Raw genomic sequence first — 53,522 nt, 5'->3', positions numbered from 1 at the left:
CCACGATGGCACGGGACTGTTCGCCGGCCTGCCCTCGCCCTTCACCGCGACCCGTTATCACAGCCTCGAGGTCGTCGACATTCCCGACTGCCTCGCGATCAATGCGACGAGCGACGATGGGGCGGTGATGGGGTTCCGGCACGTCGACCTGCCGATCCACAGCGTGCAATTCCACCCCGAAAGCATCGCGACCGAGCATGGTCATGCGATGCTCGCCAACTTTCTCACGATCGCCGGGCTGCCGGTTCGCGCCCGCCAGGCGGCATGAGCCGCTTCGGTCCCTTTCCCGACCCGACGGGACAGCTCGCGCCCGATGAGGCGGCGCGCGCGTTTGCGACGATGCTCGATGGCGGCGGCAGCGACGAGGAGGTCGCGGCCTTTCTGGTTGCGCTGTCCGACCGCGGCGAGACGACGGTCGAAATCGTGGCCGCCGCGCAGGCGATGCGCGACCGGCTGATCCCGATCGCCGCGCCCGAGGGCGCCATCGACGTCTGCGGCACCGGCGGCGACGGCCACCACACGCTCAACGTCTCCACCGCCGTATCGCTGGTCGTTGCAGCATGCGAAGTACCCGTTGCAAAGCACGGAAATCGCGCGGCTTCGTCAAAGGCAGGTGCCGCCGACACGCTCGAGGCGCTCGGCCTCGACATGGCGCGCGCGGGCCGGATGGCCGAGGCCCAGCTCGCCGACCTTGGCATCTGCTTTCTGTTCGCGGCGAACCACCATCCCGCGATGGCGCGCATCCAGCCGATCCGCAAAGCGATCGGCCGCCGCACCATCTTCAACCTGATGGGGCCGCTCGCCAATCCGGCGCGCGTCACGCGCCAGCTCGTCGGCATCGCGCGTCCCGCCTATGTCCCTGTCTATGCCGGCGCGCTGCACCAGCTTGGCACCGATCATTCGCGGGTCGTCTCGGGCGACGAGGGGCTCGACGAACTGTCGCTCGCGGGCGGCAACGAGGTGGCGGTGGTCACACGCGCCGGGGTGCAGATGCAGCGCAGCAGCGCCGCCGACGCCGGACTGCCGACGCATCCGATTGCGGCGATCCGTGGCGGTGACGCAAGCTATAATGCCAAGGCGCTGCGCGCGCTGCTCCAGGGGGAACCCGGCGCCTATCGCGATGCCGTTCTCTACAATGCCGCCGAAGCGCTCATGGTCGCGGGCGCGGTCAACACGCTGGCGGACGGGGTCGAGGAGGCCGCCGAAGCCATCGAAAAGGGGCTCGCCAACGCGCTGCTCAACTGCTGGATCGCGTATAAATGAACAAGCTCACCCAGATCCTCGAAACCAAGGCCGGCGAAGTCGCCGCGCGCCGTGCGCAGCACACGCTCGCCGATCTCGATGCCGTCAATGCCGGGCCCGTGCGCGGCTTTGCCGCCGCGCTGCGCCGCAAGATCGACGCGGGCGGCTATGGCCTGATTGCCGAAGTCAAGAAAGCATCGCCGTCCAAAGGGCTGATCCGCGAAGATTTTTCTCCCGCCGACCATGCCCGCGCCTATGCCGCCGGCGGCGCGGGCTGCCTGTCGGTGCTGACCGACGCCCCCTATTTTCAGGGGCATGAGGATTATCTGATCGCCGCGCGCGCCGCCTGCCCGCTACCCGCGCTGCGCAAGGATTTCATGATCGATCCGTGGCAGGTCGCCGAAGCGCGCGCGATCGGCGCCGATGCAATCCTGATCATCGTCGCGGCGCTGGATGACGGCGCGATGCGCGAGATCGAGGCGGCGGCGGTCGAACGCGGCATGGACGTGCTCGTTGAAGTGCATGACGAGGCCGAACTCGGCCGCGCGTTGACGCAGCTCAGGTCGCGGCTCATCGGCGTCAACAATCGCGACTTGCGCAGCTTCGAAACCGATCTTGGCGTCACCGAACGGCTGGCGAAACTTGTTCCCGCCGGAACCCTGCTCGTCGGCGAAAGCGGCATCGCGAGCCACGCCGATTGCGCACGGCTTGCGCAGAGCGGCGTTCGCGCCTTTCTGGTCGGGGAAAGCCTGATGCGCCACGCCGATGTCGAAGCGGCGACGAGGGCGCTGCTGCTCGGCTAAGCTTCGCGCGCGGGCAGGCTCAAGGTGAAGCGGGCGCCCTGGCCGGGGGCGCTGTCGACGGTGAGGTCGCCGTCCATCGCGCGCGCCAGGCGGCGCGCAATATAGAGGCCAAGCCCCGATCCGCCGCTGTCGGTGCGACCAAGCCGTTCGAATTTTTCGAACACCACCGCCTGCTGGTCGGTGGCAATCCCCTGCCCCTGATCGGCGACCGTCACCATGGCGCGGTCGCCTTCGCGGTCGACGCGAATCCAGATTTGCGACTGTTCGGGCGAATAGCGGATCGCATTGCCGAGCAGATTGAGCAGCACCTGAAGCACGCGGCGGAACTCGCCATAGGCGGGCATCCGGTCGTCGGTACGCGGCGCGTCGATGCGGATACCCTTTTCCTCCGCTTTCATGCCGAGCAGGCCGACTGCGCGGCGCGCCAGATCGCCCAGGTCGATTTCATCGCGCGCCGCCTTGAACCCCGGGCGTTCGATATTCTGCAAGTCGGCAAGATCGTCGACGAGGCCGAGCAAATGCCGGCCCGCATGGGCGATATCGCCGGCATAACGGGCATAGTCGGCGCGGATCGGGCCGTCGAACTGACCATGGATCGTCTCCGCAGTCGCGATGATGCGGCTGAGCGGACCGCGCAGCGCGCCGTCGATTCGCCGCCCGAATTGCGGATCCGACAGCGGCAGCGAGCCGAAGGCGGGATCGATGGTGCCGGACGTCGGCGCAGCGCCCACCGTTTCGGTATCGCGTGTCGCCATGCCGCGAAAACCGGTAAAGCCCCCCGCCGCGTCGAAGAGCGCCTCGCCCGCCACGGTCATCGTCAGCGGCGCGCCGCCGATCTCGACGCGAACGCGCTGGCCTTCGAAGCTTGCCTGCCGCGCGAGCGCGCGCAGCACCGCAAAGCGCCCGTCGGCATCGGGTTGAAGCTCGAACAATTCGGACAGCGACCGCCCCTCCCAACCGGCGGGGATCGACGGAGCCTCCGCCCCGGCGCGCAGCGCCACGACGCGCAGATGCTGGTCGCATTCCCACGCCCATCCGTGCGGAACAATTCCCACGTCGGCGACCGGCGGCGTCTGCGGCATCACGACCGGGCGTGTGCGCCAGTCGCTGATCTCGATCGCCGCGCCATCGGCATCGGGGGCAATGCGCACCAGCGCATGAATGTCGCTATGATCGTCGGCGGCATAGAGCGGCCGGCTGATGTCGCGCTGGAGCCGCTGCGCCAGCGCGACGAGCCGCGCGAGCTGCGGCAGCGCCAGCGGACGGCCAAGCCCCGCCCCGGCGCGCTGTTGCAGCCGCAGCAGCGAGGGATCGGCGCTGACGAGCGCCCCGCTGGCGTCGACGCGGCCGCGAATGATGCGTTCGCCGCTCATACCGCGGTCCCTGAACCGGCATCATCGCCGGCCAGCGCCCGCGCCGGCAGCATCGCGAGCGACGCCTCGAGCGGCGCCAGCGCAGCCGAATCGAGCCGCAACGGTGCAAGAAGGACCGGCAGTGCGGCCGCTTCGGCAGTGATCAGCGCTAGCGCCATATCGGCATAGCGCCGTTTGCCCGCCGCCGCGGCCAGCGCAACAAGCGTCGGCCAGTCGTTTCGCGCGATGGTTCCCGCCGCCACTGCGGACAAATCTCCATTCGCGACCAGTAGGGCGTGATAAGCCTTTGCTTCGGCGTCGATTCCGGTGGCACTCTGCTGTGCCTCGCCGGTCGTCCTTACCGCGTCGCCGAGCGCCGCCGCGCGATCGCCGTCGCCTTCGTCCCGCGCCAGCCACCACGCCGCAATATCGAGCAGCAGCGCGCGGAGCACGTCGGGATCGAGATCGGCGACCGCGATCGCCGGGTTTCCGAGCGCGTCAAAGCGGCGCCCGTCCGCAATCCGCAGCGCAAGAAAGGCCCGATCGGTATCGCTGAGCTCGCTTTCGTCCGCAGCCGGCGCAGCCTCAGCGGTTTCGGCTGCGCCCGGCGACACCGTCGGCGCGCGCTGCGCCGATTGCTGCCGCCAGCGATGTTCTTCGGCGCGCGCGAAACAGGCCGGGGCCAGTCGCTCGGCCGAGGGAATTCCGCCCGCAAGCCAGTCGTCCCACAGCGCCGCGCCATCGATCCCGACATCGAGTTCAGCCGCCAGCGTCGTGACGAGCCGCCGGGCAATTCCCAGCGACAGCGCGCGCTGTTCCTCGGTCAGATGCCCCGCGGTCGGCGCCGCCAGATAGGCTGCCAGTTCGCGCAGCCGCGCCGACAGCGTCGGCGACGGCAGATCGAGACCGGTCGAGGGGAAGGATTCAGCCATGCACGCTCGCGGATAGCAGCATGTCGTTAATAGGCATTAAACCTTGAAGGCCTTTGTTCTACTTGGCCTCCGGTCGCCGCGCGAGGCGCATCCAGAGCAAAATCTGGAACAGCGCCAACAGCGGAAGGATCGCGAACATCAGCGGCGCCGCGCCGAAAACCAGCGCGGGGGCGAGCATGATCCATGCCTGATCGGCGTCGGGAAGCAGCCAGTGAAAGCGCCGCTTTTCGCCCGCATCCTCATAGAGCAGGCGCGCGAGCAGGATCGTCGCGGCAAGGCATGGCGCAAGCGCCGCTTCCGAAAAGCGCGGCATCGCGTGCCCCGCCCCGCCGAGCGAGAGCAGCCAGGGAAAGGCCGCCAGCAACAGCCACGCAAAACTGCGGATGGTCGCGCGTACCCGGTCGTGCGCCGCGCTCTGGGCGCGAAAGGAGGCAAGAAAGCGCATCGCGGCGAGGCAGAGGCCGCCGAACACCGCGACGAGCGCCCCCGCCGCCGCCAGCCCGCTCGCGGCGAGCAGCGCAACGCCGATCCAGAGCAGAGCGGTCGCATAGGGCAGATAGCGCGCAGTTTTCGGCGATCGCACGAGCAGCGGCCCCGCAAGCCGGATCAACGGCATCATGACCGCCGAGCGGCCGAGCCCCATGCCGCCATAATCGACCTGTTGCAGGCTCGATTGCTCGATCAGCGCTGCCGTCGGCCGGTCGGTGACGATCGCGATGTCGCCCTGTTCGAACAGCGCGGGTTCGCAATAGAGGCGGCGCGCGCCGGTCTGCACCGCCATGCGCAGCAGCGTCAGCATTACGTCCCACTCGCCGGGCATCTCGGCGAGATCGCGCACCATCGCATCCGAAATACAGGCAAGCCCGCCCCAGCGCCGGGTCGCGTCGATGCGTTCGAACCCCTGCGTCAGCAGCGTATCGGCGGTGACGAGGATCGCCGGCGAACCGGGCTTGGCGATCGCGGCATAATGGGCGCTGCCCGCGCGCAAACCGTCGGCGACGAGGATGATGCGATCGTCGCCCTCGACCAGCGCCATCAGGTCGCTCGCCTCGCGCACCGGCGTCACCTTCATCCCGCGGCGGCGGATCCGGTCGCACGTTGCCAGCAGGTCGGCCGGCACCGCCGCGACGGCCACGGCGATATGCGTGACCCCGACGTCGGCAAGCCGCGCCGCCTGCCGCTCGATCAGTGTCTCGCCCGCAATCGCGACGAGCGCGCGCAGGCCGCCGTCGGGCAGCATTTCGCTGGCGCCGACCAGCGCGATCAAGGCCATCGGCGCCCCCCATTTGCAGCACAGCTCATCGCCGCCGACCTTTAGGCGCGAAGGATCGATTGGCAAGCGATCATCTGCGCAAGCACCGCCATGACGTCATCCTTCCCGCCCCGCGCAAAAGCGTTGCCGAGCCACGAAAAAATCACGCTGAAAGGCACCGAATCGCTGGCAAAGACGCCGGTCATGGGCTAGGCCCGAAGCATCTCCCGATAGCGCAACAGAAGGCCGGGCTTTGACCGAAGAAAATACGCATTTGCCGCCGTCCGACGACGGCATTTCGCCGATCAACATCGTAGACGAAATGAAGACGTCTTACCTCGATTACGCGATGAGCGTAATCGTCAGCCGCGCGCTGCCCGACGTGCGCGACGGGTTGAAGCCGGTGCATCGCCGCATCCTCTACGCGGCGCAGGAAGGCGGCTTCATTCCCGGCCGCCCCTACAAGAAATCGGCGAAGATCGTCGGCGACGTCATGGGTAACTACCACCCGCACGGCGACAGTGCGATCTACGACGCTCTCGCCCGCATGACGCAGGACTGGTCGCTCCGCGTGCCGCTGATCGACGGCCAGGGCAATTTCGGCTCGATGGACCCCGATCCGCCGGCGTCGATGCGCTACACCGAAGCGCGCCTTGCCAAGACCGCGATGGTGCTGCTGAACGACCTCGACAAGGATACCGTCGACTTCCAGCCCAACTATGACGCGAGCCGCGAAGAGCCGACGGTGCTCCCGGCGCGTTTCCCGAACCTTCTCGTCAACGGCGCGGGCGGCATCGCGGTCGGCATGGCGACCAACATCCCGCCGCACAATCTTGGCGAAGTCGTCGATGCGACGCTCGCGATGATCGACCGCCAGCTCGAGGGCGGTCCGGACATCACCCTCGAAGATCTGATGGCGATCGTCCCCGGCCCCGATTTCCCGACCGGCGCGATGATGCTCGGCCAGGGCGGCGCGCGCAACGCCTATGCCACCGGCCGCGGCTCGATCATGATGCGTGCGACGCATATCATCGAGGAAGGCAGGAACGACCGCCAATCGATAGTTCTGACGTCCATTCCTTTTCAGGTCGGCAAGTCCGGACTCGTCGAGAAGATCGCCGAGGCGGCGCGCGACAAGCGCATCGAGGGCGTCGCCGACATCCGCGACGAATCGAACCGCGAGGGCGTGCGCGTCGTTATCGAGCTGAAGCGCGACGCCACCGCCGAGGTCGTCCTGAACCAACTCTGGCGCCACACCCCGGCGCAGTCGAGCTTCCCCGCGAACATGCTCGCGATCCGTGGCGGCCGCCCTGAAATGATGGGGCTGAAGGATATTCTTTCGGCCTTCATCGCCTTCCGCGAAGAGGTCATCACCCGCCGCTGCAAATTCGAACTCGCCAAGGCGCGCGACCGGGCGCACATCTTGCTCGGCCTTGTGGTCGCGGTCAGCAATCTCGACGAGGTTGTGCGCATCATCCGCGGCTCGAACTCGCCCGCAGCGGCCCGCGAAGCGCTGCTCGCGCGCGAATGGCCGATCGGCGAAATCGCGCCCTATATCCGCCTCGTCGAAGCGATCGAGGGCGAGATGGAGGACACCGCGACCTATCGTCTTTCCGAAATACAGGTGAAGGCGATCCTTGACCTCCGCCTGCATCGTCTGACCGCGCTGGGTCGCGACGAAATCGGCAAGGAACTCGGCGAGTTGGCGACCGAGATTGAGGAACTGCTTTCGATCCTCGCCGACCGCGTCAAACTCTATGGCGTGATGCGGGAAGAGCTGGTCGCGGTGCGCGACGAATTCGCCACCCCGCGCAAGACGCTCGTCGCCCCCGCCGCCGATGGCATCGACGACGAGGATCTGATCGAGCGCGAGGAGATGGTCGTTACCGTCACCCTCGACGGCTATATCAAGCGCACCCCGCTCGACACCTTCCGCGCCCAGCGTCGCGGCGGCAAGGGCCGCGCCGGCATGGCAACGAAGGACGAGGATGTCGTCACCGAATTGTTCGTCACCTCGACGCACACGCCGGTGCTGTTCTTCTCCACCGCGGGCAAGGTCTATCGCATGAAGGTATGGCGCCTGCCCGAAGGCGGGCCGGCCACGCGCGGCCGACCTATGATCAACCTGCTCCCGCTCGCGCAGGGCGAGACGATCTCGACGGTCCTCCCATTGCCCGAGGACGAGGGCGAATGGGGCAAGCTCCACGTCATGTTCGCGACCGCGAAGGGGAGCGTGCGTCGCAACAGCATGGACGCTTTCACCAACGTTCCGTCGAACGGCAAAATCGCGATGAAGTTCGAAGGCGAGGACGAAGACGACCGCTTGATCGGCGTCGCGCTGCTCGACGAAAGCGACGATGTGCTGCTCGCGACGCGGCAAGGCAAGGCGATCCGCTTCGCCGGTGACGATGTGCGCGAATTCCAGAGCCGTAATTCGACCGGCGTGCGCGGTATGCGTCTGGCGGACGGCGACGAGGTGATCTCGCTCTCGATCCTCCACCGCGTCGGCACCAGCAGCGAGGAGCGCGAAGCCTATCTGCGCGCCGCCCCGTGGAAAGACAATGAAAACGCGCCGACGCTGCCGGCCGACCGGATGGACGAGCTCGCCGCACGCGAACAGTTCATCCTGACGATCTGCGCCAACGGCTATGGCAAGCTGTCCTCCGCCTATGAATATCGCCGCACCGGTCGCGGCGGCCAGGGGATCACCAATATCGACAATATCGGCCGCAACGGCCCCGTCGTGGCGAGCTTCCCGGCAACGCAGGCGCATCAGCTGATGCTCGTGACCGATCAGGCGAAGCTCATTCGCATGGGGCTCGACAGCCTGCGCGTCATCGGCCGCGGATCGGCGGGCGTGCGGCTGTTCGACGTTGCCAAGGACGAACATGTCGTATCGGCGGCGCTGATCGAGGATAGCGAGGACGAAGCACTCGATGCGGCCGACGCCCCGGCGGAGGCAACGGAAGCGGTCGCCGGCGGGACCACCGACGCGGGACCGGAGGGCGCCGGCGAATGACCGCCGGCACCGCCTTCAAGGTGCTGACCGCCGACCAGTGGATGGATTTCGAGCGCGAAGGCCTGTTCCACGGCGCCCCCGTGGACCATGCCGACGGCTATATCCACATGTCGACCGCCGAGCAGCTTGCCGAAACGCTCGCCAAACATTTTGCCGGGCAGCAGGGGCTGGTGATCGCCGAGGTCGACCTCGCGCAGCTCGGCAAGGCGGTGCGCTGGGAAGAGTCGCGCGGCGGCCAGCTTTTCCCACACCTGTACGGCACGTTGCCGATGACGGCGGTCATCCGGGTCGAGAGCCGCGACTGACGGCAGCGCTCGCGGCGAGCCTCAGGCCATGCCGCGCGCCAGGTCGAGCCGCGATGCGTCGCCCACCTGGCTACCGCCATCGCAGTCGAGGATCGTTCCGGTGATATAGCTCGCGGCGGGCGAGCAGAGGAAAACCGCCGATTCGGCGACCTCCGAAACCTTGCCCCAGCGCTTCATCGCGATGCGGGCATAATGCGCCTCGCGCGTCGCATCGTCGGGCGCGAGCCGTTTCATGCCCTCGGTGTCGGCGATCGGTCCCGGCGAGATGCCGTTGACGCGGACATCGGGGCCCCATTCGAGCGCCAGCACCCGCACGAGCTGGTTGATCCCCGCCTTCGCCGCACAGGCATGCGCCTGCAGCGCCGAGGCATTGACCGCCTGCCCTGCGGTGATCGCGATCAGCGAGGCACCCGGCTTGTTGAGCAGATCGTGGCAGCCGCGAAACACGTTGAAGGTGCCGTTTAGATCGATATCGACCACGGTGCGAAAGGCGTTGGCCGACATGCCGAGCACCGGCGCGAGGAAATTGCCCGCGGCGCCCGATATGACGATGTCCATCGGGCCGAACTTGTCCGCGACCGTCTCCATCACCCCGCGAATCGCGCCATAATCGCGCACATCGCCCGACAGCCCGATCGCGTCATGGCCGATTTCGTCGGCGGCGCGGCGCGCCTTGTCGGGATCGCGCCCCGCGACGGCAACGCGCGCGCCCAATTCGGCAAAACGCTTGGCAATGCCAAGGTTGATGCCGCTCGTGCCGCCCGCCACGAAAGCGGTCTTGCCGGCGAGCAGATTGTCGCGAAAACTGGTCATGGCCTCACTCTTCCCTTCGCTGTTTCAGCGCCTTCGCCCCGCGCCGCCGCCCCATGCGGGGTTGACGGATCGGATTCGGTCGCCTTTTGAAACGCAACCAGACAGCAAGGATGATCAGATGGCAAGTGGCCCCACGTCGCACTCCTACATCTCGCAGCGGTTGAAGCTGCACTATGTCGATTGGGGCAATGCCGACGCGCCGCCCTTGCTTCTCGTGCATGGCGGGCGCGATCATTGCCGCAACTGGGACTGGGTCGCCGAAAAGCTGCGCGATCGCTATCATGTCATCGCGCCCGACCTGCGCGGCCATGGCGACAGCGCCTGGTCGCCCGACGGCAATTACGACATGGACGCCTTCGTCTATGACCTGGCGCAGCTCATCCACCAGCTCGATCTGTCGCCGGTGACGATCGTGTCGCATTCGATGGGCGGCAATGTCGCATTGCGCTACACCGGGCTCTATCCGGACACCGTATCCAAGCTCGTCGCGATCGAGGGGCTTGGCCCCTCGCCCAAGCTGATCGCCGAACGCCTCGCAACCCCGGTCGCCGACCGGTTCCGCAAATGGATCGACGACAAACGACAGGCGGCGGGCCGTTCGCCGCGCCGTTATCCGACGCTCGACGATGCGCTGGCGCGGATGATGGGCGAAAATGCCTATCTGACCCCCGAACAGGCGCGTCACCTGACCATCCACGGCGTCAGCCGCAACGAGGATGGGACGTGGAGCTGGAAGTTCGACAATTATCTCAACATCTGGTCGGTTTTCGATCTGTCGCACGACGAAATCGCGTCGCTGTGGGCGGAAATCACATGCCCGACGCTACTGCTCTATGGCGCCAACAGCTGGGCGTCGAACCCGGCGAAGGACGGTCGGATCGCACATTTCAAGTCCGCGCAGGTCATCGAGTTCGAGAACGCCGGCCACTGGCTGCACCACGACCAGTTCGAGCGGTTCATGTCCACGCTAGACGATTTCCTTTAATATTGGCCCCGAAGCCGCGCGATGGGCGCGCGCCGGGATCGGGCGATGGCATATAGCGGACAGCTTCCGGCGCGGCAGCGCGCCCTGGCAGGCGGCGGCGCGGCAATGGCCGCGCTGCTGGTCGGCGCCGCGCTCGTCAGCAGCCTCGACATTGCGGTAATCCGCAAGGCCGGCGAGGCGATCAGCGCCATCGCGCTCCCCGCACCGAAACCTCCGCCGACACCCGCGACCCCCGCTCCGGCGAAAAGCGACGCGGCGAGCGGCAAGGCGTCGGCGGCGAACCGCTTTGCCAAGGCCGCGGCGGTCGCAGCGCCCAAGCCCCGGATCGTCCCGCCCGATCCGCCTCCGGTCGCGGCGGCACCGCAGCCCGGCAGCGGCAGCGATCCATCGGCGGGCGCGACCCCAACCCCGGGCCCCGGATCGGGCGCGGGCGGACGCGGCGACGGCACCGGGTCCGGCGGTGCAGGCAGCGGAACCGGCGGCGGCACGCGCGCCGTGTGGCGCAGCGGAACGATCGAAGACAATGACTATCCCCGTGAGGCGCGCCGCGCGCATATCGGCGGGGTCGTCGAAGTACGCTTCACCATCGAGGCCAGCGGCCGCGTCAGCGGATGCCGGGTCAGCCGATCGAGCGGCGATGCCTCGCTCGATTCGACCACGTGCCGGCTGATCGAGGCGCGCTTTCGCTTCCGGCCCGCGACCAATGCGCGCGGCGAACCCGTCGCCAGCCCCTATGGCTGGCGGCAGAGCTGGTGGCTCGAGCCACGGCGCTAGTCACCGCCCCGCAGGCGTAGCCACACCCCGATCACTGCCACCACCTGTGAAAAAGTCGCGACATTATCGCGAACGATTCGCATTATTGTTGACTCTGCGAACGACTCTCAATAGCGGACCCCCAACAACAACCATAAGGGGGTAACACCGTGAAGCCTGTTTCTTTCCTCGCTCTCTCCTGCGTCGGCAGCCTCGTCAGCGCGCCCGCGCTTGCCGCGACCGCCGACGATGCGCAGGATGCGCCCGGCTATCGGGAAAATATCATCGTCACCGGCACCAATGGCGTCGCGGTGGAAACGCCCAAATCGACCGCGCCGATCGTCGACACGCCGCAGACGGTGACCGTGGTGTCGGAGGAACAGATCAGGCAGCAGAATCTGCTCACGCTGCGCGACGCGCTTTCGACGATTCCGGGCATCACCTTCGGCGCGGGCGAAGGCGGCGGCGGCTATGGCGATTCGATCAACCTGCGCGGCTATTCGGCGAGCAACGACATCACCGTCGACGGCGTGCGCGACAGCGCACAATACAGCCGGACCGACCCGTTCAACCTCCAGCAGATCGAAGTCTACAACGGCGCCAACTCGGTCTTCAACGGATCGGGCAGCGTCGGCGGGACGATCAATCTCGTCAGCAAGATTCCCTTCGCGCGCGATGCGACGACGGTGCAGGCCGCGGTAGGCACCGACAATTATTATCGGGCGGCGGTCGACAGCAACTGGCGACTCAGCGAGCTGATCGCGGTGCGCCTCAACGCCATGTATCATGAAAATGACGTGCCCGGCCGCGACGTCGAATCCTATCAGCGCTGGGGCGTGGCGCCATCGATCACCATCGGCGTCGACAGCGACACCAGCCTGATCCTCGCCTATATTCACCAGGATGACGACAACACGCCGATCTATGGCGTCCCCTATTTCCTGAGCGGCGTGAACGATGGCCCGCTGCCGGGGGTCGATGACAGCTCCTATTTCGGCATCGTCAATCTGGACGAACAGAAGACCAAGGTCGACCGCTTCACCGCAACCTTCCGCCACGCGTTCAGCGATGCCGTGTCGATCCGTAACCTCACGCGTTGGCAGCGCGTCCACCAAGATAGCCAGACGAGCGCGCCGCAGGGTGTCTTCTGCCTGGCCAGCGGCCTGCAGCCGATCGGTGCGGCGCCCGATGCGACCGTCGGCGTCCCCTGCCCCAGCGGCCAGGATATGCCGGGCAATTATTACCCCGCCGGACCGCGCGGACTGGTCCGCGATCAGCTCAACGAACTGCTCTACAACCAGACCGACCTCACCATCGTCAGCGGTACCCAGGGCGGCATCCACAACACGCTGGTCATCGGCGGCTCGCTGAGCCAGGAGGATTATTCGATCGAGGTTGCGCAATTGCTGCGCAACGCGGGCGGCGCCACGCCCAATCCCGTGCAGGGACCGATCAGCTTGTCGAACCCCGACACCTATTGGTCGGGCCCGGTCAATTATGTCCGCACCGGCAACAGCTATGGCGATACGCGCGGCTGGGCGATTTACGCCTTCGACACGCTCGAGCTGTCGCCGATGTTTGAACTGAACGCCGGGCTGCGCTATGAAAATTCGCGCGCCAAATTCCGCGCGGACACCATAACGACGCCCGCAACCGGCGCGGTCTACACCCGCGGCGCCGACCAGATAAGCGACGAAAATCTCTTTTCCTATCGCGTCGGCGCGGTGTTCCACCCGGTCGAAAATGTCAGCCTCTATGCTGCCTATGGCAACAGCAAGACGCCGTCGTCGGCGACGGTCCGGCTCGGCTGCGGCACCAATTGCGATGTCGCGCCCGAAAGCGGCCGCACTTACGAGATCGGGGCGAAGGCCGAGCTCATGGACAAGAAGCTGCTGCTCACCGCCGCTCTGTTCCGCAACGAACGCAGCAATTACCGCGTGCCGTCGAACGACGCCTCACTGCCCAGCTCGCTGCAGGTGCTCGACGGCAAGTCGCGCGTCGACGGCTTCGCGCTCGGCCTGACCGGCGCGATCACGCCCAACTGGTCGATCTTCGCCAATTACACCTATCTCGACGGAACGGTGCGGCAGAGCGTGTCGGACTATTGCATCGCCAACCCCGGCGGCGGCACCTGCACCAACAGCGCCGCGCTGCCCGATCCGCAGGCGGGCGACCGGCTGATCCAGACCCCGAAACATTCGGGCAGCCTGTTCACCACCTACACGCTGCCGTTCGGGCTGCAGATTGGCTATGGCCTGACCTATCAGGGCAGCTTTGCGACCAGCCAGCGCAACATGGCGCAGCGCTCGCAATATTTCGTCGACGATTATCTGATCCACCGCGCGTTCGTGTCCTATGAATTCGGCAACGGTCTGGTGGCGCAGCTCAATGTGTCGAACCTGACCAACGAGGATTATTACACCGGCGTGCGCAACAATGTGAACAGCACCACCGGCGTCGTCACCGGCGGCTGGGCGACGCCCGGCGAGGAACGCTCGGCGGTCCTCAGCCTCTTCTACAAATTCTGATTGCAACCCCGGGCGCGGCGATTGCCGCGCCCGGGCTTTTCGGCTTAGTAACGCGCATGATCCGCATCATTCCCGACCTCATCGATGCCGAGGGCGTCAAGGCGCTCCGCACCATCCTCGACCGCGCCGACTGGATCGACGGCAACGAGACATCGGGACCGCAGGCGGCACTGGCGAAGCGCAACCAGCAGCTTCCCGAATTCGGCGACGCGGCGGTCGAGGCGGGCCGGATGGTGATCGACGCGCTCGGCCGCTCGCCGCTGTTCATGGCGGCGGCGCTGCCGCTCAAAATCTATCCGCCTTTCTTCAACCGCTATTCGGGCGGCGAGGCGTTCGGCGATCATATCGACAATGCCGTGCGGATGCGCCGCGGCACCGATTTCCGGATTCGCAGCGATCTGTCGGCGACGCTGTTTCTGGCCGACCCAGACAGCTATGAAGGCGGAGGCCTGGTCATCGACGGCATGGCCGATGCGCCCGGCGTCAAGCTCCCCGCCGGCCACCTCATCCTCTATCCGTCGAGCACCGTTCACCGCGTCGAACCGGTCACGGGCGGCGTCCGTGTCGCCAGTTTCATGTGGATCCAGTCGATGATCCGCGATCAGGCGCAGCGCAACCTGCTGTTCGACCTCGACCTGGGGGTTCAGGGCGCTGCCGCGGCAATGGGTCAGGGCGATCCGACCGTCGTCCGTCTGACCGGCGTCTATCACAATCTGCTGCGCCAATGGGCCGACGCCTGAAGGCCTGGCGTTCCTAATCCAGCATCGCGCGCCACTCACGCGAGACATATTCGCGGCCGTCCGCGATCATCTGTATCGCAAGACCCTGCGCATCGGCAAGCGCCATGCCCTGCTCAGGACCAACGACGGTGAGCGCGGTCGCCCAGCCGTCGGCGATCATGCAGCTGCGATGCACCACCGTCACCGACGCCACGCCGTTGACGAGCGGGCGCCCGCTGCGCGGATCGAAGCTGTGCGAATAATGGCGGCAGCCGTCGGTAAAGCCGCGCCGGTAATTGCCCGAGGTCGCGACCGACAGGTCGTGCAGCGCGAGCCGCCAGGGCGCGAGCGACTGGCCGGGCGGCGGCTCGACATCGACCCACCAGGGCTGTGCGTCGGGCTGCAGCCCCTCGCCGCGCAATTCGCCCCCGACTTCGATCAGGAAATGGCGCACCCCGCTCGCGAGCAGCTGCTCGGCAGCAAGATCGGCGCCGAATCCCTTGGCGATCCCCGACAGGTCGAGCGCCGCCCCCGTCCCGCGCCGGACGCGCGCCGCCGCGGCATCGAAGGCAATGTCAGGCGGCGCATCGGGCGGTGCGATCTCGGGCACCGCAGCGACCGGCCCCGCCGCACCGAAGCCCCAGCGTTCGGTCAGCAGACCCAGCGCCGGATTGAACGCGCCGCCGCTCGCTTCGGCGATCGCGGTCGCCGCAGCCATCACGCGCGCAAATTCAGGCGGGATCGCGTGCCATTCCCCCGCGGGCGCGCGGTTCAGGCGCGACAGGTCCGATTCCGCTTCCCACTGGCTCATCTGCCGCACGACGCGATCGAGCGCGCGCCGGACGCTTTCGCCCGCCGACGCCGGTGCGTCGACCGCCTGCAACGACCAGCTTGTGCCCATTGTCCGTCCCGAAAAGCTCCGGACCGGCACCCCCGGACGGCGCGCCGCAAAGGCGGCGGGCGTCAGCGCCCGGGGGATCAATATCCGGTCGGTCAGGGCGCCATGACCTCGAGCGTCGTCACATAGCTTGCGCGGCGGGCAAGCGGCGGCGGGCCGCCCGCGCCCTCTTCGCGCTCCGCCTGCGGCGTGGTGACGTTGAGCCAGTACATACCCGGTTCGAGCCAGCTGATCGCGACCTTGCCGTCAGCACCGGTCTTGAGGACCATCTGGCCCAGCTGGTCGCGGTAGCGGATACCGCCCGGGATCACCGTGACGGGCAGGCCCGCCGCGGGCTTGCCGTCGAGCAGGAACTGAAAGGTCGCGGTTTCGCCCGCGAACAGATCATTTGGGTGCGTCACCGGCACCAGCTCGATCCCCTTGCCGGTCGGGGCGAACAGCGTCGTCGTCGGCTCACCCAACGTCACGAAAATCTCGTTGCGGTTGTTCGCCTCGGCGGTTCGCACATTGGTCGCCCCGGCGGGCAGGCGCTCGGCCAGATTGGCCGCCGTCGTCCCGCGCGGCAGGCGTTCGGTCTTGCCGTCCAGATCATAGCTGCCCATCAGCATGTCGGCGACCGAGGCGATGCGCCACGTCCCCTTCTGCGTCAGATGCACGTCGAAGGTGCTGCGATAGCGGCCGGTCGCCTTGTTCGCGATCGGCGCTTCGCTGCCGTCGGGCGCCCATGCCTTCATCGCGTCGAGCCGCAGCGGCTGATGCTCGAAATAGAACAGGTCGTTCGAAACGGCGGCATCAACCGTCACCCACGCATCGTCGCCCGACAGCACGGTCGAGGACGGCAGCATCCATTGGCGGTGCGCCTGCGCGGGCGCTGCGGCGAAAAGGGCCAGCGCGGCACTCGCGGCGATCAGCAATCGGGTCTTCATGATCGGTCCTCTCTTGATCAACGGAAGGAAATCGAAACGGTGCCAAGTTCGGCCTTGCCCACCGCGCGCCCCCCGGCGCCGGCCTTGGCGGGCCAGCGGAACGGAATGCGCAGCAACTCGCGCCCGCCGACTTCGCGCGCAGCCTCGATCACCAGGACATAGTCGCCGGACGCCTGCGCGCCGAGCTGCGCGCGGCTGAAGGATATCCTGTGCGTGCCCGGCGCGCGCGTCGCACCCGTCACGCCATTGGCCGGAAAACGCATCGAACGGCCCGAGGCGCGCCACCACTGCCGCACGTCGCGCAGCCATTTGGTGCCCTCGTTATTCTTCATGTCATGGTCGTACCAGATCGCGACGGTCCTCGCGGGCGCGCCGGCCTTCTCTACCCAGATGGCGACATAGGGCCGATGATATTCGGCGACCTTGATCTGCGGGATAGTGACGCTGACCTCCATCATCCCCGGATCGGCGGCGAGCGCCGGCGCCGACAGCGCCGCGCCCAGCCCCAGCGAGGCGCCGGTCAGGACGGATCGAAACTCGGTTTGCATGGCATCTCCTTAATGGATGAAGAGGATCGCGATGGTGGCGGGGATCGCCACCCCCGCGCCGACGAGCGGCCAGGTGCTCTTGCGCTTGGCCGAATGAAGCTGAAGCAGCACAAGCCCGGTCAGCGCGAACACCAGGCAGGCAAAGGCGAATATGTCGATGAACAGGCTCCACGCGCCGCCCGAATTGCGCCCTTTGTGCAGATCGTTGAGATAGGAAATCCAGCCGCGGTCGGTGATTTCCGCGGTGGCGGCGCCCGTCGCGCGATCGATCGCGACCCAGGCATCGCCGCCGGGACGCGGCGCGGCCATGTAGACCTCGTCGGCGGACCATTCGGCTTCGCCCGCACGGACCGGAAAATTCGCCTCGACCCACGCCGCAACCGGCGCGGGGAGCGTCCTCTTGCCGTCCGCCGGGTCCGCCGCCGCCAGCGCTTCGAGCAGCGGCGCCGGCAATTGCGCGCTACGCTCGGCGACGCGCGGTGCCCCCTCTATATCGGCGGCATGGTTCAGCGTGAAACCGGTGATCGCGAACAACAGCAGCCCGATCAGGCTGATAGCCGAGCTCATCCAGTGCCACATGTGAAGCTGTTTGAGCCAGAAGGCGCGGCGGCTCTTCTTGGTCGGCGTGCGCGTTGGGGTCGGTGCGTGCATGGAGGAGAGAGGCCCTTGAAATTTGGCCCTCACTATCGCGAACGATTCGCATTTACAATAGATAAGCGGGCGAAATTTGCGCGCATGCCCGCAGCCGCGGGCGACCGCCGCGAGCTGCTCGAGACAGATGGAAGGAAGAGGTGGCGGAGACGGAGGGATTCGAACCCTCGGTACGGTTCCCCGTACGACGCTTTAGCAAAGCGTTGGTTTCAGCCACTCACCCACGTCTCCGCATGGTCTGCCGCGCGAACGGCAGGTTGGCCTGAGCGGGCGCTATAGCCAGACCGATCCCGCCCCGCAACGCCTAACATTGGCCTTTTTGTCACTTATTCCCCTATTGGTCGGTGGAAATGATTCGGTCCGGCGCAAAATCGACTCAAGTCATCGCCCGTTCATTGCCGCGCCGACAGGATGAGTCATGGTTAACCCGGCTTGCGGCGCCCGAAGCCGCCGATTTTTGGGGGATTATATGCGGAATGCGCTCACCAATCTTGCCGTTGCGGCTCTCGCCTCGATCGGGCTGATGCTCGCCGGGCCGGCGGCGCACGCACAGATGACATCGGTCGATCCCAATACGGCGATCGATTCTGACCTCAACAATCCGGCGCCCCCGCCGCCTCCCCCCCCCGCCACGACGACCAGCGACCCGTCGCTCGACAGCGACCTTGCGACCGGTGCCGAACAATATTCGGTCACCTCGCCCGACGCGAGCACGACCACCGCTGCGCCTGCAACGGGAACGACGGCCGCCGATGGCACCACATACAAGGAAGACGATCTGATCGGCGCCGCCGAAGGCGTCTTCGGCAAGGGCGCGCAGGGCCTCGCCGGCCTCATCGAAGATATTCTGAAGAAGCAGGGCGAGCCCAACGCTTATATCGTCGGCCGCGAAGCTGGCGGCGCGCTTGGTATCGGGCTGCGCTACGGATCGGGCACACTGTACCACAAGATCGAGGGTGAACGCCCCGTCTACTGGACCGGTCCCTCGATCGGCTTCGACGCGGGCGCCAATGCCGGCAACACCTTCGTGCTGGTCTACAATCTGTTCGACAGCGAGGATCTCTACAAACGTTATCCGGCGGGCGAAGGCGCCGCCTATCTCATTGGCGGCTTCAATGCGAGCTATCTGCGGCGCGGCGACGTAGTCCTCATCCCGATCCGCGTCGGCGTCGGCGCGCGGCTCGGCGCCAATATCGGCTATATGAAATTCCGCAAAAAGCAGAGCTGGGTGCCCTTCTGAAGCATCCGCCACCCCCAAAGGGCGATGGGCCCGCGTCTCCGGACGCGGGCCTTTTTCTTTGAAGGGAAGCCGCGTTGCGGCGCGGTGGGATATGACTGGAATCGGCCCTTAAGCAGACTCTAGCTCAATCTTTTGATCCGCCTCTCGGGGCACGATCCATCCGAATATCACTGGCACCAAGCTGATGATTGATCCGCCGATGTTGAAAGCTACATGATCCGAAAGATGCCATGTTGGTCCGATGCCAAACTGGAGGATCATCAAAAGCAACCACGCAGTGGATAGCTTCGCATCGCGAAGGCGATAATAAGTCATTATCGTCAGGGCAATCCCGGCAACGACTGCAACGAGAAAGATAAACCACGCGGGAATGCCGATATTTGCCGACGCTAAAGCAACGCCAGTAATTGCTACAAGCGCTGCCGAACCAATCCGGTAGCGCGACCTCTCCCCGTAGCGTCTCACATTCATCGGCATCATCAACAGCCTATGATCCGTCCACTGACCACTTCAACTCCGCCGCACCTCAATCGCCGTCGAAGGCGATCAGCGTTTCGCACGCAAGGCCCGCGGCCTCGAGCCGCTGCGAGCCGCCGAGGTCGGGAAGGTCGATGACGAACAGCGCCGCAGCGACGTCGGCGCCGACGCTGCGCATCAATTCGGCGGTCGCGAGAATGGTCCCGCCGGTGGCGAGCAGATCATCGACCAGCACGACGCGGTGGCCCTCGGTGACGGCGCCTTCGTGCAGCTCGAGCCGGTCGGTGCCATATTCCAGTTCATAGTCGACGCCGATGGTCACGCCGGGCAGCTTGCCGGCTTTGCGCACCGGCACCAGCCCGATACCGAGCGCGGTCGCCATCGCCGCGCCGAACAGAAAACCGCGCGCCTCTATCGCCACGATCAGGTCGGGGCGATAGCGGGCCGCGCGGTCTGCCAGGCGGCGGACGCTTTCGGAAAAGCCCGCCGCGTCGCCGATCAATGTCGTGATGTCGCGAAACTGGATCCCGGGTTTCGGGAAATCGGGGATCGTGCGCACCAGCCCCGAAAGGTCGAGGTCGGGACGCGGCGGAAGGGCGATCATCCTCGACCGCCCTTCGCTATGCCCGCGTCCCCAATCCTCAATGTTCCTTGCCGGCCCAGATGTTCCGGTACGACAGATAGGCAAGGATGGTGAAGATCAGAAGGTAGAGGAACACGGCCCAGCCGGTCCACACGCGCTTCACCAGCTTGGGTTCTGCCGTCCACACAAGGAAGGCGGTCACGTCCTTTGCCATGCTCTTAAGGTCGTTCGGCGAACCGTCCGCGAAGGTCACCTGACCATCGGCCAGCGGCGGTGCCATCGCGAGGTTGAGGTTCGCGAAATAGGGGTTGTAGTGCAGGCCGGTCGCCGGCTGCAGTTCCTTCGGCAGGTTCGCCGGCGGGTTCTGGAAGCCGGTGATCAGCGAATAGACGTAATTCTTGCCGTCTTCGCGCGCCTTGGTGATCAGCGAAAGATCGGGCGGCAGCGCATTGTTGTTCGCCGCGCGCGCCGCGGTTTCGTTCGCATAGGGCGCCGGGAAGTGATCCGACGGCAGGCCGGTGCGGGTCGCCGGCTCGCCCGTGTCGGGGTTGATCGACGGGATATTGTCATAGCTTTTGGCAAAGCTCTTCACCTGACCCTCGGTATAGCCGAGTTCGGCGATGTCGCGGAACGCGACGAGATTCAGGCTGTGACAGGCCGAGCATACTTCCTTGTACACCTGCATCCCGCGCTGCAGCTGGGCCTTGTCCCAATGCGGGAACATGCCGTCGCTGGCGAGCGCGAGGTGGCGCGGGTGCTTGTGGAATTCATGCACCGCGTTGGGCTCGTTCGAGAGCGGCGTGGTGAAGATCGCGCACAGCAGCGCCAGGATGAAACCCAGGCCGACGAGAAATCCGAGCGGACGAACCATGGCTGTATCAGCTCCTATAAAAGTCCGGCGCTCAGGCCGTTGCCGGGGCCGACGACGCGTCGGCATTCTTGGCGAGGACCGCCTCGGTGATCGAATTCGGCATCGGAAGCGGCCGTTCGATCCGCGAGATGATCGGCAGGATGATCAGGAAGTGCGCAAAATAATAGGCCGCGCACAGCTGGCTGAGGATCACATAGGGCTGCTCCGCCGGGCTCTTGCCGCAATAGCCCAGGATGAACACGTCGACGACGAGGATCCAGAAGAAGATGCGGTTGAGCGGACGATAGTTCGACGACTTCACCGGCGAGCTGTCGAGCCACGGCAGGAAGAAGAGCAGCGCGATCGCCGCGAACATCGCGATGACGCCCCACAGCTTCGCATCGATCCACAGGAAGTTGAAGGTGAAGGCGCGCAGGATCGCGTAGAACGGCCAGAAATACCATTCGGGAACGATGTGCGCCGGCGTCGAAAGCGGATTCGCCGGGATATAATTGTCCGGGTGACCGAGCAGGTTCGGGCTGAAGAAGGTCAGCGCGACGAAGATCATCAGGAACACGCCGAGGCCGAAACCGTCCTTCGCGGTGTAATAGGGATGGAAGGGGACGGTGTCCTGTTCGTCCTTCACCTCGATACCGGTCGGGTTCGACGAGCCCGGGATATGCAGCGCCCAGATGTGCAGGATGATGACGCCCGCGATCACGAAGGGCAGCAGATAGTGGAGCGAGAAGAAGCGGTTGAGCGCGGCGTTGTCCGGCGCAAAACCGCCGAGCAGCCAGACGCGGATCGGTTCGCCCACGGCGGGTATCGCCGAGAAGAAGCCGGTGATCACCTGCGCGCCCCAGAAGCTCATCTGGCCCCAGGGAAGGACATAGCCCATGAAGGCGGTCGCCATCATCAGGAGGAAGATCACGACGCCGAGCAGCCACACCATTTCGCGCGGCGCCTTGTACGAACCGTAATAAAGGCCGCGGAAGATGTGCAGATAGACGACGATGAAGAACATGCTCGCGCCGTTCATGTGCGCGTAGCGCAGGAACCAGCCGGCGTTCACGTCGCGCATGATATGCTCGACCGAGTTGAACGCGACGCCCGCATTGGCGGCATAATGCATCGCCAGCACGATGCCGGTGATGATCTGGATCGCGAGCGCGGCCCCGGCGAGGACGCCGAAGTTCCAGAAATAGTTGAGGTTGCGCGGCACCGGATAGCCGGCCCCGATCGCATTATAAACGAGACGCGGCAGCGGCAGCTTCGCGTCGAGCCACTTCATCAGCGGCTGCTGGGGTTCATAGTTCTTGGCCCAGGGAAAGCTCATCTTATCTCGCTCCTCAGCCGATCGTCACGACGGTGTCGCTGTTGAATTCATAAGGCGGCACGAACAGATTCTTCGGCGCCGGGCCTTTGCGGATACGCGCCGCGGTGTCGTAGTGCGAACCGTGGCACGGGCAGAAATAGCCACCATAATCGCCGCGCGGCTCGCCCTCGGCGGCGCCGAGCGGCACGCAGCCCAAGTGGGTGCAGACGCCTAGCGTGATCAGCCAGTTTTCCTTGCCGGGCTTGGTGCGCTCGTCGAGCGTCTGCGGATCGCGCAGATCGCTCAGTGGCACCTTCTTCGCCTCGGCGATTTCGACGGGCGTCAGGTTGCGGACGAACACCGGCTGCTTGCGCCAGCTCGTCTTGATCGCCTGACCCGACTGGATCGCGGAAATGTCGATTTCGGTCGACGACAGCGCCAGCACGTCCGCCGACGGATTCATCTGGTTCACCAGCGGCAAAACGACGGTGGCCGCACCAACACCCGCGAAGCTGACCGCCGCGATATTGATGAAGTCCCGGCGCCGCACGCCATCCTCGATGCCGGCGTTGAGATTGGATTCACTGGCCATTCGATTGCCCTTGCGCTGGGTGAACTGACAATGGTTCTCGGAAAACTGGCCACCCCGTTTTACGCGCGCAAAGCGTCGCAAATCCCGGCGGCCCCTCCGGGAATTGCGGGCCTGATAGCCGCACACAACAGCCTTGCCAACAGGCAATTTCCGCTTTGTGACCGCTATGTTGCCCCCTCTCGATTCCGCAGGCGCGCGAAGCTAAGGCGGAGCGATGCAAATCGCCCTGTTTCAGCCCGACATCGCCGGTAACGTCGGCACCATCCTGCGAACCGCGGCCTGTCTCGGCGCGCGCGCGCACATCATCGAACCGTGCGGCTTTCCTTTTTCCGACCAGGCACTGCGCCGCGCCGGAATGGATTATGCCGTGCGCGCCAATGTGCAGCGGCACGCCGATTGGGCGGGCTTCGGCGACTGGAACCGGGCCGAAGGCGGGCGGCTGGTGCTGATGACCACCGCGGGCGCGACCGCCCTGCCCGATTTCGTGTTTCAAGAGGGCGACGTGCTGCTGCTCGGCGCGGAGTCGTCGGGCGTCCCCGCGCATGTCCATGCCGCCGCGGCGGCGCGGGTCGCGATTCCGATGCGGCCGGGCTTTCGGTCCTTGAATGTCGCGGTCGCGGCTGGCATCGCGCTGGCCGAGGCACTCCGGCAGACGAAAGGCTTTGCGTCATGATTTCGCTCGATCCCCAGCAACAGGCGGCGCGCGACTGGTTCGAGTCGCTGCGCGACCGGATCTGCGCCGCGTTCGAGGCGATCGAGGTCGAGGCGGGCAGCGACGCGCGCTTTACCTATACGCCGTGGGACCGCGAGGCCGAGGGTATTGCGGCGGGCGAAGGCGGCGGCGGCGTGCGCGGGGTGATGACCGGCCAGGTTTTCGAGAAAGTCGGGGTCAATGTTTCGACCGTCGCGGGCGAGTTCGCGCCCGATTTCGCCCAGTCGATCAACGGCGCCGAAAGCGACCCGCGCTTCTTCGCCACCGGCATCAGCCTCGTCGCGCATATGGCCAATCCGCATGTTCCGGCGGTGCATATGAACACCCGCTTTCTCGCGACGACGAAGCGCTGGTTCGGCGGCGGCGCCGACCTCAACCCGCCCATCCCCTATGCCGAGGACACCGACGCCTTTCATGCGCGGCTGCGCGCCGCCTGTGCGCCCTTCGGTCCCGATGCCTATGCCCGCTATTCGAAATGGGCGGAGGATTATTTCTATATCCCGCATCGCGGCGTCCATCGCGGCGTCGGAGGGATCTTCTACGATCATCTCGAATGCGCCGACGATGCAGGCTTCGACCGCAATTTCGAGTTCACCCGCGCCGTGGGCGAGGCCTTCCTCGACATCTTCCCTCAGATCGTGCGGCGCCGGATGAACCAGCCCTTCACCGAAGCCGAGCGCGAGGAGCAACTGGTGTGGCGCGGTCGCTACGCCGAATTCAACCTCGTCTACGACCGCGGCACGCTGTTCGGGCTCAAGACCGGCGGCAATATCGACGCGATCCTGATGAGCCTGCCGCCGCTCGCCAAATGGAGCTGACGAAAAAGGGGCGCCGCGTCGGCTGCGGGCGCCCCTGAATCTTGCGATATTGACCGTCGATCAGGCGAATACGCTGCCCGCATCGACGGGCCCGAGCGCGCGGTAGATGCCCGCCGGAATCCCGACCTGCAGATAGGCGACGGGAATGCTCATCACGATGCTGCCGACGATCAGGCCGACCATCGATCCCGCGCCCGGCATCCCGCCGCTCGCAAAAACCGAAAAGCCGACCACCGCGCCAAGGATCATCGCGATCACCAGGAAGGCGATGCCCAGCAGGATGAAATAGGCAAAGATCTTCCACTGCGCCGCGCCGGTGATCCGCCACGATTCGGACAGGCCGGTCAGGACGTTGAAGGTCCGCTTGTCGGCCATGATCGGCCCGGTGCAGCACAGCCGCGCCGCGAGCCAGACGATGAACAGCAGGAACAGCGGCACGAGGATCAACATCGCGAAGCCCATCCCTGCCAGCGCCGATTCGCTCGGCTGGCGGCCGCTAAGCAGCGCCGGCGCAAAGGCGCCGCCGAAGAGCAGAAAACCGATGATGCCGATCACGAAGAGGATCGCCGCCGTGAAAAGCAGCACGGGCAGCGCGGCGACCAGCCCATAGCCGAGGGCCCCCCCGACATTTTCCTGACCGTCGCTAAAGCCCAACCGCCACGAAGCAAAATAGCTGCCCGTCTGGAGGATGTAATTGACCAGGCCCAGCAGCATCGCAAAACCGCTGAACGCGGCGAAAGCCCCTGCCCCGCTCGTCATCCGCGCCGGATCGAAGGCGGCCATGCCGCCGCCGAGCGCGAGTTGCAGGATCAGCGGCACCGCGATGCCGACGCCGATCAGCGCGATGGCATGCTCGGCGGCACGGCCGCTGAAAAAGCTGGTCGCATAGGACCAGGCCTGACTGATGCTGATATTATTCACATCCATTCTCCCCTGTTGGACATGGTCAGGCGAAAATATCTCCCGCCTGGGTTGTCGCCAGCTGCCGATAGGCGGCCGCCGAAATCGCGATCGAGACCATCGTCGCGACGAGCCCGAAGCCCGCTTCGACCAACCCGCCGAGCATCTTGCCGACGCTGCCCGCGCCGCCGATCATGCCGACGAGCCCGCCCACCAGCGAGGCGGCGATGATGACGACCAGCGTGACGAGAAACAGGAAGAGGAAAATGCGCCAGCCATTGCCGCGCGTCATCTGCCAGCTCGTCGCGATCACCTCGACCGGATTGCGGATCGCGCGGTCGGCGACCAGCGGCGCGACGAAAGCGAGCCGCCCGATCAGATAAAGCCCCGGAATGATGAGCAGCAGAAAGCCGACGCCCAGCATCAGGCCGGTCAATATCTGCACCGCCACGATGGTGAGCAGCATCGAGGCGGCAAAGCCCAGCGCCTCGCCGACGCTGGTGCTCGACCGCGACAGCCACAGCCGCATGATCGCCACTGTCCCGAACATGGTGAACAGCGCAACGCCGATCTGATACGGCAGCATCTGAAGGATATTCTGCCGCATTGCTGCGGTCAGCTGGTCGATCGTCGCTTCGGCGGGCGGCTCGATCGGCGCCGGGCCGAACCAGGCCACCGCAAGCGCCGGCAGGAAAAGGAAAACCGCCGCGATGGTGCCGGTGAGCGGGCGGTGCGCCTTCAGAAGCTGAATGGCATCGTCCCACGCCGCGCCCATATCGAATTTTGCCATTGATACCCCGTCATTTATCGCTTCGGATTGGCGCTGAACCTGACTGGCTTCGCAGCCAAAGTCCAGCCCCGTTCGGTGCGGGTGCCGCCCCCTTGCGCTTCGCGCCCGCGCGGGGCAGAAGCCGCGCGATGTCCGCGCTCCCGCCTCCCGAATGGACCGTTTCGCCCGGCCTTGTCGATTTTCCCGCCGCGCTTGTCGATATGGAGGCGCGCGCCGCCGCGATCCGTGCAGGCACGGCGGGCGAGCGCATCTGGCTGCTCGAACATCCGCCGCTCTATACCGCCGGGACTAGCGCCGACCCCGCTGAGCTGCTCGACCCGCGCTTTCCGGTCTATGACGCGGGCCGCGGCGGGCGCTACACTTATCATGGCCCCGGCCAGCGCGTCGGCTATGTTCAACTCGACCTCGCGCAGCGCGGGCGCGACGTGCGCGCCTATGTCCATGCGCTCGAAGGCTGGGTGATCGACGCGCTCGCGCGGCTCGGCGTCGAATCGCGCCGCGCCGAGGGGCGGATCGGCATCTGGACCGATGACCGCGACGGCCGCGAGGCCAAGATCGGCGCGATCGGCGTCCGCGTCCGGCGCTGGGTGACGCTCCACGGCTTTTCGCTCAACGTCGCGCCCGACATGACGCATTTCGGCGGCATCGTACCATGCGGCATCGCCGAATTTCCGGTGACGAGCCTGGCGGAGCTTGGTCGCCCCGCTGATTTCGCCGCGGTCGACGCCGCGCTCGTCGACGCCCTTCCGGCCTTTCTCGACAAGCTCGCGGCCAGCGATTAGGACCGGCACATGACGCGGATCATCCTCACCTCGCTCCTCACCCTGTCGCTCGCCGCCTGCGGAGGCAGCGAAGGCAGCAAGACCACGACCAAGCTCGACGCGGTCGAGGTCGAACCCGGCGCGATCAGCGACTCGATGATCGTCCTCGACAATGCGGCGAGCGACGGCACCGCGGTCGACACGAGCGTACCGAGCGACAATATGAAAAAGGCCGACAGCAAGGCCGACGACGAAAGCGCCGACAGCAGCAGCAGCGATGCAGCGCCCGCGGATCAGAGCGACAATCCCGACGCCGTTCCCGCTCCGGCGGCAAAGAAGGCCCAGGTCGACAGCCAGTAGGGCGGTCGCGAGCCTCTTCGCTCAGCGCAGCCCCAGCGTCTTGTGCGTCTGGAGCGACAGGCGCCAGCGCGGATCGCGCATCACCAGATCGATACAGTTCCGGACATTGTCCGCGGCATTGGCATCGTCGAGCGGCTGGATCAGCCGATGCGCAAAATCGAGTTCTGCGAGCCGTTCGACATCGCTTCCCGGCTGCGGCCACACCAGCTTGAGTTCGTCGCCGCTCGTCTGGACCAGTTCGCTGCCTGCCTTGGGACTGATACAGATCCAGTCGATCAGCCGCGGCACCGGCAGCGTACCGTTGCTTTCGATCGCGACGGTGAAGCCCTCGCCATGCAGCGCCTCGATCAGCGCATCGTCGACCTGCAACATCGGCTCGCCGCCGGTGAGCACGACATAGCGGCCCCCTTGCGCCGCCCCCCATGTTTCGCCAATCCGCTCCGCCAGCGCCGCAGCATCGGCATATTTGCCGCCCAGCGTCCCGTCGGTGCCGACGAAATCGGTGTCGCAGAATTTGCAGATCGCCCTGGCGCGGTCCTGCTCGCGCCCCGTCCACAGGTTGCAACCCGCAAAGCGGCAGAAGACCGCGCGCCGTCCGGCCTGCGCCCCCTCGCCCTGCAGCGTCAGGAATATTTCCTTGACCGCATAGGTCATGGGTCAGGCCTCGACTGCGTAGCGCGTCGGGTCGGCGAGCCCGGCGTCGGCGAAGCCCTTGCGGCGCAGGCGGCAGCTGTCACACAGGCCGCAATGCAGTCCCTCGGGCGTCGGGTCGTAACAGGACCAGCTCATCCCCGCATCCATGCCGAGCCGCGCCGCCTCGGCCGCGATGTCGGCCTTGGTCATATGCTGCAGCGGCGCATGGATCACAAAATCGACCCCCTTGTCGCCGTCGCGCGTCGCGAGCTGCGCGAGATGCTGGAAGCCCGCGATGAATTCGGGGCGGCAATCGGGATAGCCTGAATAGTCGAGCGCGTTGACGCCGATGAAGATGTCCTGCGACCGCCGCGCTTCGGCGAGGCCGAGCGTCAGCGACAGGAAGATCAGGTTGCGCGCGGGAACATAGGTGACGGGAATATCCTCGCACACGCCGTCCTTGGGCACATCGATGTCGGCGGTCAGCGCCGACCCGCCGAAGCGCCGCAGATCGAGCGGCAGCACGATATGCTCGGCCGCGCCCACCGCCGTCGCAATCCGCGCCGCCGAGTCCAGCTCGACGCGGTGCCGCTGGTTGTAATCGACGGTCAGTGCAACGATCCGTGCCCCCGCCTCGCGCGCCAGTCCTGCGCAAACCATCGAGTCCAGACCGCCCGACAGAAGGACGATCACCGTTTTTCCGGAAAGATCCTGCATCGCGGCGCGATACGCCCGCGCCGCGCTTCGCGCAAGACCGCGATTTGTGCGGCGCACCAAAGAAAATGGGCCGCGCGTCGTTCGACGAGCGGCCCAGTGCGGCATGAATGCCGTTAGGGAGAAGGACACACATCGGCGTGTCGCAATCCCCCTTCTAGCGAAGGATGGTTAACAAAAGGTTTGTTTCAGCAGCCGCCGGCGCGGCGCGCCTCGATCGCCTGCGAGAAGGGCTTGCCGTCGGCGATCCCCTGCGTGTCGATCTGAACGAGGCGGTTCGTTTCGCTGCGGATCGTGGTGCGGCCATGCCCGGCGCCGGGGCAGGTGTAATGCACCGTCACCGATGTCGGCGTATCCTCGATCACATAGCGCGAGCAGGTCGCGCGCGGATGATAGACCTGGATCAGGCGGCGCGCGTCACCCAGACATACGGTCTGGAGTACCGCATCCGTGCCGCGCTCGCGCAGCTGCCAACTGCCCTTTTCCAGCCGGTCGAGCATGGCCAGCGTCGGCGCCTGCGCAGGCACCGCGCTCGCCGCTCCGGTCAGGGCAAGCGCCATCGCCGATATGCGAAACATGGGAGAGAAGATCGTCATTTGCACCTTGTCCACCGGCCGTTCCGTGTGGAACGGCAACGACCCCGCGCATCACCTAATCATCGAACCCGCATATTTCAACCATTCAGCGCACGCATGCCTCGCTTCATCGACGGCCCGTGCGTCAGTGGCGGGTCGCGATCTCGGCGAGCGGGACGGGGAACAACCGCGAACAAAAGGCGCAATCGACCTGGATGATCCCCTCTTCGTCGGCCATTTCCTGCCGTTCGGCTTCGGGAAACTGTGCCAGCACCCGCGCATAATGGTCGATGTTGCAGCGGCAGCCGCGCGACACCGCCACGCCGGGTTCGACGCGCACTTCCTCTTCGTGGAACAGCCGCCACGCCAACGTCTCGAGCGAGGCCGCGGCGTCGGTCAGTTCCTCGTCCTTCAGCGTCGCCGCAATCGTGCGCGCATGGTCCCATTCGGGATGATCGGCGCGCGCTTCGATCCGGTCGCGCCCGACCTCGCCGTCGGGCAGATGCTGCAGCAGCAGCCCGCCGGCGACACAGCCGAGCTCAGCGTCGTGCCGCGCGCAAAGGCGGACGAGGCTCGGTATCTGCTCGGACTGCTCGAAATAATGTTCGGCGGCATCGGCGATCGACGATCCTTCGAGCGGGACGATCCCCTGCCAGCGCTCGCCGCTCACCGCCTGATCGAAGGTGATCGCCAGAAAACCCTCGCCGAACAGACCGAACAGCGTCGGATCGGGGCCGACCTCGGCCAGTCGTTCGGCATCGAACTTCAGATAGCCACGCAGCTCGCCAGCGCGATAATCGCAGACGAGCAGATCGACGGGACCGCCGCCGGTTTGCGCCTGCAGCGTCATCTGGCTTTCATCGTCCTTGAGCGTCGAACCGAGCAGCACGGTCAGCACCAGCGCCTCGGCGAGCAGCTTTTCCATCACCGGCGGATAGCTGTGCGCCGCCATGATGCGGTTGAGCACCGGCCCCAGCCGCACGAAGCGGCCGCGGACATGCCGCTCGGCGATGGTGAAGATCAGGGGTTCGTCGAACCAGGTTTCGCGCGTCTCGCTCACAATTTCCCCAACGCCCACAAAAGAACCGATTTCTGTGCATGGACGCGGTTTTCCGCCTCGTCCCACACGCGCGACTGCGCGCCGTCGATCACCGCATCGACCACCTCTTCGCCGCGATGAGCGGGCAGGCAGTGGAGGAAGAGCGCATCGCCCTTCGCCTTGCCCATCAATCGCTCATCGACCTGATAGGGCGCCATTGCGGCCAGTTTGTTGTGGGCATGCTCCTGCCCCATCGACACCCAGGTATCGGTGACGACGATATCGGCGCCCGCGACCGCCTCGGCCGCGTCGCGCAGGATGTCGATGCGCGCGCCCTGTGCGCGGGCCGCCTCGACGAAGCGCATGTCGGGGTCGTAGCCTTGCGGTACCCCGGCGCGAACATTGAAGCCGAACAGCCCCGCCGCCTCGATCAGCGAGGCGAGCACATTATTGCCATCGCCAAGCCACGCGAGCTCAAGGCCGGGCAAGGCCTTGCCGCCCTCGACGATCGTCAGCAGGTCGGCAACGATCTGGCACGGGTGCGACAGGTCGGTCAGCCCGTTGATCACGGGGACGCTGGCATGTTCGGCCAGCTCCTCGATCTTCGCATGATCATCGGTGCGGATCATGATCGCATCGACATAGCGCGACAGGACGCGCGCCGTATCGGCGATGGTTTCGCCGCGGCCGATCTGCATCGACCCCGCTTCCATCACCATCGCGCTGCCGCCGAGCTGGCGGATCGCCATGTCGAACGACGCGCGCGTGCGGGTCGAATTCTTCTCGAAGATCATCGCCAGCACATGGCCCGCAAGCGGCGCGTCGGCATCGACCCGGCCCTTGGGCCAGGCTGCGCGCGCCGTCTTGCGGTCGATCGCGTCGGCAAGCATCGCCGCGATGGCATCCCCGCCCGCGTCGGACAGGTTCAGGAAATGCCGCAGCGCGGGTGCGCTCATGCTTCCGGCGGCGTGTAGCTCGCCGCCCCCGCCGACAGTTTCTCGATACATTCGTCGATATGACCCTGTTCGATGTTCAGCGGCGGCAGGATGCGCACGACATTGTCGCCCGCCGCGACCGTCAGCAGTCCGTGGTTGTCGCGCAGATGCGCGACGAAGGCACGGCTGTCGGACTTCATCTTGATGCCGAGCATCAGGCCCATGCCGCGGATGCTTTCGAACAGATGATCGTGATTGGGGATAAGCTGTTCGAGCGCGCCGCGCAGCCGCTCGCCCGTCGCCTTGACCTGATCCATGAAGCCATCCTCCAGGATGACGTCGAACACCGCCTGCCCCGCCGCCATCGCCAGCGGATTGCCGCCATAGGTCGATCCGTGCGTGCCGATGACCATGCCGCGCGCCGCCTTTTCGGTGGCAAGGCAGGCGCCGAGCGGGAAGCCGCCGCCGATGCCCTTTGCGGTCGCCATGATGTCGGGCGCGACGCCGAACTGTTCATGGGCATAGAGCGATCCGGTGCGCGCGACGCCGCACTGGACCTCGTCGAACACCAGCATCAGGTCGCGTTCGTTGCAGATGTCGCGCAGCCCCTGCAGAAAGGGTTGCGACGCCGGGCGGATACCGCCTTCGCCCTGCACGGGTTCGAGCAGGAAGCCCGCCGTGCTGTCGTCGACCAGATCGAGCGCGGCGTTGAGATCGTCGAAGGGCGCATAGGCAAAGCCCGGAAGCAACGGGTCGAAGCCCTTGCGCAGCTTTTCCTGATTGGTCGCCGAAATCGTGCCGAGCGTGCGCCCATGAAACGCATTGTTGAAGGTGATGAGCGTGTGCTTGTGCGCATTGCCCGCGCTTGAATGATAGGCGCGCGCGGTCTTGATCGCACATTCGACCGCCTCGGCGCCCGAATTGGTGAAGAACACCGTATCGGCGAACGTATTGTCGACCAGCCGCTGCGCAAAGGCTTCACCCTGCGGGCTGCCGTAAAGGTTCGACACATGCATCAGCGTCGCCGCCTGATCCTGGATCGCCTTCGTCAGATGCGGATGGCCGTGACCGAGGAGGTTGACCGCGATGCCGCTCGCGAAATCGAGATAACGCTCGCCGCGCTCGCCGATCAGATAGGCGCCCTCGCCTCGCACCGGACGCACACCGCACCGGGGGTAAACGGGCATCAGCGGCGTGATCGACATATCGGGCACCTTTCCAAAAAGCCTAAAGTAAAAAGGCGACCCCAAAGCGGGCCGCCCTTGCACGGGCCGCCCCTATACCGCCGCCGCCAGAGGCGCGTCAACACGGCGCCTGACCCTGTCCTGTTCGATGCAACCAAGCCCTTTGATCCGCGTTCGCCCAATGATGCGAAAGATGCCCGCGCTCCTGTTGCTGCCCCTGCTGCTCGCCGCATGCGACGCCATGCCGCGCGATGCCGGCGGCACCAGCGAACGCATTTCCCGCACCGGCACGATGCGCGTCATCGTCCTTCCCGCGACACCCGACGCCGCGCCCGCGCTCGCCCTGCTCGGTCGCTACGCTGCGGCGCATGGCGCAACCCTCGCGCGCGTCGAGGCGCATGGCGAGCACGCCCTCCACATGCTTGAAGAAGGCGATGTCGATGCGGTGGTCGGCCATTTCGCCGAGGCCTCGCCGTGGAAGACCGAAATCGCGCTGTCGAAGCCGCTGACGCATGGCGAGCCCGACGATGCCGACACGCCCGTCCTGCGCATTGCGCGCCGCAATGGAGAAAATGCCCTCGTCCTCGCTACCGACCGCATGGTCGCAGAGTCGCGGCGATGACCGTCCACGGCGGTATTGATCCCGTCATCGCCGCCGACGTCCGGCGCGGCGAACGGCTCGAATGGTGGACGCTCTTCTGGATGAGCAGCGTGATCGTGCTGATGTGGCTGACGATGGGCGCCAGCCAGGCGATGAAATCGGCGGTGATCGAAGATTTTCTGAGCCTGGTGCCCGCGATCGTCTTCCTGCTCGCGGCGCGATGGGAACGCCGCGATCCGAACCGGCGCTTTCCCTTCGGCTATCGGCGGGGCAACAGCCTGGCCTTTCTGATCGCGGCAACCGCGCTGCTCTCGGTCGGTGCCTTCCTGTCCTATGAAAGCATCACCACGCTCATCCGCCGCGAACATCCCACCGTCGGCGGCGTCAACCTCTTCGGCCAAACGGTCTGGCTCGGCTGGCTGATGATCGCGGCGCTGGTCTATTCGATCGTCCCGCCGATCATCCTCGGCCGGATCAAGCAGCCCGTTGCCGAACGCATCAAGGACAAGGTGCTGCACACCGACGCGCTGATGCAAAAGGCCGATTGGCAGACCGGGCTGGCGGGCATCGCGGGCATCGTCGGCATCGGTCTCGGCTGGTGGTGGGCCGATGCGACGGCAGCGCTGTTCATCGCGCTGTCGATCGTCAAGGACGCGATCGGCGCGCTCGATCAGGCGGTCGCCGAACTGCTCGACGGGACGCCGCGCAAACTGGCCTCGAACGAACTGTCCGACGATGCCGAGGATCTGATCGCGGCGCTCAAGGCCCGCTATGGCGATGTCAGCGTGCGGCTGCGCGAAACGGGCCGCTATATCGATGCCGAGGTCGATTGCCCTTCGCCCGCCGACGTGCCGACCGCCGCCGACCTGATGGGCGACGACGCGGCGTGGCGCCTCGCCAGTCTGAGCTTCCGTCCCGAACCGAGCGATCCGCCCGCCTGATCAGAGGCGCTTCGCCGCCTCGATCGCGATGGCGAGCGAGCGCTTGCGCGCGACATGGTCGTACATCGACGACGCGACGATCACCTCGTCGGCGCCGGTGCGCGCGGCAAAACTCTCTAGGCCCGCGGCGATGTCGTCGACCGTGCCGACCGCCGAACATTGCAGCACATGGTCGAGGATCGCGCGCGCATTGGGCGGAAGGCTGTCCTTGTAACCCGCCAGCGGCGGCTTCATCTTGCCCGGATTGCCGGTGCGCAGCGCGACGAACGCCTGCTGCTGCGACGAGGCGAGCAATTCGGCCTCCTTGCGCGTGTCGGCGGCGAAGACGTTGAACGCGGCGGCGGCGTAGGGCTCGGCCAGCTGCTCCGAGGGCCGGAACTGGCGGCGATAGATGTCGAGCGCCTCGTCGAGCGCGTCGGGCGCGAAATGACTGGCAAAGGCATAGGGCAGCCCGAGCATCGCCGCGAGCTGCGCGCCGAACAGGCTCGACCCCAGGATCCACAGCGGCACATTCGTCCCCTCGCCCGGCACCGCGCGGATACCCAGCCGGTCGTCCCCGGCAAGGAAGGCCTGCAATTCGACCACATCCTGCGGAAACTGGCGCTCGTCGCTCGCAAGATTGCGGCGCAGCGCCTGCGCGACGCGGCCGTCCGATCCCGGCGCGCGGCCAAGGCCCAGGTCGATGCGGCCGGGAAACAGCGCCTCCAGCGTCCCGAATTGTTCGGCGATCACCATCGGCGCATGATTGGGCAGCATGATTCCGCCGGCGCCGATCCGGATGGTCGACGTCGCCTGCCCGATATGCGCGAGTACCACCGACGTCGCCGCACTCGCGATCCCCGCCATCCCGTGATGCTCGGCCACCCAGTAACGCGCATAGCCGAGCGCTTCGGCATGGCGGGCAAGATCGGCGGCATTGGCGAGCGACTGGGCGATCGTGCCCGTGTCGGTGACGGGGACGAGATCGAGGAAGGACAGTTTCAGCATGAAACCGATATGCGGTGGCGGACGATGAGGTTCAAGGCGTTACCCTCGATCAAGCCCGCTCGTCCTTCGGCGAATCCATCAGCACATAGGTGGTGATCGAATGGACCTGCGGCAGCACGCCGAGCACTTCGGTATGGAAATGCTTGTACGCCGCCAGATCCTGCGTCTCGACGCGTAGCAGATATTCGATCGTCCCGGTAATATTGTGGCATTCGCGCACTTCGGGTGCGAGCGCCATCGCCGCTTCGAAATCGCTCTGCGACTTCTTCGTGTGCGACGACAGGCCGACGGTCACATAGGCCAGAAAGGTCAGCCCCAGTTTCGCCGGATCGACCACCGCGCGATAGCCCTTGATGACCCCGCTGCGCTCGAGTTCCTGCACGCGGCGCAGACACGCCGAGGGCGACAGCCCGACGCGGTCGGCGAGCTCGATGTTGGAGATTCGCCCCTCGCTCGCAAGTTCGCGCAATATCTTGCGGTCAATCTGATCCAGTCCAGCCATAAGTTGCAAAACTTATCACATTGACGCCCAAATTTGCAACCCGCCGGGACAGTTTCGCCCTTATGTTGCGCGGCATGCAACAGACCACCTTCGCCGCGCTTGCCGCCTTTGCCCTCGTCTCGTCGATCACGCCGGGGCCGAACAACATGATGCTGATGGCTTCGGGCGCCAATTTCGGACTGCGCCGCACCGCGCCGCATGCGCTCGGCGTGGGGTTCGGCTTCACGCTCATGATCGTCCTCGTCGGCGTCGGGCTGATGGGCCTGTTCGACCTGTTTCCGGTGTTGAACCTCATCCTCAAGGTCGTGAGCGTCGCCTATCTGCTGTGGCTGGCGTGGAAGATGGCCAACGCCGGCGCGCCGAGCGGCGGCGACAGCCTGCGCGGCAGACCGATGAGCTTCGGGCAGGCGGTGCTGTTCCAGTGGGTCAATCCCAAGGCCTGGTCGATGGCGCTGACCGCGATCGCGCTCTATGCGCCCGATCGCAATATCGCCGCGGTCCTGCTCGTCGCCGCGATTTTCGGCGTCATCAACCTGCCCTCGACCAGCCTGTGGGCGGTGATGGGCGTTTCGCTGCGCGGCTGGCTGTCATCGCCCGCACGGCTGCGCGCCTTCAACTGGACGATGGCGGCGCTGCTCGTCGGATCGCTCGCGTTGCTGATCTGATTGCAAGGTTGCGATCCGCAACCTATGCACGGGCCAGCTACCCCTCTCGAGACCGGAGATCCGCCCCATGAAAACGCGCCGCCTGGGCCAGAGCGCCATCCACGTCACCGACATCTGCATGGGCACGATGACTTTCGGCAGCCAGACCGACGAGGCCGAGGCGCTGCGCATCCTCGACCGCTGCTTCGACGAGGGGATCAATTTCTACGACACCGCCGAAGGCTATCCGGTACCGCCGGACATCAAATGGGTCGGCCGCACCGAGGAGATCGTCGGTCGCTGGCTCAAGACCAAGAACCGCGACGCAATCATCCTCGCGACCAAGGTCTCGGGACCGAGCCATGTCTGGTTCAAATCGCCGTGCCGCGGCGGCATGACCGCGCTCGACCGCCACAACATCCGCACCGCCATCGAAGCAAGCCTGACGCGACTGCAGACCGACTATGTCGACCTCTACCAGACGCACTGGCCCGACCATGACGCGCCCTATGACGAGATCATGGACGCGCTCGACGAGCTGGTCCGCGAAGGCAAGGTACGCATCCTCGGCTGCTCGAACGAGACGAGCTGGGGCCTCATGAAATCGCTCGCGGCGTCGGAAAAGCTGGGGGTCGCCCGTTATCACACGATCCAGAATAATTTCAGCCTCAACAACCGCCGCTTCGAGGACGAGCTGGCGCAGGTCTGCCGCCAGGAGGGCGTCAGCCTGATCCCCTATTCGCCGCTCGCCGGCGGCGTCCTGTCGGGCAAGTATCAGGGCGGCGCGACGCCCGAAGGCGCGCGCTTCTCCCGCTATCTGGCGATGGAGGGGCGGCAGGCCGCAATGGGCCGACGCTTCGTCAACGACAAGTCGCTCGCCGCCACCGAACGCTATCTCGCGATCGCCGCCGAGGCCGGCATCGACCCGGTGACGATGGCGACCGCCTGGTCGAAGCAGCATGACTTCGTCGCCTCGACCATCGTCGGCGTCAGCGGCTACGACCAGCTCGAACCGATCCTCGCCGCAAAGGAGCTGGTGCTCGACGCCGCGCTGATGAAAACGCTCGACCGCGTCGGCAAGGACATCCTCTACCCGATGGGGTGATCGACACGGCGAAGCGTCGGCCATTCGAGGACGAGCGCCTCCCCACACCGTAAGCCCCGCCATGCCTTCGACACCGTATCGAAGGCAGCAAACACGTCGGCTTGGACAGCGTCGATCCGCGCGCGCTCGTCGCTGCTGAGCGTTGTGCGCACGCGCGCAGCCTCGTCCACCGCCGCGCGCTGCGACGCGCTGTCCGAACGGGTCCGGCTGCGCCAACCGATGTCGAACAGGAAAGCGGCGAGCTCGGACAGTTCGCCTTCGCGCCCCTGCCCCTTCATCAGCGCTGCACCCTTCGCTGCCTGTTTGCGCGCCGCGCGGCGATGGGTCCTGGCATCGGCGCCTTCCGGGGCGCCGATATGAAAGGACCCGGCATCCCCGCCCGCCGCAATCTGGCCGAACACGCCGCCTTTCAACCCGAGAAGCGCTTCGGCGACAAAATGCACCATGTCGTGCGGCAAGTCGGGATCGAAACCCGGCGCGGGATCCATCACCAGGGCCGGCGCCGACGCGCGATCGATCCGCATCGCGTAACGCCGCTCGCCCGACCGAATGAAATGAACCCTCATCGCATCATCGGCGGCGTCAGAGCGCCGCCTTGAACAGCTCGAGCATCCGCCCCCACGCCTTTTCGGCTGCCGCCTCGTCATAGGCCCGGCCGTCGGGCGGGCACCAGCCGTGCATCGCGCCCTTATAGACCTCGACCTCGTGCCACTGCTTGCGCGGCAATAGGACCGCGTTCAGCCGGGTCTTTTCTTCAGGGTCCTTCGCATCGTCATTATCGGCGATCGCAAAGAGATACCCGGCGTCGCTCGCGGGGATCAACAGATGCGGGCTGTCGGGCTTGTCGGTCGCGACAGACGCGCCGTGAAAGCTCGCCGCCGCCTTGACGCGCGCCGGGTTCAGCGCCGCGGTATAGATGACCATCGGCCCGCCCATGCAATAGCCCGCGGTGCCGACCCCTTTCGCCGTATCGACGTCCGCCTGCGCATCGAGGAAGGCGAGATGCGCCTTGGCGTCGGTCTGCACGAGCGCGCGGTTCAGTTGCTTGAGATAGCCGAACAGCGTCTCGCGCACGCCGGGATCGTCGAAATCATGTCCTGCATAGACCACCGGCGCCTTCGCCCAGCGATAGAAGGGGTTGACGCACAGCACGGAATAGCCCGCCCCGGCAAGCCGGTCAGCCATCTGGCGAAAGGCGGGGCGCAGCCCGCGAATGTCGGGCCACATCAGCACACCGGGATGCTTGCCCTCGCCGGGCGCGACGAAATAGGCGTCGACGGTGCCGTCGTCGGTCGTGATCGTGACGTCGCGCCCCTTGATCGTCCCAGCCGCACAGGCCGCTGCGGGCAGCATTGCCGCCACCGCCCCGACGCCCATCAGCGCGCCGAAGTCGCGGCGCCGCACGGGCAGACCGGCACGGTCAAGGTCGGCTTCGGTAAATTCATCGCACATCGCATCTCTCCTCGGGTGGGGTGGGCCGTGAGAAACGGCAGGAAACCGCCGCTCGTCACGCGCGATCAGGGTTCGCGCGGACGGATCGCCGGGTTACCCACAGCCTAACCGGCCTTTCCCTTGCAGGACAGCAATTTATGCGGTGGCTGCAATCGGCAGGCGGTGCAGCGTGGCGAAGTCCTCCGCAACATGGTGGACGCCAACGGCGCGCAGCATCGCGCCATGCGCGCCGCGATCGACGATATGCCCGGCGCCGCAAAAGCCGACGACTGTCATCCCCGCGGCAAGCGCCGCCTGCGCGCCCGTCGGCGAATCCTCGATCGCCAGACAGGCGGCGGGAGCGGCGCCGATACCCTTCGCCGCCGCCAGATAGATGTCGGGATGCGGCTTGCCGCGATCCCAGCCGTCGGCGCTGTAGACGTGCCGGCCGAAATGATGCGCAAGCCCGAAGCGGTCGAGCGACATGGCGATATAGGCAGGGCTGCTCGACGAGGCGATCGCGCGCGGCCGGTCGCCCAGCGTCGCCAGAAACTCGGACGCGCCCGGCACCGGCGCAAAGCCCTCGGCAAAGCGCTCGCGCGCCCGCGCCCGGTGCTGCTCGCGAAAATCAGGTGGCAGCGGCCCGCCGAGCCGCACCTCGATCCGCCGCTGCGTCTCCTGCCAATTATGGCCGTAATAGTCGCGCAGACACTCGTCATAGCTCGTCGGCAGGCCGATCGCGGTCAGGCTTTCGGCAAGCGTCGTGTTGGCGCGCACCTCGCTGTCGGCGATGACGCCGTCGAAATCGAAAATGATGGCGGTGGGCATTACGCGAAACTCATTATCTTCATACTTCACCGATAGAGCGGCCGGGGTCAGGAGACACAGTCATGAAATTCATTACCCTGAAATCGCGCGGCGGCGACTATCTCCTCGTTGCCGAAAATGTCGCCTGGCTTCGCGACTATGAAAATGGCCAGACGCAGGTCGGTATGGTCGGCGGTGCGCCGCTTCTGGTCGCCGGCAAGATCGACGACATTGCGGCGTCGATCCTGGCGCAAGCGAACGCGGCGGAGTGAACCACCGGACTCAGGGCATCACCGCGGCTTCGCGCGCATAGCCCCACGCCCCCTCGCCCGACCAGCCGCGCCCGTCGGGATAGACGAGCTTCAACCCGCTGAGCCGGTCGGGCGCGAACAGCCGCATGTTGACCCCCATCAGATCGACCGCGCCGCCCATCCGCTCGATCAACCCTGCGGTCGCCGACCAATGCGTCGAACAGCCGCAGGTCGTACAGAAATGCAGATCCGAATTGGGGTTCGCCCGGTCGGCGCGATTATAGGTCCGCGTTTTTCCCCCGATCGCGACGTCCTTCGGCGAATAATAGGCCCAGAGGATGCCGTGCGAAAGGCAGAGCGAGCAATTGCACTCGGCCACCTCTTCGGGCGCCTTGGCAAGACGCACCGAGACGGCGCCGCAATGGCAGGTCGTGTTCCAGGTCACTCCACCGTCACCGATTTCGCCAGATTGCGCGGCTGGTCGACGTCGGTCCCCTTCGCCACCGCCACATGATAGGCCAGCAGTTGTACCGGCACCGCATAGACCAAGGGCGCGATCAGCGGGTGGACCTTGGGCATCTCGATCGTCGCCATGCAGCCGTCGCCGGCTTCGGCGAGGCCTTCCGCATCCGAAATCAGTACGACCTTCCCGCCGCGCGCCATCACTTCCTGCATATTGCTGACGGTCTTTTCGAAGAGCGGCCCGCTGGGCGCGAGGACGATCACCGGAACCGCCTCGTCGATCAGTGCGATCGGTCCGTGCTTCATCTCGCCCGACGCATAGCCTTCGGCGTGAATATAGCTGATTTCCTTGAGCTTCAGCGCCCCTTCGAGCGCCAGCGGATAGTCGGGGCCGCGCCCCAGATAGAGGACGTCGCGCGCCGGGGCGATCAGATGCGCCATCGCTGCGATTTCCTCGTCATGCGCGAGCGCCGCATTCAATGCGGCGGGCGCTTCGATCAGATGCTTTACGATCTCGCGCTCGTCAGCCTCGCTGAGCTTGCCCTTCTTGAGCGCGAGGTGCGCGGCGAGCGCCGCGAGCACCGCGAGCTGACAAGTGAAGGCCTTGGTCGACGCGACGCCGATTTCCGGCCCGGCGTGCGTCGGGAGAAGCAGGTCGGCTTCGCGCGCCATGCTGCTCGTCGGCACGTTGACGACCACCGCGATCGTCTGGCCGTTGGCCTTGCAGTGGCGCAGCGCGGCGAGCGTGTCGGCGGTCTCGCCCGACTGCGAGATGAAGAGCGCGAGCCCGCCCGGTTGCAGCACCGGATCGCGGTAGCGGAACTCGCTCGCGACATCGATGTCGACCGGAACCCGGGCAAAGGTCTCGAACCAATATTTGGCGACCATGCCGGCATAATAGCTGGTACCGCACGCGACGATGGTGATGCGGTCGATCGCCGACAGGTCGAAATCCATCTGCGGCAGCGCCACCGTCTGTTCGAGCGGGCGGATGTAGGAGGAGAGCGTCTGCGCGACGACGGTCGGCTGCTCGAAAATCTCCTTCTGCATGAAGTGGCGGTAATTGCCTTTTTCGACTGCCGCGGCGGTGACGCCCGACGTCGTGATCTCGCGCGTCACCGGATTGTTGTCGGCGTCGTGGATCTGCGCGCCGCCCTTCGTGATGACGACCCAGTCGCCCTCTTCGAGATAGGAAATTTTCTGCGTGAGCGGCGCGAGTGCGAGCGCGTCCGAACCGAGATAGGTCTCGCCTTCGCCATAGCCGACGACGAGGGGCGAGCCGAGGCGCGCGCCGATCAGCAGGTCGGGATGCTGGCGAAACGCGATCGCGAGCGCGAAGGCGCCGCGAAGCTGCGGCAGCACCGCCTGCACCGCCTCCTGCGGCGACTTGCCCGCCTCGACCTGTTCCGAAACGAGGTGCGCGACGACTTCGGTGTCGGTTTCGCTTTCGAACACCCGGCCGCGCGCCTGCAGCGCCTCGCGCAGCGACTTGAAATTCTCGATGATCCCGTTGTGGACGAGCGCGACTTCCTGCGTCGCGTGCGGGTGCGCATTGCTCGTCGTCGGGGCGCCGTGGGTCGCCCAGCGCGTGTGCGCGATCCCGACGGTGCCGGGCGCCGGATGGCCCGCCAGTTCCTTGACGAGATTATTAAGCTTCCCCTCGGCGCGGCGGCGGATCAGCTGGCCATCTTCGACCGTGCACACCCCCGCCGAGTCATAACCGCGATATTCCATGCGTCTCAGCCCGTCGACGAGGCGATCCGCCACTTGGGCCTGGCCGATAATTCCGATAATTCCGCACATGGGGATTCTTTCTGCTTAGCGAATTTGAGGGACGCGAATACCCGGCATATTTGCCGGGAAATCCTTGACATTTCGGGTCACGAGGATGCGATGATTAACCTGCGCCGACGCCAGGATCATGGCATCGGCAAGCTTCAGGCGCGGACGCTCCCTGCGCAAAGCAGCCGCATGTGCCGCGATGCGCGTATCGACTTCATCGATCGAAAAGCCGCCCAGAAAATTTTCGATGATCTTGAGCGTGCCGCCGGGCTCTTTCGACAACACCTCGATCCATGTGATGCGGCTGATCCAGGGACGGTCGACGCGCGCAATTTCCGCATGCGCAATCCGGTCCCCGGTCAGCGCATCGATCAGGATGTTGCTGTCGAATGAGTAGCCGCTCACTTTTTCTTCTGCTTGCGCGAAGGTTTCTTGCCCGACTTTCGGGGCGCCTTCATTTCAAGGTAACGCTGACGCTCCCGGTCATCATCCTCGTCGAACAAATCGGGGAATTCAGCCTTCACTTCCTCATAATCATCGTCCCACGGACGAGTCCAGGATGCCCGCTCGCGACGCTGCCATTCAACGGCGTCGCCGATGTCATCCCGATCATTCCATGCGCCGAAGGCCTGATCGAGCCAATGCTTCGAACCGGCATCGTGCGATTGCGCCTTATAGGTGGCCACGACATCGCGGAGAATTGACGCGCGCGACTTGCGCTGTTCGGTCGCAAGCTGGTCGAGCCACTTGATGTCCTCATCGGGCAGGTCGGCAAGTATCCGCGTCATTGATATACTGATATCATATCATGATATCATGTCAATCCCCACGCGCGCCCGAAATTGCGGTCGACGAAGGTCATTGCGAATTGCACCGGATCGGCAGGGCGGCCGTGCGCGGCAGCGAATTTGACGCGGCCGTCGTCCCAAATCTTGCGGATCTGCGCCGCAAGGTCGGGCGCGAATTTCATCTGCTGCGCAACCATCTCCTGCCAGCTTCCGGCAAGGCCCAGGCTGTGGCGCAGCGTCGGTTCCATCGCCGCACAATAGCTGCGCGTCGGCTCGTCGAGATGCCCGATCGCGTCGAGCACCCAGGCGTCGACATAGCGCAGGAAGGGCTTGTCTTCGTAACGGTCGCTCATGCCTTTTTCTCCGCCGCCTTCTTCTTGCGCATCGCGTCGTGGAAGCGGTCGGCCCAGCCGGGCTTTACCGACTGTTCGGCGCGGACAATGCGCAGCTCGCCATCCATCACGTCGCGCGTCACGGTGCTGCCCGCCGCGACGATCGCGTCGGCGCCGATCTTCACCGGCGCGACCAGCGCGCTGTTCGACCCGATGAAGGCGCGTTCGCCGATCACCGTCTGATATTTGAAATAGCCGTCATAATTGCAGGTGATTGTGCCCGCGCCGATGTTAGCGCCCGCCCCGACCGTCGCATCGCCGATATAGCTGAGGTGGTTCGCCTTCGCGCCCCTGCCGAGCACCGCCTTTTTCACCTCGACGAAATTGCCGACCTTCGCCTTGTCTTCCAGCACCGCGCCGGGGCGCAGCCGGGCATAGGGGCCGACCTCGCACCCCGCGCCGATACTCGCGCCCTCGATATGGCTGAAGGCGCGGATCGTCGCGCCGTCGGCGACGCGGACGCCGGGGCCGAAGACGATATTGGGCTCGACCGTCACGTCGCGGCCGATTTCGGTGTCCCAGCTGAACCAGACGGTTTCGGGCGCACGCAGTGACGCGCCGCCCGCCATCGCCTCCTCGCGCTTGAACGCCTGCCACTGCGCCTCGGCAGCGGCGAGTTCGGCGCGGCTGTTGATCCCCGCGACGTCGGCAGCGTCTGTCCTGACCACGGCGCAGTGCCGACCGTCGGCATTGGCGATATTTACGATATCGACGAGATAATATTCCTTCGCCGCGTTGTCGTCGGTTACGCGTGCGAGCAGCGCGAATAGATCGGCCGCCTTTGCCGCCATCAGTCCCGAATTGCAGAGGCGTACCGCGCGTTCGGCCTCGCTCGCGTCCTTGTGCTCGACCATTTTCACGACGCGATCGCCATCGGTGATCACGCGGCCATATTGCAGCGCATCATCAGGCTCGAACGCGAGGACGACGACTGCGGGCGCATCGGCAGCGTTCAGACGGTCGACCATTGCCTGCATTGTCGCGCTGGGCACAAAAGGCACATCGCCATAAAGGATCAACACATCGCCGGTGAAGCCCGCAAGCGCATCTTGCGCCTGCCGCACCGCGTGCCCCGTGCCGAGCTGCGGCTCCTGCACCGCCAGCGCCGCGCTGCCCGCGAGTGCCGCCTCGATCTGGTCGGCCTTGTCGCCGACGACGACGACCTTCTTCGCGGGCGCCAGCGCGTCGACCGCGGCCATCAGATGCATCAGCATCGGCCGCCCGGCAATGGGGTGCAGCACCTTGTGGAGATCGGACTTCATGCGGGTGCCCTTGCCCGCGGCAAGGATGACGGCGGCGATGGAATTGCTCATGCCGCGTGCCATGCCAGCAAATCATTGCGGTTTCCAGAGCGAGCGGCCATGCGGACCGGCATGAGCGACTTTCCCTTCCGCATCGTCGGCTTCGATCTCGACGGCACGTTGATCGACACCGCGGGCGACCTGACCGCCGCGGTGAACCATGCGCTGGCGCGGATAGACCGCGCGCCGCTTGCCGAAACAATGGTGCGGCCGATGATCGGGCTCGGCGCGCGTCACATGCTCGAACAGGGGCTGATCGCGACCGGCGGCGTTCCGGCGGAGGATTTCGATCGCTTGCTCGGCGAACTTCTTGCCTATTACGAAGCGCATATCGCGATCGAGAGCCGCCCCTACCCCGGCCTGATCGCGGCGCTCGACGCGCTCGAGGCGCGCGGGGTGCGCTGCGCGGTGGCGACCAACAAGGCCGAACATATGGCGCGCAAGCTGCTCGGCGAACTGGAACTGGCGGATCGCATGGCTGCGATCGTCGGCGGCGACACGCTCAGCGTCCGCAAGCCCGCGCCCGACCCCATCATCGCGATGATCGAGCGGAGCGGCGGCGGGCGAACCGCCTTCGTCGGAGATTCAATCTATGACGTCATGGCGGCGCGCGCCGCCGGGGTGCCCAGCGTCGCGGTGCGTTTCGGCTTTCTCGATCGCCCCGCCGAAGCCTTGGGCGCCGACCATCTGATCGGCCATTATGACGAGCTTCTGCCGCTGCTAGCGGGACTCTAGCTCTTCCGCCACTTCGTCCAAAGGTGCTTCGCCAGCAGCACCGGCGGCATGCGCAGCCAGTGCGAGCGGATGTAGAAAGCCTGTTGCAACGCGAAATTCGTGGGTCGCCCCCAATCGTCGCGCGCGAGCAGGCGGCGGACGAACCAGCCATCGCCCGGCTCGCGCCGGTCCCAGCCGGGCGGCAGCGCCGCACCGTAAAGATCGCGCGCCAGCCGGGCGGCGCGCTGCACCGGCGCGCGCAGTCCATGAAGCGCGGCGCGCGCTTCGAGCTTAGCCCAGAAATCCGCATCGGCGGCCGCGAAGTCGCGCGTCAGGCAATGGAAATCCCACAGATTGCGCAGGCCGCCCTGCAAGTCGCCGTCGGCGAGCAGATGCGCGGCGCAGTGGCACGCCATGTCGCTCGGACACAGCACGGCAAAACCGCCATCGACCAAGACTGCATCGCCGATCATCGCCAGCGCATCGGGCGTCACCCGGTGCGTGCGCGGCAATATCGTGTGGTGGACGTCGATCACCCGGTCTCGGCCCGAGTGGATCAAGGGCGGCAACTCGTGCATATGCTCGCGGTAATAGGCGTCGTCATAGGGATCGGGCTTCACCCATTCCCAGCCCGCCTCGATCAACTCGTTTTCGGCGCGGCCGATGTCGTGCCAGCCGACCAAAATGTCGAGGTCGCCGATCTGGCGCCCCTCGGCGCAAGACAGGCCCGCCGCCGCATAAGCGGTGCCCTTCAGCAGCACGAACGCGATCCCTTCGGGCGCGAGCGCGCGGCGCGTCATCTCGGCCTCCCACAGCGCCTGCGCCCGCGCGACCGCGGCGGCGGCGCGCTGGTCGGCAAGCAGCGCCGCGACGGGCGGCGGCAGCGCCGCATCCGCAAGCCGGTGGGCGAGCGTCGCGAGCAGCGCCTCGGCGCGCGCGGCGCCGATCACTCCGTTCCAGTCGCGCGGCGCTAGGCCGTCCGCATCGCGCCGCCCCGCGAGCAGATCGATCAGCGTACGCACCGCGCTCATCGCGCTGCCTCCGTCCATAATTGCTCGACCAGCGCCATGCCGGCCGCGCTGTCGGGATAGCTGATGCCGAAAGCGGGGGCCTCGCGGACCAGCCGCGCCAGTGCGGCAAAGCCCGCCTCGCCGAGCGCGACATAGTTCGTCGATGCTTCGGTCAGGCGGACGAACACCTCGCCCGGCGCCATCGGCTCGATCGCCGCCGTGCCGCCGAAGCGCGGAAACAGGATCAGCGCGGGCCGGGCCGGTTCGTGCATCGCGGCGATCGCATCGGCGCGCGGTATCAGATGGCGGATATTGCCCTTGGGCGTTCCGGCAAGCAGCGGGCCGAGCCGTGCGGGGTCGACGCGCACCGCCATTTCGGCGATCGCCGCATTCTTCAGGCTTATGGCGCGCGGAAAGCCCAGCGCATCGCCGCTTGCGGGTTCGATCAGCGTGAATTCGTCGCCCATCAGCCGCCACGCGCCCTCGCCGAGCAGCGCCGCGAGCGTCGATTTCCCCGACCCCGATTCGCCCGACAGGATCACCGCGCGCCCGCCGCGCGCCACTGCGCTCGCGTGGAGCAACATGTGCCGCCGCCAGCCGAGCGCGACCTGCAAATTCATCCCCATTTCGGCGGCCAGCAAGCCCATCGACAGCGGCAGCGGAAGAGCGTCAGGAACGATAAAATCGCCGCCGATATGCACCGAGGGGCGCAGCCAGCGGCGCCACGGGCGCGCGGCGAACAGCCGCACCGTCGCATCGGCGGGGCGCGCCATGTCCTCGGGATAGCCCGCATAAAGGCGGTCGAGCGCCTCGATCGGCGCGCGCCAGTCGCTGCCGATGCGAAACTGGACCGGCCCTACCGCGATGCGCGTGCTGTGCCTCACGCCGGCGCCACCAGCCCCAGCGCCGCAAGCTCGGCGAGCCGCTCGCGCAAGACCGCCGCGACATCGTCGCCGCCCGCGCCCCCCAGGTCGAACATGGCGGCAAGCCGCTCCGCCAGCGCGCCCGCATCGCAGGGCGTATCGCCCATTGCGGCAATTATTTCGGGCATGGGCGCGACGACAAGGTGCGTCTGCATCGATCGCCGGTCGAAGATCGCGGTCAGGTCGCCAAGCGGCTCGATACGCAGCGCGCCGGCCTCGGGGGCACGACAAAGCCTATCCGCCATAATCTTCCGCGGCGCTCGTCAGCTTGGCGAGGATCGCCATCAGCGCGGCGCGCTCGCCCGCGTCCAGCGCCGCCTCCAGCTTCGCCTCGCTGGCGAGCGCAGCGGGCACGATCGCGTCATAGAGCGAGCGGCCCTCCGCGGTCAGTTCCAGATGGTGCGAGCGTCCGTCGGCCTCGTGCGCCTGGCGCGCGATAAGCTGGCGGTCGGCCAGCGCCTTGGCGGCGCGATTGACCGTCACCTTGTCCATCCGCGTCGCGGCGACCAGTTCGCGCTGGGTCAGCGGTCGCCCTTCGCCGAGCACCGCCATCAGCCGCCATTCGGGGATCTTCAGGCCGAAGCGGCTCTGATATTCGGCGGCAATCCGGCTCGATACCGCGTTCGACGCAATCGACAGCCGATAGGGCAGAAATTCCCCGAGATTGAGTGTCTTCGCCGCCATGCCCCTATCCTTATCGCCTCTGCGCCGCCTGCGAAATCAATAAGCGGCGCGTATACCTACCCACAAGGTCCGCGGCGTCGCGCGTTCCAATATGCCCGCCGACGACAGCGCCGCCGGAACGAGCGCGTCGAAGATATTCTCGCCGCGCGCTTCGATCCGCAAGCCCTGCGTCAACCGCAACGACATCCCGGCGTCGACGGTCAGCGCATCGCCGAGCGGTTGCAGCCCCAGATCATCCTCATTCTGCCTGCCGATATAGCGCAGGGTCGCGAAGCCGCCGAACGGTCCCGCATCGCCTGCGCGCAGCGACAGGCTGGCGCCATGTTTCGCGATCTGCGCCGGCCGCTTGCCGTCGAGCGCAGCCGCGGCGCCCGACGCCGCGACGCGCGCATCGGTGAAGGCATAGGTGGCGCGCAGCGTCAGCGGGCCGGCGCGCTGTTCGGCGCTGACTTCGGCGCCCTTGCTGTCGATCGCATCGAGATTCTGGCGCTGGCTATAGCTCGCCCCCGCCGCGACGAAGCCGACGCCGGGGAAATTGCCCGGACCGGTGCCCAGCGTGACATTGGCGATCGCATTGTCGAGCCGGTTCGCGAACAGCGTGACGCTCAGCTTCGTACCGCCGCGCCTCCAGTCGGCGCCGATCTCGCCGCCCCACAATCGTTCAGGAGCCAGCGCCTCGTTCGCGGCCGTCGCATCGGCGCCGACGCGGAAGGGCCGGTAGAGTTCGTTGAGCGTCGGCAGGCGCCAGCCGCGATAGGCGGCGGCGCGCAGCGCCACATCGCCCGCCGACCAGCGGACACCCGCACGCCCACTGCCTTCCCAGCCCTGCCGCGCCGCAAAGCGGGCGTCGGTGATCGTCGATCCACCGAAATTATATTCGTGCCGGTATCCGGTGCCGATCCACCAATGATCGACCCGGCCGCTGAGCGTCCACAGCAAGCCGTCATCTTCGCTACCCGACGTCCATTCGGCGAAGGCGCCGACGGTGTCGCTGCTGCCCCCCGCGCTGCGGTGACGGCCGGGATTGAGGCCAGTGAAGAAATAATCCTCCTCGGTCCGCCCGACGGTGCGGCGCCAGTCGGCGCCGATACGCAGCGGGTTGGCCGCGCCGAACGCAGGCCGCAATTCGACGCGCGCGCCGAGCCCGGTCGCCGGCACCTGCTGAAAGAGCGCCGGCGCCACGCTGTTGCGGTTCGCCGCGACGCTGGCAAAACCTGTGTCGAAGTCGCGGACCTGGACATAGCCGAGCGCGAGCCATTGCAGCCCGTCCGCGGGTTCGTGCAGGTACCGCAAGCTGGCATCGATCCCGTCGACCGTGCTGGTCGTGAAATCAGTGCCGCGGTCGCGCCGGTCCGAAAAGCCGCGCACGCTCGCCTCGATCCGGCTGTCGGGGCCAGTATCGAAGCGCAGGCGTACGCCCAGCCCGCCTTGCCGATAGGGCGCGGCGCGATCGGCGCTGCCCCGCTGTCTTTCGACGACGGGCACAAAGCCATCGCCGCGGCTGTAGCGGCCGTCGACCGCGACCTGTCCGTCGCCAAGCCGCGTGCCGACGCTGAACGCCGCATCCCAGCCGTCACGGCTGCCATAGGCAAGGCTCGCCTCGCCGCCGTCGGTCATCTGCGAATAGAGCGCAACGGTGCCCGCCAGCGCGCCCGGTCCGTCGGCGCCGCTGCCGCCGCCACGGGTAATCGCGACGCCGCCCAGCCTGATCGCATCATAGGCGCTCCACGCCACCCAGCCGCCGAACGGGTCGGCCTGCGGCACCCCATCGAGCGTCACCAGCGCGCGGCTCGACGCATTGCCGCCCAGCCCGCGCAGCGTGACGCCTTGGCTCGTCGGATGCGCCGATCGGCTGTCGCTGCGGCGAAACTGGACCAGCCCCGCCTCGTCGCGCAGCCGGTTCTCGACGCGCGCGCCAAGGCCGGGATCAAGGTCGGTCAGCACGACCACCGCCTGCCCCGCGTCGCCGCTCCCGCTGAGCAGGCCGCCACCGGTCACGATGATGTCCTGCGGCTGCGGGCGACGATAGTCGGCGATCACAATGTCGCTATCGAACGCCGCCTCCTGCGCCAGCGCCGCCGCCGGCATCGCCAGCGCGGCCACCCCCAACACCAGCCGGATCACGCGGGCTTCACCGCATCGGGATGCGCGCGCCGGAACGCCTCATGCTCCATGCACGCAGCGTCGATTTCCATGAGGCGCGGATAATGATCTAGCGGCACCTCGAACCGGCGTGCATTGTACATCTGCGGCACCAGACAGCAGTCGGCGATCCCCGGTTCGTCGCCGCCAAGATATGGGCCTTCGCCGGCCATTGCCTCCAGCGCATCGAAGCCTTGCAATATCCATTCGGCGATCCAGCGATCCTTGGTCTGTTCGTTGAGCCCCAGGTCGCGGGTCAGATATTTGAGCACGCGCAGATTGTTGAGCGGGTGGATATCGCACGCGACGACATAGGCCTGCGCGAGCGCTACCGCGCGCGCCATCGGATCGTCGGGGATCAGCCGCGGTTCGGGGTGCGCGCGGTCGAGCCAGTCGATGATTGCAAGGCTCTGGATGATCGGCTCGCCGTCGGCGACGAGCATCGGCACGAAGCCCTGGGCATTTTGCGCAAGATAGGCGTCGCTCTTCTGTTCGCCGGCGATCAAGCTGACCTCGACGCGCTCGTAATCGAGACCTTTGAGGTTCAGCGCGATGCGAACGCGAAAGCTGGCCGACGAGCGGAAATAATCATGGAGGATGAGAGCGGTCATCGGGCCAGCCTAATGCGCGTCTTTGGGCATCGCCGCAATCCATTCCCGCAACAGCGCCGCGCCTTCCTTGTGAACCGTCGAGCGGCCAAGTTCGGGCATCGCAATGCCGGGGTCGAGACTTTCGAGGCGGTAGATCAGGAAACTGTGGTCGGGATCGCCCGGCTGGATCGCGAAATCCATGCCGCCGCTTCCGCGCCCGGCCGCAGTCGGACGCTTGCCGATGCCGTAGTTGACCCCGACCGGGTCGGTCCAGCGCAGGAACAGCCCGCTGTTCGACGCGCTGCCCTCGGGATTGTGGCAATGTGCGCAATTGGCCTCGAGATAGGCGCGCGCGCGGTCCTGCAGCGTGCCGCTCGCCGGATCGTCCCAGCGCGGCATCGCCGGCTTCAGCGCCGCAGGGTTGGTGAAATAGAGCGCGCGCGTATCGGCGCCGACCGTATCCGCCAGCACCATGTTGCGGGCCTTGGGGCCGATCGGGACGATCGCACCCGCGCGGCTGTGGCATTCCTTGCACTGGTTGCGGTTGGGCACGCCATATTGGATCGCATGCGCCGTCCCGTCGGGGCTTTTGAACGCCACCGGCACGCGCCGCCCCGCGATGGCGAGCGAGGCGTCCCGGCCGTCGGCGTCCCAGATATAGGGCAGCGCCACCCAGCCGCTCGCGCGGTGGATCAGCAGCCGCGTCTCGACCGGACGGCCATCGTTGAAGTCGGGCCAGCCGAAGCTTTTGACGATCACAGTGCCGACCGGAAAATCGACCGTGCCGTCCGCCAGCACCGTCGCCCGCTTGCCCGCCGGGATCGACACGAACCGATGCTTTTCGGCATAGTCGCTGAACAAGGGCGTGCGCAGCGTGTAGGCAAAGCTCGCGATCGGCCGCGCCGGATCATTCCCCGCGAACAGCCCAAAGGCGGAGAGCTTTGCGGGCATCGCGCTGCCCTCGATCAAGGCCTGATCGACCGCGGCCGGCGCCGCCCCGCCGCCCGCGCTGGCGCAGAGCAGCGCCGCGATCAGCGCGGCGGCGATACGCTTCACTGGACCTTGGCCTCCATGCCCTCCGGCAGCACGATGGCGGACAGCGCGGGCGGCGGCGTGCCGCCCAGCTTGACCGGCACCGGCTTCGCTTCGCTCTGCGGCGTCGTCACGTCGGGCAGGCCGAGCGACAGCACGCCGACATCGTCGAGGACGATCGCGTCGCCCGCGCCGTCCCACAGCACCGGCGGAATCGCTCCGCCCATTGCCGCCGCGATCTCGGCTCCGCCCGGAAAGGCCGGCGCGAAGCCCGCCTTGCCATGCGCATTGTCGCTCACCACGATCTGCCGCGGCAGCGGCTGATATTTGGGGTCTTTCTGGTCGTAGCGATAGCCGACGATCATCACATTGGCGGTGCCATTGTCCTCGAACACATTGTCGAAAACCTCGACATTGCGGTTCGCCATCACCAGAACCCCGGTCCCCGTCGGCACGCTGGCGACGATATTGCCCTTCGGCGCGAAATTGGGCGTGCTGTTGTCGCTGACGACATTGTCGAAGACGCGGACATTATGCCCGCCTTGCTGCGGCAGATTGGGCAGGTCGAACACCAGGATCCCGCCGGTATTCTTGTTCGCGATATTGTCGTGCACGTCGGCGTCGAAACAGTTTTCGATCTCGATCCCGGCGACATTTTCGGTCGCGATCGAATCGCGCACGACGATGTTGCGCGACTGGCCCACATAAATGCCGGCGTCCGACGCGCCGCGCACATAGACGCTGTCGATCAGCACATCCTGGCTTTCGACCGGATAGATGCCATAGGCGCCGTTGGTTTCCTTAGGGCCCGCGGTCCATTCGACGCGCAGTTCGTTGTAGACGATGCGGTCGGCACCTTTCGACTTGATGCCGTCGCCGCGCGTGTTGAGCACCGCGAAATTGGTCAGCAGCACATCGTCGGAGGTGACGAGCAGCCCCTCGCCCGCTCCCTGCTGCCCTGAAAAGTCCAGGATCGATCCGCCCTCGCCGGTCCCCGCGCCGCGCACCGTGACGTTATCGACATCAAGCGACAGCCCGTCGGTCAGCTTCCAGGTGCCCGCACCCAGTTGCACGACATCGCCGGGCTCGGCGAGGATCAGCGCTTCCTGCAGTTTCTCGTTGGCGTCGGCGCCCTCGGCCGAGACATTGATCGTCTTGGCCGCGGCCGGACTGGCGGCGACCGCGACCATCGCGGCGGCCAGCGACAGGACATGGAATCGCATTGCACACTCTCCCTTGTTTTGCCCGAGCATGCGGCAAGACTTGACGGATGCCAAGCGGCTTGCTGACAAGCATGTCATTGGCGTGGCGGCACGCGCGCGGGAGACAGGCCGATGATCGACAATCGCTTTGTGCAGATGATGGCGCGCTACAACGGGTGGCAAAACCGCGCCGCCTATGCCGCCGCCGACACGCTGACCGATGCCGAGCGACGGCTGGATCGCGGCGCCTTTTTCGGGTCGATCCACGCGACACTCTCGCACCTTCTGTGGGCCGACCGCATCTGGCTGTCGCGCTTCGACCGCTGCCCGCCGCCCGATTGTCCGGGCAATGAAAGCGGCGGCTTCGTCGCCGACTGGGACGATCTGAAGGCGCAGCGCACCGCGATGGACACGCTCATCGTGACCTGGGCCGACGCGATGGCGCCGGGCGCCGTTGCCGGCAATCTCGACTGGTACAGCGGCGCCGCGGGCCGGAACGTCTCCGCCCCGCTCGGCATCGTGCTGCCGCATATCTTCAACCATCAGACGCACCACCGCGGTCAGGTGCACGCGATGCTGACCGCCGCCGGGTGCCGGACCGAAGACACCGACCTCTTCCTGATGCCGACGGCCGACTGGCTGGGCTTCGATCACAGAAGCTAGGCGCCGGAGACTGGGCCGCGTAGACAAATTCCAATGCTGCGAGGACGGCAGCTAACCTCCATTTCGTTCCGAAAGCTGCTTTTCCGGACACGACCGATTGTAGACGTCCGGCCGCTCAACTGACTGCTATTTTGTGACCCCGCTTTGAAAAAGCTTCATTCGAGCGAGCCAGAAAAGCCATATCATTCCAGAATAGGTTGCTATCGCCAGCATCCGTCCCGGCCAAAGCACCTCGAAAACAATGGTCGTGTCCCAGGGGGTGGTGTAGGAACCGTCGATCCGCGGCAGGATCGGGTTCGGGTCAGGCAGCCAGTGCTGGCAGGCTGACTATGGGATTATGGGTCACCGAGCCGATTGTTTCCAG

61 protein-coding genes and 1 tRNA gene (1 of these 62 running past the window's edge) are annotated in these 53,522 nt (G+C 66.2%); 21 read left to right on the top strand and 41 right to left on the bottom strand.

What is annotated here, in order from left to right; all coding sequences use genetic code 11:
* The 3 genes in view from L0963_RS05215 to trpC are tightly spaced (each overlapping or abutting the next) and all read left to right on the top strand, a layout consistent with a single transcriptional unit that may run on beyond the window.
* Nucleotides 1–268: the 3' end of an anthranilate synthase component II gene (locus tag L0963_RS05215; RefSeq protein ID WP_003043867.1), read on the top strand. The gene continues 323 nt to the left of window position 1, outside the view; only the last 268 of its 591 coding nucleotides appear in the window; its start codon lies off the left edge, out of view; the stop codon is at nt 266–268.
* On the top strand, nt 265–1,263 hold the full coding sequence (gene trpD, locus L0963_RS05210) for an anthranilate phosphoribosyltransferase (RefSeq protein WP_186402215.1): 999 nt from the start codon (nt 265–267) through the stop codon (nt 1,261–1,263). Before L0963_RS05215 ends, trpD begins: the two co-directional genes overlap by 4 nt.
* Complete coding sequence (gene trpC, locus L0963_RS05205; RefSeq protein ID WP_234178662.1) at nt 1,260–2,045, top strand: indole-3-glycerol phosphate synthase TrpC; 786 nt, start codon at nt 1,260–1,262, stop codon at nt 2,043–2,045. Before trpD ends, trpC begins: the two co-directional genes overlap by 4 nt.
* Here the strand turns inward: trpC and L0963_RS05200 are convergent.
* Genes L0963_RS05200 through L0963_RS05190 form a run of 3 tightly spaced genes read right to left on the bottom strand, consistent with a single transcriptional unit; the run spans nt 2,042 to nt 5,602 of the window.
* Nucleotides 2,042–3,418: a sensor histidine kinase gene (locus tag L0963_RS05200; protein WP_234178660.1), complete on the bottom strand. Its 1,377-nt coding sequence runs from the start codon at nt 3,416–3,418 to the stop codon at nt 2,042–2,044. The two genes, trpC and L0963_RS05200, sit on opposite strands and share 4 nt — an antisense overlap.
* Nucleotides 3,415–4,329, bottom strand: coding sequence for a hypothetical protein (locus tag L0963_RS05195; protein WP_234178658.1), 915 nt, complete (start codon nt 4,327–4,329; stop codon nt 3,415–3,417). Before L0963_RS05195 ends, L0963_RS05200 begins: the two co-directional genes overlap by 4 nt.
* 58 nt (nt 4,330–4,387) lie before the next feature.
* Nucleotides 4,388–5,602, bottom strand: a complete 1,215-nt coding sequence (locus L0963_RS05190; protein WP_234178656.1) for a hypothetical protein — start codon at nt 5,600–5,602, stop codon at nt 4,388–4,390.
* Nucleotides 5,603–5,903: 301 nt separating this feature from the next.
* Between L0963_RS05190 and gyrA the strand changes: the two genes are divergently transcribed.
* Nucleotides 5,904–8,600, top strand: coding sequence for a DNA gyrase subunit A (gene gyrA / locus L0963_RS05185; protein WP_234178654.1), 2,697 nt, complete (start codon nt 5,904–5,906; stop codon nt 8,598–8,600).
* Nucleotides 8,597–8,905 (top strand): DUF952 domain-containing protein, encoded by a 309-nt coding sequence (locus L0963_RS05180; RefSeq protein WP_058811416.1) that lies wholly within the window; start codon nt 8,597–8,599, stop codon nt 8,903–8,905. Before gyrA ends, L0963_RS05180 begins: the two co-directional genes overlap by 4 nt.
* Before the next feature lie 21 nt (nt 8,906–8,926).
* On the opposite strand, the gene L0963_RS05175 is transcribed toward L0963_RS05180, so the two are convergent.
* The gene (locus tag L0963_RS05175) at nt 8,927–9,718 is read right to left on the bottom strand and encodes an SDR family oxidoreductase (RefSeq protein WP_062902648.1); all 792 of its coding nucleotides are present in this window, start codon (nt 9,716–9,718) and stop codon (nt 8,927–8,929) included.
* 118 nt (nt 9,719–9,836) lie between these two features.
* On the opposite strand from L0963_RS05175, the gene L0963_RS05170 reads away from it, so the two are divergent.
* The 4 genes from L0963_RS05170 (at nt 9,837) to L0963_RS05155 (ending at nt 14,724) form a co-directional block, all read left to right on the top strand.
* The gene (locus tag L0963_RS05170) at nt 9,837–10,703 is read left to right on the top strand and encodes an alpha/beta fold hydrolase (protein WP_186402220.1); all 867 of its coding nucleotides are present in this window, start codon (nt 9,837–9,839) and stop codon (nt 10,701–10,703) included.
* A 45-nt stretch (nt 10,704–10,748) separates the two neighbouring features.
* On the top strand, nt 10,749–11,477 hold the full coding sequence (locus L0963_RS05165; protein ID WP_234178652.1) for an energy transducer TonB: 729 nt from the start codon (nt 10,749–10,751) through the stop codon (nt 11,475–11,477).
* Nucleotides 11,478–11,626: 149 nt separating this feature from the next.
* Nucleotides 11,627–13,984, top strand: coding sequence for a TonB-dependent receptor (locus L0963_RS05160; RefSeq protein WP_234178650.1), 2,358 nt, complete (start codon nt 11,627–11,629; stop codon nt 13,982–13,984).
* Between the two features lie 56 nt (nt 13,985–14,040).
* Nucleotides 14,041–14,724 (top strand): Fe2+-dependent dioxygenase, encoded by a 684-nt coding sequence (locus tag L0963_RS05155; protein WP_062902651.1) that lies wholly within the window; start codon nt 14,041–14,043, stop codon nt 14,722–14,724.
* A 13-nt stretch (nt 14,725–14,737) separates the two neighbouring features.
* Here the strand turns inward: L0963_RS05155 and L0963_RS05150 are convergent, their stop codons facing one another.
* The 5 genes from L0963_RS05150 to L0963_RS05130 form a co-directional block, all read right to left on the bottom strand.
* Complete coding sequence (locus tag L0963_RS05150) at nt 14,738–15,685, bottom strand: FAD:protein FMN transferase (RefSeq protein WP_234178648.1); 948 nt, start codon at nt 15,683–15,685, stop codon at nt 14,738–14,740.
* An 11-nt stretch (nt 15,686–15,696) separates the two neighbouring features.
* Nucleotides 15,697–16,527, bottom strand: coding sequence for a DUF4198 domain-containing protein (locus tag L0963_RS05145; RefSeq protein WP_234178646.1), 831 nt, complete (start codon nt 16,525–16,527; stop codon nt 15,697–15,699).
* A gap of 17 nt (nt 16,528–16,544) precedes the next feature.
* Entirely contained in the window at nt 16,545–17,075 is a 531-nt protein-coding gene (locus tag L0963_RS05140) for a DUF2271 domain-containing protein (RefSeq protein WP_234178644.1), read from the bottom strand.
* A gap of 9 nt (nt 17,076–17,084) precedes the next feature.
* Nucleotides 17,085–17,726 carry a PepSY-associated TM helix domain-containing protein gene (locus L0963_RS05135; RefSeq protein WP_217372349.1) on the bottom strand — a complete coding sequence of 214 codons (642 nt, stop codon included), beginning with the start codon at nt 17,724–17,726 and terminating at the stop codon, nt 17,085–17,087.
* A gap of 141 nt (nt 17,727–17,867) precedes the next feature.
* Nucleotides 17,868–17,957 (bottom strand) — tRNA-Ser (locus tag L0963_RS05130).
* A 238-nt stretch (nt 17,958–18,195) separates the two neighbouring features.
* Between L0963_RS05130 and L0963_RS05125 the strand changes: the two genes are divergently transcribed.
* The gene (locus L0963_RS05125; RefSeq protein ID WP_062902656.1) at nt 18,196–18,966 is read left to right on the top strand and encodes a DUF1134 domain-containing protein; all 771 of its coding nucleotides are present in this window, start codon (nt 18,196–18,198) and stop codon (nt 18,964–18,966) included.
* Between the two features lie 108 nt (nt 18,967–19,074).
* On the opposite strand, the gene L0963_RS05120 is transcribed toward L0963_RS05125, so the two are convergent.
* Genes L0963_RS05120 through petA form a run of 5 tightly spaced genes read right to left on the bottom strand, consistent with a single transcriptional unit; the run spans nt 19,075 to nt 22,783 of the window.
* Nucleotides 19,075–19,446: a hypothetical protein gene (locus tag L0963_RS05120; RefSeq protein WP_234178641.1), complete on the bottom strand. Its 372-nt coding sequence runs from the start codon at nt 19,444–19,446 to the stop codon at nt 19,075–19,077.
* 46 nt (nt 19,447–19,492) lie between these two features.
* Nucleotides 19,493–20,047 (bottom strand): adenine phosphoribosyltransferase, encoded by a 555-nt coding sequence (locus L0963_RS05115; protein WP_186402228.1) that lies wholly within the window; start codon nt 20,045–20,047, stop codon nt 19,493–19,495.
* Between the two features lie 37 nt (nt 20,048–20,084).
* Nucleotides 20,085–20,897, bottom strand: coding sequence for a cytochrome c1 (locus tag L0963_RS05110; RefSeq protein ID WP_003050484.1), 813 nt, complete (start codon nt 20,895–20,897; stop codon nt 20,085–20,087).
* A 31-nt stretch (nt 20,898–20,928) separates the two neighbouring features.
* Nucleotides 20,929–22,212 (bottom strand): cytochrome b, encoded by a 1,284-nt coding sequence (locus L0963_RS05105; protein ID WP_062902658.1) that lies wholly within the window; start codon nt 22,210–22,212, stop codon nt 20,929–20,931.
* A 13-nt stretch (nt 22,213–22,225) separates the two neighbouring features.
* Nucleotides 22,226–22,783, bottom strand: a complete 558-nt coding sequence (gene petA / locus L0963_RS05100) for a ubiquinol-cytochrome c reductase iron-sulfur subunit (protein ID WP_003050479.1) — start codon at nt 22,781–22,783, stop codon at nt 22,226–22,228.
* A 214-nt stretch (nt 22,784–22,997) separates the two neighbouring features.
* On the opposite strand from petA, the gene L0963_RS05095 reads away from it, so the two are divergent.
* Nucleotides 22,998–23,456: a tRNA (cytidine(34)-2'-O)-methyltransferase gene (locus L0963_RS05095; RefSeq protein ID WP_062902659.1), complete on the top strand. Its 459-nt coding sequence runs from the start codon at nt 22,998–23,000 to the stop codon at nt 23,454–23,456.
* A complete protein-coding gene (hemF, locus tag L0963_RS05090) occupies nt 23,453–24,313 on the top strand; it encodes an oxygen-dependent coproporphyrinogen oxidase (RefSeq protein WP_234178639.1) in 861 nt (286 codons plus the stop codon). The genes L0963_RS05095 and hemF overlap by 4 nt, the downstream gene beginning before the upstream one ends.
* A 60-nt stretch (nt 24,314–24,373) precedes the next feature.
* Here the strand turns inward: hemF and L0963_RS05085 are convergent, their stop codons facing one another.
* Complete coding sequence (locus L0963_RS05085) at nt 24,374–25,234, bottom strand: hypothetical protein (protein WP_186402231.1); 861 nt, start codon at nt 25,232–25,234, stop codon at nt 24,374–24,376.
* A 25-nt stretch (nt 25,235–25,259) separates the two neighbouring features.
* Nucleotides 25,260–26,003 carry a hypothetical protein gene (locus tag L0963_RS05080; RefSeq protein ID WP_234178637.1) on the bottom strand — a complete coding sequence of 248 codons (744 nt, stop codon included), beginning with the start codon at nt 26,001–26,003 and terminating at the stop codon, nt 25,260–25,262.
* Nucleotides 26,004–26,131: 128 nt separating this feature from the next.
* Between L0963_RS05080 and lipB the strand changes: the two genes are divergently transcribed.
* Both lipB and L0963_RS05070 read left to right on the top strand, forming a co-directional pair.
* Complete coding sequence (gene lipB / locus L0963_RS05075) at nt 26,132–26,785, top strand: lipoyl(octanoyl) transferase LipB (RefSeq protein ID WP_234178635.1); 654 nt, start codon at nt 26,132–26,134, stop codon at nt 26,783–26,785.
* 9 nt (nt 26,786–26,794) lie between these two features.
* Nucleotides 26,795–27,124, top strand: coding sequence for a hypothetical protein (locus L0963_RS05070; protein WP_217372364.1), 330 nt, complete (start codon nt 26,795–26,797; stop codon nt 27,122–27,124).
* A 21-nt stretch (nt 27,125–27,145) separates the two neighbouring features.
* Here the strand turns inward: L0963_RS05070 and queE are convergent, their stop codons facing one another.
* The 6 genes from queE to L0963_RS05040 all read right to left on the bottom strand — a co-directional run bounded on the left by queE (nt 27,146) and on the right by L0963_RS05040 (nt 32,225).
* On the bottom strand, nt 27,146–27,778 hold the full coding sequence (queE, locus tag L0963_RS05065; RefSeq protein WP_234178633.1) for a 7-carboxy-7-deazaguanine synthase: 633 nt from the start codon (nt 27,776–27,778) through the stop codon (nt 27,146–27,148).
* A gap of 3 nt (nt 27,779–27,781) precedes the next feature.
* Nucleotides 27,782–28,474, bottom strand: coding sequence for a 7-cyano-7-deazaguanine synthase QueC (gene queC / locus L0963_RS05060; protein WP_062903239.1), 693 nt, complete (start codon nt 28,472–28,474; stop codon nt 27,782–27,784).
* A 185-nt stretch (nt 28,475–28,659) separates the two neighbouring features.
* Complete coding sequence (locus L0963_RS05055; protein WP_234178632.1) at nt 28,660–29,031, bottom strand: hypothetical protein; 372 nt, start codon at nt 29,029–29,031, stop codon at nt 28,660–28,662.
* Nucleotides 29,032–29,191: 160 nt separating this feature from the next.
* Entirely contained in the window at nt 29,192–30,106 is a 915-nt protein-coding gene (hslO, locus tag L0963_RS05050; RefSeq protein ID WP_186402233.1) for an Hsp33 family molecular chaperone HslO, read from the bottom strand.
* Nucleotides 30,103–31,041 carry an ornithine carbamoyltransferase gene (argF, locus tag L0963_RS05045; protein WP_217372365.1) on the bottom strand — a complete coding sequence of 313 codons (939 nt, stop codon included), beginning with the start codon at nt 31,039–31,041 and terminating at the stop codon, nt 30,103–30,105. Before argF ends, hslO begins: the two co-directional genes overlap by 4 nt.
* Entirely contained in the window at nt 31,038–32,225 is a 1,188-nt protein-coding gene (locus L0963_RS05040) for an aspartate aminotransferase family protein (protein ID WP_062902667.1), read from the bottom strand. Before L0963_RS05040 ends, argF begins: the two co-directional genes overlap by 4 nt.
* A gap of 172 nt (nt 32,226–32,397) precedes the next feature.
* On the opposite strand from L0963_RS05040, the gene L0963_RS05035 reads away from it, so the two are divergent.
* Both L0963_RS05035 and L0963_RS05030 read left to right on the top strand, forming a co-directional pair.
* Nucleotides 32,398–32,826, top strand: coding sequence for a hypothetical protein (locus L0963_RS05035; protein WP_234178631.1), 429 nt, complete (start codon nt 32,398–32,400; stop codon nt 32,824–32,826).
* The gene (locus L0963_RS05030; protein WP_234178630.1) at nt 32,823–33,746 is read left to right on the top strand and encodes a cation diffusion facilitator family transporter; all 924 of its coding nucleotides are present in this window, start codon (nt 32,823–32,825) and stop codon (nt 33,744–33,746) included. Before L0963_RS05035 ends, L0963_RS05030 begins: the two co-directional genes overlap by 4 nt.
* Here L0963_RS05030 and L0963_RS05025 read toward each other — a convergent pair whose 3' ends face one another.
* Nucleotides 33,747–34,733 carry an LLM class flavin-dependent oxidoreductase gene (locus L0963_RS05025; RefSeq protein WP_234178629.1) on the bottom strand — a complete coding sequence of 329 codons (987 nt, stop codon included), beginning with the start codon at nt 34,731–34,733 and terminating at the stop codon, nt 33,747–33,749.
* Nucleotides 34,734–34,782: 49 nt separating this feature from the next.
* Complete coding sequence (locus tag L0963_RS05020) at nt 34,783–35,235, bottom strand: Lrp/AsnC family transcriptional regulator (RefSeq protein WP_186402239.1); 453 nt, start codon at nt 35,233–35,235, stop codon at nt 34,783–34,785.
* 74 nt (nt 35,236–35,309) lie between these two features.
* On the opposite strand from L0963_RS05020, the gene L0963_RS05015 reads away from it, so the two are divergent.
* Nucleotides 35,310–35,900, top strand: a complete 591-nt coding sequence (locus L0963_RS05015; RefSeq protein ID WP_186402240.1) for a LysE family translocator — start codon at nt 35,310–35,312, stop codon at nt 35,898–35,900.
* Between the two features lie 67 nt (nt 35,901–35,967).
* Nucleotides 35,968–36,984 (top strand): aldo/keto reductase, encoded by a 1,017-nt coding sequence (locus L0963_RS05010; RefSeq protein WP_062902672.1) that lies wholly within the window; start codon nt 35,968–35,970, stop codon nt 36,982–36,984.
* Here L0963_RS05010 and L0963_RS05005 read toward each other — a convergent pair.
* The 3 genes from L0963_RS05005 to L0963_RS04995 all read right to left on the bottom strand — a co-directional run bounded on the left by L0963_RS05005 (nt 36,969) and on the right by L0963_RS04995 (nt 39,243).
* Nucleotides 36,969–37,550 (bottom strand): hypothetical protein, encoded by a 582-nt coding sequence (locus tag L0963_RS05005; protein WP_186402241.1) that lies wholly within the window; start codon nt 37,548–37,550, stop codon nt 36,969–36,971. The two genes, L0963_RS05010 and L0963_RS05005, sit on opposite strands and share 16 nt — an antisense overlap.
* A 16-nt stretch (nt 37,551–37,566) precedes the next feature.
* A complete protein-coding gene (locus tag L0963_RS05000) occupies nt 37,567–38,436 on the bottom strand; it encodes a dienelactone hydrolase family protein (RefSeq protein ID WP_234178628.1) in 870 nt (289 codons plus the stop codon).
* A gap of 135 nt (nt 38,437–38,571) precedes the next feature.
* Entirely contained in the window at nt 38,572–39,243 is a 672-nt protein-coding gene (locus L0963_RS04995) for an HAD family hydrolase (protein ID WP_234178627.1), read from the bottom strand.
* A 62-nt stretch (nt 39,244–39,305) separates the two neighbouring features.
* Here L0963_RS04995 and L0963_RS04990 point away from each other — a divergent pair, with 62 nt between their 5' ends.
* A complete protein-coding gene (locus L0963_RS04990; RefSeq protein ID WP_058811798.1) occupies nt 39,306–39,494 on the top strand; it encodes a hypothetical protein in 189 nt (62 codons plus the stop codon).
* A 10-nt stretch (nt 39,495–39,504) separates the two neighbouring features.
* Here L0963_RS04990 and L0963_RS04985 read toward each other — a convergent pair whose 3' ends face one another.
* Genes L0963_RS04985 through glmU form a run of 6 tightly spaced genes read right to left on the bottom strand, consistent with a single transcriptional unit; the run spans nt 39,505 to nt 44,222 of the window.
* The gene (locus L0963_RS04985; protein WP_186402244.1) at nt 39,505–39,918 is read right to left on the bottom strand and encodes a GFA family protein; all 414 of its coding nucleotides are present in this window, start codon (nt 39,916–39,918) and stop codon (nt 39,505–39,507) included.
* Complete coding sequence (gene glmS, locus L0963_RS04980; protein WP_234178626.1) at nt 39,915–41,738, bottom strand: glutamine--fructose-6-phosphate transaminase (isomerizing); 1,824 nt, start codon at nt 41,736–41,738, stop codon at nt 39,915–39,917. The genes L0963_RS04985 and glmS overlap by 4 nt, the downstream gene beginning before the upstream one ends.
* 15 nt (nt 41,739–41,753) lie before the next feature.
* Entirely contained in the window at nt 41,754–42,122 is a 369-nt protein-coding gene (locus L0963_RS04975) for a type II toxin-antitoxin system VapC family toxin (protein ID WP_062902678.1), read from the bottom strand.
* Nucleotides 42,119–42,505 (bottom strand): CopG family transcriptional regulator, encoded by a 387-nt coding sequence (locus L0963_RS04970; RefSeq protein ID WP_234178624.1) that lies wholly within the window; start codon nt 42,503–42,505, stop codon nt 42,119–42,121. Before L0963_RS04970 ends, L0963_RS04975 begins: the two co-directional genes overlap by 4 nt.
* Before the next feature lie 26 nt (nt 42,506–42,531).
* The gene (locus tag L0963_RS04965) at nt 42,532–42,858 is read right to left on the bottom strand and encodes a hypothetical protein (RefSeq protein WP_234178623.1); all 327 of its coding nucleotides are present in this window, start codon (nt 42,856–42,858) and stop codon (nt 42,532–42,534) included.
* Entirely contained in the window at nt 42,855–44,222 is a 1,368-nt protein-coding gene (gene glmU, locus L0963_RS04960; protein WP_234178622.1) for a bifunctional UDP-N-acetylglucosamine diphosphorylase/glucosamine-1-phosphate N-acetyltransferase GlmU, read from the bottom strand. Before glmU ends, L0963_RS04965 begins: the two co-directional genes overlap by 4 nt.
* Before the next feature lie 48 nt (nt 44,223–44,270).
* Here glmU and L0963_RS04955 point away from each other — a divergent pair, with 48 nt between their 5' ends.
* Complete coding sequence (locus L0963_RS04955; RefSeq protein ID WP_082820068.1) at nt 44,271–44,933, top strand: HAD-IA family hydrolase; 663 nt, start codon at nt 44,271–44,273, stop codon at nt 44,931–44,933.
* Here L0963_RS04955 and L0963_RS04950 read toward each other — a convergent pair.
* From L0963_RS04950 to L0963_RS04915, 8 genes are read right to left on the bottom strand one after another with little or no spacing between them, the layout of a single operon-like run.
* Entirely contained in the window at nt 44,930–45,943 is a 1,014-nt protein-coding gene (locus tag L0963_RS04950) for a nucleotidyltransferase domain-containing protein (protein ID WP_234178620.1), read from the bottom strand. The genes L0963_RS04955 and L0963_RS04950 overlap by 4 nt on opposite strands.
* Complete coding sequence (locus tag L0963_RS04945) at nt 45,940–46,806, bottom strand: HprK-related kinase A (protein WP_234178618.1); 867 nt, start codon at nt 46,804–46,806, stop codon at nt 45,940–45,942. The genes L0963_RS04950 and L0963_RS04945 overlap by 4 nt, the downstream gene beginning before the upstream one ends.
* Complete coding sequence (locus L0963_RS04940; RefSeq protein WP_234178616.1) at nt 46,803–47,090, bottom strand: HPr-rel-A system PqqD family peptide chaperone; 288 nt, start codon at nt 47,088–47,090, stop codon at nt 46,803–46,805. Before L0963_RS04940 ends, L0963_RS04945 begins: the two co-directional genes overlap by 4 nt.
* Nucleotides 47,080–47,529: a MarR family winged helix-turn-helix transcriptional regulator gene (locus L0963_RS04935; RefSeq protein ID WP_062902685.1), complete on the bottom strand. Its 450-nt coding sequence runs from the start codon at nt 47,527–47,529 to the stop codon at nt 47,080–47,082. Before L0963_RS04935 ends, L0963_RS04940 begins: the two co-directional genes overlap by 11 nt.
* 36 nt (nt 47,530–47,565) lie before the next feature.
* Nucleotides 47,566–49,653, bottom strand: coding sequence for a TonB-dependent receptor (locus L0963_RS04930; protein ID WP_234178614.1), 2,088 nt, complete (start codon nt 49,651–49,653; stop codon nt 47,566–47,568).
* Nucleotides 49,650–50,282 carry a maleylacetoacetate isomerase gene (gene maiA / locus L0963_RS04925; protein ID WP_062902687.1) on the bottom strand — a complete coding sequence of 211 codons (633 nt, stop codon included), beginning with the start codon at nt 50,280–50,282 and terminating at the stop codon, nt 49,650–49,652. Before maiA ends, L0963_RS04930 begins: the two co-directional genes overlap by 4 nt.
* 9 nt (nt 50,283–50,291) lie before the next feature.
* Complete coding sequence (locus L0963_RS04920; RefSeq protein ID WP_234178612.1) at nt 50,292–51,317, bottom strand: SO2930 family diheme c-type cytochrome; 1,026 nt, start codon at nt 51,315–51,317, stop codon at nt 50,292–50,294.
* Nucleotides 51,314–52,516 carry a parallel beta-helix domain-containing protein gene (locus L0963_RS04915; RefSeq protein ID WP_234178610.1) on the bottom strand — a complete coding sequence of 401 codons (1,203 nt, stop codon included), beginning with the start codon at nt 52,514–52,516 and terminating at the stop codon, nt 51,314–51,316. The genes L0963_RS04920 and L0963_RS04915 overlap by 4 nt, the downstream gene beginning before the upstream one ends.
* Before the next feature lie 111 nt (nt 52,517–52,627).
* Between L0963_RS04915 and L0963_RS04910 the strand changes: the two genes are divergently transcribed.
* The gene (locus L0963_RS04910; RefSeq protein WP_186402255.1) at nt 52,628–53,158 is read left to right on the top strand and encodes a DinB family protein; all 531 of its coding nucleotides are present in this window, start codon (nt 52,628–52,630) and stop codon (nt 53,156–53,158) included.
* Nucleotides 53,159–53,522: the final 364 nt, after the last annotated feature.

Source organism: Sphingopyxis sp. NFH-91 (assembly GCF_021401285.1).
In the GTDB taxonomy this organism is placed as follows: domain Bacteria; phylum Pseudomonadota; class Alphaproteobacteria; order Sphingomonadales; family Sphingomonadaceae; genus Sphingopyxis; species Sphingopyxis terrae_A.
Note: the sequence above shows the minus strand (reverse complement) of the source record. Positions and strands in the feature narration are given on the sequence as shown.

What these genes read in the sequence shown, in the direction of transcription:
- trpD (WP_186402215.1), top strand. Translation starts at nt 265, where the DNA reads ATGAGCCGCTTCGGTCCCTTTCCCGACCCGACGGGACAGCTCGCGCCC.
- trpC (WP_234178662.1), top strand. Translation starts at nt 1,260, where the DNA reads ATGAACAAGCTCACCCAGATCCTCGAAACCAAGGCCGGCGAAGTCGCC.
- L0963_RS05200 (WP_234178660.1), bottom strand. Translation starts at nt 3,418, where the DNA reads ATGAGCGGCGAACGCATCATTCGCGGCCGCGTCGACGCCAGCGGGGCG.
- L0963_RS05195 (WP_234178658.1), bottom strand. Translation starts at nt 4,329, where the DNA reads ATGGCTGAATCCTTCCCCTCGACCGGTCTCGATCTGCCGTCGCCGACG.
- L0963_RS05190 (WP_234178656.1), bottom strand. Translation starts at nt 5,602, where the DNA reads ATGGCCTTGATCGCGCTGGTCGGCGCCAGCGAAATGCTGCCCGACGGC.
- gyrA (WP_234178654.1), top strand. Translation starts at nt 5,904, where the DNA reads ATGAAGACGTCTTACCTCGATTACGCGATGAGCGTAATCGTCAGCCGC.
- L0963_RS05180 (WP_058811416.1), top strand. Translation starts at nt 8,597, where the DNA reads ATGACCGCCGGCACCGCCTTCAAGGTGCTGACCGCCGACCAGTGGATG.
- L0963_RS05175 (WP_062902648.1), bottom strand. Translation starts at nt 9,718, where the DNA reads ATGACCAGTTTTCGCGACAATCTGCTCGCCGGCAAGACCGCTTTCGTG.
- L0963_RS05170 (WP_186402220.1), top strand. Translation starts at nt 9,837, where the DNA reads ATGGCAAGTGGCCCCACGTCGCACTCCTACATCTCGCAGCGGTTGAAG.
- L0963_RS05165 (WP_234178652.1), top strand. Translation starts at nt 10,749, where the DNA reads ATGGCATATAGCGGACAGCTTCCGGCGCGGCAGCGCGCCCTGGCAGGC.
- L0963_RS05155 (WP_062902651.1), top strand. Translation starts at nt 14,041, where the DNA reads ATGATCCGCATCATTCCCGACCTCATCGATGCCGAGGGCGTCAAGGCG.
- L0963_RS05145 (WP_234178646.1), bottom strand. Translation starts at nt 16,527, where the DNA reads ATGAAGACCCGATTGCTGATCGCCGCGAGTGCCGCGCTGGCCCTTTTC.
- L0963_RS05140 (WP_234178644.1), bottom strand. Translation starts at nt 17,075, where the DNA reads ATGCAAACCGAGTTTCGATCCGTCCTGACCGGCGCCTCGCTGGGGCTG.
- L0963_RS05135 (WP_217372349.1), bottom strand. Translation starts at nt 17,726, where the DNA reads ATGCACGCACCGACCCCAACGCGCACGCCGACCAAGAAGAGCCGCCGC.
- L0963_RS05125 (WP_062902656.1), top strand. Translation starts at nt 18,196, where the DNA reads ATGCGGAATGCGCTCACCAATCTTGCCGTTGCGGCTCTCGCCTCGATC.
- L0963_RS05120 (WP_234178641.1), bottom strand. Translation starts at nt 19,446, where the DNA reads ATGATGCCGATGAATGTGAGACGCTACGGGGAGAGGTCGCGCTACCGG.
- L0963_RS05115 (WP_186402228.1), bottom strand. Translation starts at nt 20,047, where the DNA reads ATGATCGCCCTTCCGCCGCGTCCCGACCTCGACCTTTCGGGGCTGGTG.
- L0963_RS05110 (WP_003050484.1), bottom strand. Translation starts at nt 20,897, where the DNA reads ATGGTTCGTCCGCTCGGATTTCTCGTCGGCCTGGGTTTCATCCTGGCG.
- L0963_RS05105 (WP_062902658.1), bottom strand. Translation starts at nt 22,212, where the DNA reads ATGAGCTTTCCCTGGGCCAAGAACTATGAACCCCAGCAGCCGCTGATG.
- petA (WP_003050479.1), bottom strand. Translation starts at nt 22,783, where the DNA reads ATGGCCAGTGAATCCAATCTCAACGCCGGCATCGAGGATGGCGTGCGG.
- L0963_RS05095 (WP_062902659.1), top strand. Translation starts at nt 22,998, where the DNA reads ATGCAAATCGCCCTGTTTCAGCCCGACATCGCCGGTAACGTCGGCACC.
- hemF (WP_234178639.1), top strand. Translation starts at nt 23,453, where the DNA reads ATGATTTCGCTCGATCCCCAGCAACAGGCGGCGCGCGACTGGTTCGAG.
- L0963_RS05080 (WP_234178637.1), bottom strand. Translation starts at nt 26,003, where the DNA reads ATGGCAAAATTCGATATGGGCGCGGCGTGGGACGATGCCATTCAGCTT.
- lipB (WP_234178635.1), top strand. Translation starts at nt 26,132, where the DNA reads ATGTCCGCGCTCCCGCCTCCCGAATGGACCGTTTCGCCCGGCCTTGTC.
- L0963_RS05070 (WP_217372364.1), top strand. Translation starts at nt 26,795, where the DNA reads ATGACGCGGATCATCCTCACCTCGCTCCTCACCCTGTCGCTCGCCGCC.
- queE (WP_234178633.1), bottom strand. Translation starts at nt 27,778, where the DNA reads ATGACCTATGCGGTCAAGGAAATATTCCTGACGCTGCAGGGCGAGGGG.
- queC (WP_062903239.1), bottom strand. Translation starts at nt 28,474, where the DNA reads ATGCAGGATCTTTCCGGAAAAACGGTGATCGTCCTTCTGTCGGGCGGT.
- L0963_RS05055 (WP_234178632.1), bottom strand. Translation starts at nt 29,031, where the DNA reads ATGGCGCTTGCCCTGACCGGAGCGGCGAGCGCGGTGCCTGCGCAGGCG.
- argF (WP_217372365.1), bottom strand. Translation starts at nt 31,041, where the DNA reads ATGAGCGCACCCGCGCTGCGGCATTTCCTGAACCTGTCCGACGCGGGC.
- L0963_RS05040 (WP_062902667.1), bottom strand. Translation starts at nt 32,225, where the DNA reads ATGTCGATCACGCCGCTGATGCCCGTTTACCCCCGGTGCGGTGTGCGT.
- L0963_RS05035 (WP_234178631.1), top strand. Translation starts at nt 32,398, where the DNA reads ATGCCCGCGCTCCTGTTGCTGCCCCTGCTGCTCGCCGCATGCGACGCC.
- L0963_RS05030 (WP_234178630.1), top strand. Translation starts at nt 32,823, where the DNA reads ATGACCGTCCACGGCGGTATTGATCCCGTCATCGCCGCCGACGTCCGG.
- L0963_RS05025 (WP_234178629.1), bottom strand. Translation starts at nt 34,733, where the DNA reads ATGCTGAAACTGTCCTTCCTCGATCTCGTCCCCGTCACCGACACGGGC.
- L0963_RS05020 (WP_186402239.1), bottom strand. Translation starts at nt 35,235, where the DNA reads ATGGCTGGACTGGATCAGATTGACCGCAAGATATTGCGCGAACTTGCG.
- L0963_RS05015 (WP_186402240.1), top strand. Translation starts at nt 35,310, where the DNA reads ATGCAACAGACCACCTTCGCCGCGCTTGCCGCCTTTGCCCTCGTCTCG.
- L0963_RS05010 (WP_062902672.1), top strand. Translation starts at nt 35,968, where the DNA reads ATGAAAACGCGCCGCCTGGGCCAGAGCGCCATCCACGTCACCGACATC.
- L0963_RS05005 (WP_186402241.1), bottom strand. Translation starts at nt 37,550, where the DNA reads ATGAGGGTTCATTTCATTCGGTCGGGCGAGCGGCGTTACGCGATGCGG.
- L0963_RS05000 (WP_234178628.1), bottom strand. Translation starts at nt 38,436, where the DNA reads ATGTGCGATGAATTTACCGAAGCCGACCTTGACCGTGCCGGTCTGCCC.
- L0963_RS04995 (WP_234178627.1), bottom strand. Translation starts at nt 39,243, where the DNA reads ATGCCCACCGCCATCATTTTCGATTTCGACGGCGTCATCGCCGACAGC.
- L0963_RS04990 (WP_058811798.1), top strand. Translation starts at nt 39,306, where the DNA reads ATGAAATTCATTACCCTGAAATCGCGCGGCGGCGACTATCTCCTCGTT.
- glmS (WP_234178626.1), bottom strand. Translation starts at nt 41,738, where the DNA reads ATGTGCGGAATTATCGGAATTATCGGCCAGGCCCAAGTGGCGGATCGC.
- L0963_RS04970 (WP_234178624.1), bottom strand. Translation starts at nt 42,505, where the DNA reads ATGACGCGGATACTTGCCGACCTGCCCGATGAGGACATCAAGTGGCTC.
- L0963_RS04965 (WP_234178623.1), bottom strand. Translation starts at nt 42,858, where the DNA reads ATGAGCGACCGTTACGAAGACAAGCCCTTCCTGCGCTATGTCGACGCC.
- glmU (WP_234178622.1), bottom strand. Translation starts at nt 44,222, where the DNA reads ATGGCACGCGGCATGAGCAATTCCATCGCCGCCGTCATCCTTGCCGCG.
- L0963_RS04955 (WP_082820068.1), top strand. Translation starts at nt 44,271, where the DNA reads ATGAGCGACTTTCCCTTCCGCATCGTCGGCTTCGATCTCGACGGCACG.
- L0963_RS04950 (WP_234178620.1), bottom strand. Translation starts at nt 45,943, where the DNA reads ATGAGCGCGGTGCGTACGCTGATCGATCTGCTCGCGGGGCGGCGCGAT.
- L0963_RS04940 (WP_234178616.1), bottom strand. Translation starts at nt 47,090, where the DNA reads ATGGCGGATAGGCTTTGTCGTGCCCCCGAGGCCGGCGCGCTGCGTATC.
- L0963_RS04935 (WP_062902685.1), bottom strand. Translation starts at nt 47,529, where the DNA reads ATGGCGGCGAAGACACTCAATCTCGGGGAATTTCTGCCCTATCGGCTG.
- maiA (WP_062902687.1), bottom strand. Translation starts at nt 50,282, where the DNA reads ATGACCGCTCTCATCCTCCATGATTATTTCCGCTCGTCGGCCAGCTTT.
- L0963_RS04915 (WP_234178610.1), bottom strand. Translation starts at nt 52,516, where the DNA reads ATGCGATTCCATGTCCTGTCGCTGGCCGCCGCGATGGTCGCGGTCGCC.
- L0963_RS04910 (WP_186402255.1), top strand. Translation starts at nt 52,628, where the DNA reads ATGATCGACAATCGCTTTGTGCAGATGATGGCGCGCTACAACGGGTGG.